We start from the raw sequence: 50,315 nt of genomic DNA on the forward strand, positions 1-50,315 counted from the left end.
GTGCGCGGGCACCTTGAATTTTTATTTCTTTACTTGGCATGAACGGGTCATCCTTCCACTTTGCTTGATAGTATTCTTCCGAAAGAAGCGCAGACAACTCAAGCACTTTCAGCTTTTAGCTCAAGTACAATATCCCGAAGCTCGGCGGCTCTTTCGAAATCAAGCGCTTTTGCAGCTTCTTTCATTTCCTTTTCCATACTGTCGATCATTTTTTCTTTTTCGTTTTTTGTCATTTTGCTGACATCCGTTTTCTTGCTTTCATAGTTTTCCACATCTTCAGCCGCAACTGTTGCCTGGATAACATCCCTGACTTCTTTCCGGATCGTCGTCGGTGTAATGTTGTGCTTTTCATTATAGGCCATCTGTTTCTCACGACGCCGGTTCGTTTCGTCAATGGCAACTTGCATGGAGTTTGTTATTTTATCGCCATACATAATAACTTCTCCATTTTCGTTTCGGGCGGCTCGTCCCATTGTCTGAATAAGCGACCGCTCAGAGCGCAGGAAGCCCTCTTTATCGGCATCCAGAATGGCCACAAGCGAAACTTCCGGAATATCCAGCCCTTCCCGCAGGAGATTGATGCCAACGATGACATCATATTTACCGACACGTAAATCGCGGATAACTTCAATTCGCTCGAGCGTTTTTATTTCCGAATGCAAATAAGCAACTTTCATACCTATTTCTTTCAGGTAATCGGTCAAGTCTTCGGACATTTTTTTCGTTAATGTGGTAACGAGCACACGTTCATTCCGCTCTGAACGTTTTCTGATTTCTTCTATCAGGTTATCGACCTGACCGTCAATTGGCCGGACGTCCACTTCAGGGTCCAATAGCCCGGTCGGACGGATAATCTGTTCAGTCACCTCAGGAGCATGTTCGCGTTCGTATGGACCTGGTGTCGCTGAGACATAAATAAGCTGGTTTGTTGCTTTTTCAAATTCCTCAAACTGTAAAGGGCGGTTATCAAGCGCAGAAGGCAGACGAAAACCATGGTCAACCAGTACTTGTTTGCGGGCTTTGTCGCCGTTGTACATCCCTCTAATTTGCGGCAATGTCACATGTGATTCATCTATAACACATAGAAAATCATCCGGAAAGAAATCAAGCAATGTGTATGGAGTTGAGCCGGGTTCACGAAACGTCAAATGACGTGAATAGTTTTCAATACCTGAACAAAACCCCATTTCCTGCATCATTTCCAAATCATAATTTGTACGCTGCTCGAGCCGCTGCGCTTCCAGCAGTTTGTCTTCACCGCGCAGCTCAGCCAACTGTTCCTGCAGCTCATTTTCAATATTTTTGATTGCTTTTTTCAGTTTTTCTTCACGCGTCACAAAGTGTGAAGCAGGGAAAATGGCAACGTGTTCCCTGTCGCCGATTATTTCACCAGTCAGTGCATCAACTTCCCGGATACGGTCGATTTCATCACCAAAAAATTCAATACGCATGCAGTGTTCTTCCCGTGATGCCGGGATAACCTCTACTGAATCGCCGCGAACCCGAAAAGTACCGCGCTGAAAATCGATGTCATTCCGCGCATATTGAATATCGACCAAGTCACGCAGAAGCTGATCGCGATCCTTTTCCATTCCCATTCTTAACGAAAGCACCTGACTCTCATATTCTTCCGGAGAGCCCAAACCATAGATACATGATACACTGGACACAATCAGCACATCACGCCGTTCAATCAATGCAGAGGTTGCCGAGTGTCTCAATTTATCAATCTCGTCGTTAATACTGGCATCTTTCTCTATAAACGTATCAGTAGAAGGAACATACGCTTCAGGCTGATAATAATCATAATAACTGACAAAGTATTCCACAGCGTTATTAGGAAAATACTCTTTAAATTCACTGTAGAGTTGTCCTGCCAATGTTTTATTATGGGCAATCACCAGCGTCGGACGGTTTATTTCAGTTATAGCATTTGAAACTGTAAATGTTTTTCCTGTACCGGTTGCGCCCAATAATGTCTGATGACGCTGACCGGCTTTCACCTTTTCAACAATATCTTTGATTGCTTCAGGCTGGTCCCCGCTGGGTTCGTAATTGGCCACCAGTTCGAATTTATTTTCCAAATCGAAAAACCTCCGTTCATAGCTCTATATCTATTCTATCATATTCTTTTTGATATTTTAACTGATAAGCGAACAAATATTCGATTGTGTTAATTATGGCCTTCTTCTATCCATTTTACCCGATGTAACATATAAAAATCATTCACAAAGGGTTCATACCAACAGGTTGTTTCATGGTATAAGCTGACTTATAATCAAATTAGAGCGATACAGAAAGGAAATGGTTTATGCGAAAAATAATGATAGCAGTGTTGATTTTATTGATCAGTATTCTTGCTGCATGCGGGCAAAATGAAGAAACAGGGAATGACACGACAGAGACTGATACAACAATACCAATTGAGGCCGATTTGGAAGTTGCTGAACAAGCAGAAAAAGATGAAGAGGTTACCTTTACAGTTACCGTAACGCAAGATGGAGAAACCATTTCAGACGCCAATGAAGTAACGTTTGAAATCTGGGAAGACGGCAATAAAGAAGAAAGTGAAATGATTGAGGCTGATAATGCCGGCGATGGTAAATATACAGTGGAAAAATCGTTCGACACAGATGCTGTCTACCACGTTCAGTCACATGTAACGGCACGAACAATGCATACGATGCCGGTTAAGCAAATTGCAATAGGGGGAGCAGAAGCCGAGACCCAATCAAGCGAGGACAAACAATCGGAAAGCTGACTGGAGGTTAATAGCTTCCGACAATAGGTGTTAATCGTTTTCGATTAATCCACCTAACAGTTCTGACAACGGACGCTTATCGAGTTGCCGGTGATAAGCGTCAACACTGTCTTCATACGTTTTTCGTCGCTGTTTATCCGTGAAAAACTGTAACACCTGTTCTTCCAAATATCTGTCCTTATCCAGTACTACAGCTGTACCCATGCGCGCCATTTCCCCGGCGTTGATCCGTTCCTGGCCTGGCAGCGGATCATATAAAAATAACGGTTTTCGCTTCACGAGACATTCACTGATTGTCACCCCTCCAGGCTTTGTAATTACTGCATCAACAGTATTGTACAATCGATCCATGTCTGCTTTGTTTGCGATGTAAGGGACTGGCGTTATGGATTTGTTCGCAGCCTGAAGCAACTTCTCATATAAGTCATTATTTTTCCCACACAAAATATAATAATGAACCTTGTCTGACTTAAGTTCAGAAGCGATATTTCGGAGTGCACCTGCCCCAAGGCTTCCGCCTGTTACAAGTATTCTCACAAGCCCCCGCCGATCTGCTGCTCTTGCCTCTTTTTGAAACGAGCCGGCAACAGGTACACCTGTTACATATACCGCTTCCGGTTTGACACCTTTTGAAATTAAAAATTCTTTCACGTGCACTGTGGGAGCTAAATGGTAATCAATCCCTTCTATGCCCCAGAGATGATTAATAAAGTAGTCCGTATACACATTGACCGTGACAGAAGACAATGCGTGCTTTCGTTTTAAGACACTCGCCATATTGGACGGCAATGCATGCGTACAAAACAATGTGTGGGCATTCTGCTGGTCGAGCAGGCGCTTGAAAAAATACATAAACATAGCTTCATAAACGTAACTGCGGTTATGGCGCGGTTCTTTGTCATACGCAGCAAACTTGTACAGCCAATCATATGAATTCGGAAAGTATTTAATCCAGTTTAAGTAAGCTGAGGAAATCACTTTCTCAAACAGGCCATAGCTATACGACAAAATATCCACTTTGTCACACCACACATCGCTCCGGCAGGTTTCAATTTCCTCCATTAACGCATCTGCCACATGATGATGCCCTGTCGGCAGTTGCATAAACGGCAAAAATAAGGCTCTTTTCATCGTCTCATCTCCATTCAACAGCTTGCTTGGCTTCAATTACCAATGATTCCAGCCTTCATCAGATGCTATAATTTTGGTTGGAGAGGGGTCATAAAATGATAAATGCCATCATCGTATTTATGATAGGATATATCGGTTATTTCCTATTTAAAGCATACAAAAATACACACGATATACAGATTAATAAAGTTAATGCCATTAATGAAGATGCTGAGGACCTCCCTACGTTGTCCATCCTTCATCTGTCGGATCTCCATCTAGAAAACATCTCATTAACACCAGCACAGCTTGCCGATAAACTAAAAAAAGAATCGGTTGATATGATTGCATTGACCGGCGATTTTCTGGATCGAAAACGAAGCATTCCTAAATTGCTTCCTTATTTAAACGTTTTGCGTGAAATGGCGCCTGCATATGGGATATACGCCGTCCTGGGCAACCATGACTATGTACTGAAAGGCCAGGAATTAAATTATCTTATTAACCTATTGACGAAAAACAACGTTCGCGTTTTGCAAAATAACAGTGAACACTTTTCGGTTAATGGGCATCGTATAAATATCATCGGCATTGACGACTACAGCACAAATCGCAGCGACCTGCGCAAAGCTTATCAAAATCTGCAGGCCGGAACGAATATCGTTCTCACCCACGATCCGAACGTCATTCTTGAAATGCAAGACTATCCGTTTGATTACTTGATGGCAGGTCATTTTCACGGCGGTCAGATCTGCTATCCTAAGGCATACCATCTTGTTAAAATGGGCAAGCTCGCCAAGCAAAATATCGTTAAAGGATTGCATCGTCAGAACCAATCACTCTTCTATATAAGTGAGGGGCTTGGACAAACAGGGCTCAATATACGTATTGGCTCGCGACCTGAAATAACTTTTCATAACGTTCCTTTCAGTCGTAAATCTTCCGTTCAGAGTGGCTCAACAGCCGATTCGCTGACATAAATAAATAACTGGGAGAAGCATCGCAAGGACGCTCTGCAATAAAATTAATGAATCGACATGTGAATTGTTTAAACAGACGATAACAACGACTTTGGATTGAAACTATTTCAAACCCAAGGCGCCGTGTGCCCTTATTTAATGTCGTAATCCCTATTAACGCTTTTATTTCATGTTGTCGAGGGTGTTTTTCAATATAATCCGAAAGACAATGCAGGTCATTCCGGACCATGTGGTATAGTGCCAATGCACGCTGCAGCTCACTTTTGTTCCCATTAAGTTCACGAATCATCCGAACGTTATGCAAGTGAATTTTCAATAATAGATCGTTTTTTCGTATCGTTGTGCCGTCCTTCAAGATTACTGGTGAGCCTTTGTATTTCGTTAACCTGACACGGAATAACGTCTTATTCTGGTTATGATCTGTGACATGATGCAATCTTGTAAAAATGTAGTAAACGGGGTCTAGCGTGTTCCATATTGCAAGCAAATAGTTTTTCATGCCAATTCCCTTTTCTTTAACTGGATTGCTTTTTTAGTCTGCTTAGCCCGCCAGAAATTATTAAAGGTATTTTAAACCAAACGAAAAACCCGGATTTTTGCAAAACCGGGCTTTTCTAATTGACATCTGTGATTGTGCCGTTTTATTCAGTTACGATCAGTTTACCGACGCCGCCTTTTTGTACATGGTTGAACTGGTGTGTGACGAACTTATATGTTCCAGGTTCTTTTACTATGAATTCTACAACTGCTCCGCCGCTCGCCGGTAGACCAACCGTTTGCATCCCTTCTTGATGATTGGCAGGATTGCCGTCGATGTAAACATCATCAAACAGTGTCCCGATGACATGGAAGCTGCTCATTTCATTAGGCCCCACATTGTTAATATAGAAGCGGACTTTATCGCCAACTTTTGCCTTTAATGGTTCATCAATCAATGCACCGACTGTGCCATTGGTGTTTGGCTGTCCATCATGCAAAGCCTTTGAAGAAAGAACAACTTGAGATGGTTCTTCATTTGTCATATTATCAAGATCATTATATTTATACCATTCGTTTTGGATAATGACATATTCCTGATCAACTTCATCATCGGTTGGATAACCATCATCAGGCTGAACGATAATGACGCCATGCATGCCATTTGCGATGTGAGAAAGTACGGGATCAGTGCCGCAATGATACATGAAAACTCCCGGGTTTGATGCTTCATAAACAAACGTTCCTTCTTCATTTGGCGCTACGTCCGCAAACCCTTTGTCCGGCGCGGTGTGGACCGCATGAAAGTCCATACTGTGCGGGATCGATGGGTCCATATTATCCAATGTGAAATGAATGGTATCGCCTTCGTTCACAACAACCAGCGGCCCAGGGGCTTCACCGTTAAATGTCCACGCTTTATAGTTATAGCCATCATCGATTTCGATATCGGTGATTTGAGCTGTCATGTTAACGTAAACGTCACTTCCATCGCGTTCGATATCAAGTGGTGTTGGTTCGTGGTTAATGGCTTCATGGGCCTTAATAACCTCAGGTCCTTCTTCAGCGCTTGCTTTTTCAACCGAAGCATCCAAATCCTCCGATACATCTTTTTGCCCCTCACCATTCTCTCCCGAACAAGCAGCTAACAACAAGACCACAACACTCATCATAATTATCGCTAAAATCCCTCGGCGGTTAAACATTTCAATCACCTCTGTATGATTTTTGATAAGCCTAACCATCCGGTTTGTTTTCATCCTTACTGTTATCTGCCCTAAGCGAATGGTTCATCTTATCTCTGACTATAGTTTACGATGATTGAGTAGTCACACCTGTGATTCAGGTCACTTAATACCTGCTCAGTTATGAACAATTTATGTCGGAAGTAATTATAGTATTAAATTATTATGACAGTAATTGAAAGCCTTTTTTCCACTATGGATATTGTGAAAAACATTATATATAAAATTCCATTTATTTACATATTAATAAAACAAAACACCGGGGTAAAATAAAGGAAAAAGACGAACGATTATTAGACTTCTAATCGTTCGTCTTTTAATGTTGAGAATTTAGATTATCACCACCCAACGCCCACCTTTTAAAAAGCTGATCCTGATTGATCGGTGAAGACGTTTTGAAGTATATAGAGAATGAGACCGACTGTTATGACTAAAAAGCCCCACCCCAATATCGTCTGATCAGTTTCCAAATAACTGTTGCAGACACGAACCGGTGCGTCGATATAAATCCATGCCAGCAACCCAAACATTGAAATGTAATTGAACATGATAAAGCTTTTAATGACAGGATTTATTTTTCGCCAGCTGTCCCGCAAGACGACCCCGGTCAGAAATGGAAGGCTGAGAAATTTGAACAGCTCGATATGTCCCGAAACAAGCGCCTCATCCAGTGTTCTGGGAACCATCCAATAGATTGTTATCATTACAACCAGGATAATTCCTGCAGCCCCATTGCCATTCCACTTGTTAAAAAACCTTTCAACCTTAACCTGAAAGTATCCCGCCATCAGCCAGCCTGAAACAATGAGGAGTGGGATCTGCACAAGCATATGAACAATCATTACGGATTCCATTGCATGCCTGACTGGGGGCAAAATCAGCAGCATGAACAAAACCACGCCATATAGTGCTGTCCGCATCTTCCCTACCCCCTTTACGATTAAGCAAGCTGTTTTTTGTTCATACCTGTACGTTCGTCTGTTTTATTTCGTATTAGTATGAAGCGGATAAAATGAATGACAAATATCGTTGTTGCAACAAGAGCTAATATACCCGCAACCCCTCCAAAAATCGCCGGCCCCATCCATTCCGGGATGTGGGTTGCCCAGCGTCGGGGCGTGCTTAAAGCACCTGACATAAGGAACGAACCACTCAGTCCAATTATAGCGATCATATAACCAATAAATCCAAACCGATCAGCCATATTTGTCTTAATATGGCTATCCTGTCGTGCCAAATAATACATAAACCCAAAGATCATCGCACAAGCACCAAGCGCCATATACATATGGAAATGACCCGGAACCCATTTTGTATTGTGCATCACTTCATTGACGACGATTGTTGCATCAACAATCGCAGGAACGACACCGACGACCCATCCAAACATGGATGTAAAAATAAGAGCTGATCCAATGTCCCATTTAATGCCTGATTTATACACAATCATTAAGGCACCATAAGCGGTAACGACCAGTACTGGCAGCCCATTCGCATATGAGAGAGCCTGCCCCATAATCAGCATCCATGCCGGCATGACAGAGTCCATCAGCAAATGATGCGTATAGATCAGTAACGTGAAGAACGTTGACATTGACCAGGCAACTAGAAAGACTTTATTTACTTTCCACGGCCGCTTAGTATATTCCTGTAAAATTTCGTATACTGCGATGACACCCATATAGATAATTGAATTCGCAAAAATATGACCGAACGCATATGTCAGATTTTTTGCAAGCAATGGGTCAACCGTAAATGCCGGATTAACCACATTAATAACATTCATAATTAAAACAGTGGCTCCCGCTGTAAGTGCCGTAACGTTAACGATGATAACCATTGTACTTGCAATGACAGTGCTGGATGGTGCATTGTCTTCGGACTTTTTACCGGATATAACATCCCACCCCAGCCCCTTGCCCAGGCTGCCGTAATTTTTAATAATCGCACGGCCGGCATCCAGATAAAACAGGAGAAAGCCGACTCCCAGTATCAGCATGCCCAACAAGTATAATAATGCCCCTGCTGTTCCCCATGCATTAGCCGAAAGCTGCGGCAGCGGATATAAAAACGTCCACGAACTTGCATATTCAAACGAAAAAACGCCAATAATTACCATGATAACGCCAATCAGAAAAAAACCAGGTTAACCTTCATTATCTTTTTTGAAAGCTTCACATACTTACTTAAAAAGTAAGCCATAACGCCTGCTGCGGCAAAGGCCGCCGCGCCAACCATCCCCGTGCCGTGTATTGTGAGAAATTGATAAAAGTTAGCCGGGCTCAGATTCAATAAACCGCCCTGTGATAAAAGCATTAAAATTCCAAAAACCATCATAACTGCAATAATCAAACCACCAAGGGTCAAATAGGAAACAACCAAATTGTTGCGCTCTTTAATGGACTCCATTTATTCCACCTCTTTTCTTTATTCAGTCACTGTAATTTCAGCTGTCATCAAATGATGTGCCAATCCACAATATTCCATACACAAAACCTCATACGTGCCCGGTTCCTCAAACGTCATATAAACTTTGTTCGTATAATCCGGCATCGCTTGTGTCTGTGTGAGAATGTTCATTTCTTCATCATAGAGCCCGAAACCGTGGTTAACATCCTTGCTTGTAACATGGAATTCCACCGGTTCACCAACTTTAAATTCAGTTTCACTCAGTTCCCAGCCAAACTGCAGTGCTTCAACATCAACTATTGTTGGTTGGGCTTCAGCACTGTAAACTGGCTGGTTGTATGGCAAATCTCTTAATGTATAAATTGTTACGACCAGCATTGAAACAACCAATATTACACCATAGAACGTGCGTGCCTTATACCACTTTTTCTTAATCGGTGTATAGTCGCGTTCTTCAGTCGATTTTATTGCCACAATACCGAATACGGCCGTTACAATAAGCATAAAAACTAAACTGACAACCCAGGCAACAGTTTGCATCATCTTTTCGTGACCCCCTTAACATTTCTTAGTTAAAACAACCATAAGATTGCTCGATCGCTTACATCATACGAAAATCATCTCGTTTGACGAGTGATGCAAATCACTGTTTATAGATTATTTTTTGAAAAATAAGTTTTCTTAGTTTTTATGGTTAAAACTATGACAATAGTAAAAAAAGCAGCAGGCAAATTTCAGCCCGCTGCTTCATTAAATAAAAAATTATGCGTAATTATTTTTCTGATGCCTGTTAAATGTGGTAATAACACCTAACTCATGATGATCCTCCTCATATAATGCGCTTTGAAGAAAACGAGCCTCCCCATTATCTCCAATAACTTCCATTTTAAAGAAAGCACCACCTTTTTGTAAGGCATAGTAAAACTGTTCCATATCAGCTATTTTTTTTCCATTAACTTTACTAATTGTTTCACCGGCCGCAATTCCCAGGCGATCAGCGGGCGAGGCCGGTATAACTGCCAGAACCTTTACACCCTGTCCAGTTTGATTGAAAAATGGTGGATTTTCCTGGTCTTTGATTCGATGGCGATAGCTGAGATATTCACGGCCCAGAATCCCAACAGCGGCCGCAGCGAGTGACAGCCAGCCGATGTAAATGCTCCCTGCTGCCATCAATAAAATGATTAAACTCAAAATATGAAGTGATCCCGCCAATCGGCCGGCAGCCTTTTCAGAAAGAGACCCTTGCACAAGATGGTCAAAACCGATTAAAAAGGGGATCAATACAAGGCTGAATGTTTCACCACCTATTGAAAAATATGGCCAATATGAGGCAAACGCCGTGATCGACCCACTGGGAACCAGCACAAAAAACGGTATAAGTGTCATTTTTCTAAGATGCTGCATTCCAATCAACGTGCCTCGGCGGCTGATTTTCATTTCCGGGAATGTATCATTTCTTCCTTGTCGCTTCAATAAAAATGCTTCGGCTGATAATAACACGGCAGTCAATATACTAAGCGCCGTAAAGTTAGGTGTCTCAAACAGGTCAGGGTCAATAATTGATTGGTAGTTCAATACAAAAGGTGAGAAGAGCAATATAAAAAATGTAAGCCCAATCGTGTAAACCGGCGAAAGAAGCGTTAAACGAAGTGACAAACTGAGCAGAATCGTTACCCCTGAAATAAGCAGGATAATGTGATAGGAAAAGACGAACCCTACTCCAATAGCTAAAAGTGATACTATTAATCCAAAACTCAAAGAAATTAGCCACGTCTTTTTACACTCTGAAAAAACATCAAAGATTTTCAAACCAAATTGCTGTCGTTCTGATTTTATACGCTTATAACCAACTAATATTGAAAGAATGATCGCCCAATATAATAGCGGGTTCAAAAAGAAACGGCCTATTCCATTCAGCAGTTCCATTAGCCAGGATTGTACCACGTTGATCACCTTCTGTTAAATCTTTCTGTTCGTTTTTTCTTAAACTTTGCAGCTTTTTAACCCTCGCAGTTACCATATACTGCGAACTAGTTAGTGCCGCGTCCACCGTTTCGGGTATACACGTGGGTGCTTAAAGCCACTCCGGCAATATACTTCGCTTTCCATGGGCACGGCCTCGGGCCAACACGATGTTGGTCACAAAGGCGTTTCCACAGCACGTGGCGGTCTTAGCCTTTGAACCTTACCGCTTTCTTGCGGGGTCTTCGGACACGTGCTGTTCCCATAGGAGTCTACGCATATTGCCTACGCTGGAAAAGGCTTACTGTATATTCCATAGCAATACATGAGTATACAACCTTAGCGGAGGAAATACACGCCGACTCCTGCGGGAGCAGAGGCATAGGTGAGACAACGAAGTGCCTTGGCACGAGTTGGCTCACCAGCCGCCCGCGGAAAGCGGCGTGTATTTCCGGAGCGGCGTCATAGCACTAACTGAAATCAGAAGGAAGAATTTCCACTGGTTCGCAGTTTCCACCTAGAGCGAAACAGTTAACAACAATCTTTACGAAAACAGCCTTCTGTTTATTATTCGATATGTGTCGAAACTTTTCCTGCATGATAATGAAACTTCATTCAGTGGCCTCTATTACGCCACTGAATGAAGAAAACAATTGCGAAATAAAGCGAGATTTTTATTTATACAAGCTATTCAGCGCCTCTTCCATCTGCAAATCGTCCTTGCCATTGCGGATTCGGTCAACAACTTCTTGCTCGATAGCCCCAGCTGTTTTTTCGCCTACTTCTCCAGTGACTTCCAGGTCATGTTCAGCTTGAAATGCTTCAACAGCTGCGGCAGTCTTTTCACTGAAATAACCATCCGTTCTTCCAGTTTCATAATCCAAGCCATTCAACATGACTTGTATATTTTTTATATTGTCGCCGGTTTCATCGAGTTTGAGTGGTTCATCAACTTGCACCGGGTTTGTATAATAATGCTCCGGCTGCTCAACTTCGACTGTAGGCTTCACACCGTCCTCATGAATCCAAGTTCCATCAGGGGAAAGCCATTTAAAGACGGTTAATTTGACTCTGCTGCCGTCCTCTCCAACAGGGACCGCCTGTTGAACAGTCCCTTTTCCAAAGCTGTTTTTGCCAACAACATCATAACCTGTTTCTTTCATAGCAACCGCCAGTATCTCTGAAGCGGAGGCACTGCCTTCATCAATAAGCACACTGATCGGATAAGGTTTTTTCGCTTCCAGCTCTGAATAAGACTTGTCGGTTTCGCCATTCGGATTTTCGATTTGCACATACGGTTTATCTTTTGGTATGAAGTTTTCTAATATCTCCTCAACTGCTGTAAGAACGCCGCCGGGATTTCCTCTTACATCAATAACAAGGCCTTCAATATTTTCTTCTTCTAATTTTTGCAGTTGTTCTGTAAAATGCTTACCTGTATTTTCAGCAAACGATGTTATTTCAATAACACCCGTTTTCTTTCCATCGATTGACTTTGTCTCGGAATAAACAGTTTCCACTGGTATGTCATCGCGTACAATTGTAACTTCAAATGGCTCTGAGACGCCTGAGCGCTGAACCTCGAGTACAACTTCTGTTCCTTTTTCACCGCGGATTTTTTCGACGGCTTCGTTTAAATTTAACCCGGCAACACTTTCACCATCTACACTTAAAATCTGATCATTGGGCCTTAAACCTGCTTCTTCTGCAGGCGAATCTTTTATGGGTGAAACGATTGTCACTTTTTCGTTTACCATGCTGACTTCAGCACCAATTCCTTGAAAAGACGATTCAATTGATTGGTTGAATTGTTCCATTGTGTCAATGTCCATATAAGAACTGTAAGGATCCTCTAATGAAGAGACCATGCCTTTAATTGCGCCTTCGATCAGCTGCTTGTCCTCTACATCTTCCAAATAGTTATTCTTAATTAAATTATACGTCTGAACGACCTTCCGCATATTAGCAGGTGGTCCGTCTCCATCTCCATCAGTCACAGCATTGGACGTTTCCTGGATCTTCTCGGCCGGCTCCTGTTCGGGCTCTGCTATTTTCATCCCAAAGAAAGCACCTGCAAACCCCAACAGTACTGCAGCTATCAGCAAAAGCACTAAGTGTTGCTTTTTTAATGTCATCTTTTCACCCCAACTGATATAAATTTTCTCGGTGACTCGTTCCTATTATGCACTTATTTTTCGTCTAATATCTACAAAAAGGCATCACACCGTAATGTGCGATGCCTTCAATAATATAGTTTATGCCGCTAAAATGCAATGCCATTCATCTGAATTTAATTAAGATAGCTCAATGGATTTACCGAGTTGCTTTTAGCGTTGTTCCAATTTCCACGATGTATTTCAAAGTGAAGGTGCGGTCCTGTGGAGCGTCCAGTATTGCCGCTTAACCCAATGCTCTGACTCTTGCTGACAGATTGTCCGACCGAAACAGAAATACTGTTTAAGTGCGCATACAATGTCGTGTAATAACTGCCGTTAATGTAGTGACGTACCAAGACAACATTTCCGTAACCGCTCATCGTACCGGCATAACTGACCGAACCTGCTGCAGCTGAGCCAACAGGAGTCCCGATTGAGACGCCATAGTCAATTCCCGCATGAAGTTTGCCCCATCGATGACCATAACCTGATGTTACCGGTGCAGAGATCGGATGAACAAACGTACCGTTACCTGAGCTCGAAGTTGAGGCAGTTGAGCCGGAACTGCTATTGGAACTGCTGCTTGATTGGCTTGAGCTGCTGGAACTGCTGCTTGAAGATTGTGCAGCTTGTTGTTCACGCTCTTTTTTCTTTCGTTCACGTTCTCTGGCAAGCTGCTCAAGTTTCTCCTTCTCTTGTTTGGCTGCCTCAATGGCATTTTGGTTCGCTGCTTCCTGCTGACGCAACACTTTCTGCTCTTCTTCCAGGCTTACCTGGTACTCCTCAAGTTCACTTTCTTCAGTTTCAAGTTCACTCAGAAGTTCTTCCTTTTCAGCCATTTGGTCATCCAGCTCTGATTGTAATGACTCAAGTTCATTCTTTTGATCCTTCAAAGATGCTTTCTTTTGTTCAACTTCAGCTTTCTTTTGCTCAACATCTTTTTTCTTGGCTTTCACTTCTGCCTGCTTATCTTCAACTTCCTGTTTTTCACGCTTATGTGTCTCCATAATATTTTTATCGGAATCCATAATTGTATTAACGGCAGAGGATCTGCTGATTAAATCACCGAAGCTTTTAGCACCAAAAATAACTTCTATGTATTTTGCATTGCCGCCATTGGATTGAATCGCACGCAAGCGTTCTTTCAATAACTTTTCACGCTCTTTAATACGTTGTTTAAGTTCCTTGATTTCTTCTTTAAGCTGTTCAATCTGGGCATTCAATTCATTAATTTGGTTGTTTAACGCATCGAGTTGCTCATTTGTATCAGCAATTTCACTTTCTTTTGTTTGAATCTGTTCGCGTGTATCAGCTAGTTTGTTATCGATTGTATTAATTTCACTTGTAACGTTATCTTGTTTTTCCAGATTTTTATCTATTTTCTCTTCTGTCTGCTGTTTGTCATTTTGAATTTCGGATTTATTCTTGTCAATTTCTTTCTGTTCTTCCCGTTTATTTTCTATTTTTTGGTCAAGGTCATCTGTACTCTCTGCCGACGCTTTATCGATATCAGTCATACTTACACTAACAACCATAAAAGCAGCCAGTGTTCCAGAAATAAATTTCCTCATCTCGTTTCCCCTCTCTCTGCTGGTTCTAATGTTTAATTTAAAGTTTGTTAATCGATTAGTGGATACGCGTTAGTTTGAATTATAGATACCTGAAAGGAGGTGAGAGCCTGATACAAAACAAACTGTTGTTTTATTTCTGAGCTTTCACGCCCCCGCGACAGCAGTGCAGCATAAGTCAATGTTTATGCCGCTACCCGACTGCTATACTTTCAGGAATTTACGCACGCTCATAACACTTCCCCATACACCGATTAAGGTGCCAATTAACAGGATGAGCAATGACAACTGCCAGGCGAATGGATTGAATGGCAGCAATTCCACGAATGAGTAGGTGATCTGCGCACCCAAATTATTCACCAAGTAATGATATCCACTCATTACAGCTGCAATTGGTATGATAGAACCCAATATCCCGTGCAAGGCTCCCTCAATAAAAAATGGCCAGCGAATAAAACCATTTGTCGCGCCCACAAGCTTCATAATTCCAATTTCCCTGCTTCGTGCCATAATTGTAAGTTTTATGGTATTTGATATGAGGAATATAGCAGTAAAGACTAATGCAGCTATCAGCACAAGACCAATATTGCGGGCGTAATCATTAAATTGAAACAGCTGTTGGATAACATCTCGTCCATAATTGACTTCCTGAATATTGTCGAGATTATTGATTTGCTCAGCCAGCCCCGATGTATTCGAAGGTGTTTTTGCTTTGACAATGTAAGCATGGCTTAATGGGTTGTCCTGCTCAAACATTTGCCATGTTGAGCCTTCCTCACCCATGTCATCAATCAGGCCTTCAAGCTGTTCATCCTTGGAATTGAACTTAACACTTGCAGCTTCATCCATTTCTTTAATCGTGCTGCCTATTTCATTTATCTCTTCCTCGTTGGCCGTAACATCGATTAATGCTTCAATTTCCACATCTTCTTCAAGGCCCCCGGCCATATGATTCAAGTTCAGCATTAATGCCAGGAATGCCGCAACAAGCAATAATGTCGTCGTTACAGCGGCAACTGATGCTATCGTCATCCAGCCATTCCGGAAGATATTTTTTATCCCTTCCCTGACATGGCGTTTTGCTGTTCTAAGCCTCATAGCCGTATTCACCCCGGTGTTCGTCACGCACAATCAACCCATCTTCCACTGCGATAACGCGTTTTTTGACTGTATTAACAATTTCTTTGCTGTGAGTGGCCATGATCAACGTGGTGCCTTTAGCATTAACTTCTTCAAAAATCCGCATGATCTCCCAAGACGTCTCAGGGTCCAGGTTTCCGGTTGGTTCATCGGCAATCACAATTTTCGGCTGGTTCACAATTGCGCGTGCAATCGATACACGCTGCTGTTCACCACCTGACAATTCATCCGGTATGAATCGTGCTTTGTTTTTCAACCCGACAAGTTCAAGCACGTCCATCACTCTGGTACGGATATTGCGCGGCGACTCTTCAATGACTTCAAGTGCAAATGCAATATTTTCATAAACTGATAGTTTCGGCAGCAGTTTAAAATCCTGAAAAACCACTCCAACATCCCGGCGCAAAAAAGGAACTTTCCTTTCCTTCAGCGTGCTTAAATCTGTATCATTTACGACTATCGAGCCATCAGTCGGTTTCACTTCACGGTAAATGAGCCTGATAAATGTTGACTTCCCGGCTCCGCTCGGCCCGACAACATACACAAACTCACCTTGGTCAATATTTATATTCACTCCATTCAAGGCAGTCACGCCATTTGCGTATGTTTTATGAACGTCTTTCATCGTAATCACTATGTATCACCTTTAATCTGTATTGTTGTAAGTCGTAGATGTCAGTATATCTGCAATTAAAAAGACTCATTTTTTAACGAGTCTATTGAACAATTTTCATTCATTATAACATTTTTCAGCAGGAATTTTAGACTTATAATATTACATTTTGATTTCATTTTATGTTATTCGACGCTATTTTTGTAATATTTCTATCCAGTTGAATAAATGTAGCAATTATCGATTGTGTACGAAGCGTAATACATTCTGCAAAGAAATCAAAAAAGCCTTATCCCGGAAATAGGATCAAGGCTTTTTATTTACTGCTTAATTAATTGTTCTCAGCCAACCAGTTAGAAAGTGTCTGAGTGTCTTCATCAGAGACATCCTGTGCTGGCATGCTGCCTTTACCGTTTTGAATAATATCAGCAATCTCGTCTGCAGAATAATCTGCTCCAACTGCTGTCAGGTCCGGTCCAGCACCACCTGAAAGGTCTGCACCGTGACATGAAGCGCAGTTACTTTCGTAAATTTCTTCAGCAGCTGCACTATCGGTGGTTGATCCGCCGTTATCTCCGCCGGAATTTTCACCGCCGTTGTCGTCACCACCGCCGCCACAAGCACCGAGCACGAGTGCTGTGCTGAACAACATTGTCAATAACCATTTTTTCATGTTAATCCCCCCTAACAAAGTTTTGAAAAGGTTATCACAGCTATTATAACCTAATCATACGAAATTAAAACTGCTCGACCTGATTTGCAACTGGAAATTTTAGCCTAAATAACTTGCACATCAAGGGTTCAATCATTTTATGGCGTTTTTTTGACTTTTTAGATATGGTTGATGCGCCCTCTGCCGAAATAACGGTTAATTGATCCGTGAACGTAAATAGGCATCAATGAATTGATCAAGTTCGCCGTCAACAACACCTTGGGCATTACCTGCTTCAACGTTTGTACGATGGTCTTTAACCATTGTATACGGATGGAAGACATATGAGCGTATCTGACTCCCCCAGCCGATTTCACGTTGTTCTCCACGCAATTCATCAATTTCCTGCTGCTGTCGTTCCAACTCCAGCTGATAAAGTTTGGAACGCAGCATTTTCATCGCCCGCTCCCTGTTCTGAATTTGCGAACGTTCAGATTGGCAAGTCACGATTGTCTTTGTCGGCAAGTGTGTAATCCGAACGGCGGAATCGGTCGTATTGACATGCTGACCGCCGGCACCACTGGCACGGTATGTGTCAATGTTAATATCTTCACTTTTTATTTCAATATCCACACTATCATCCATCTCCGGCATTACATCACATGACGCAAAAGACGTGTGGCGTCTGCCCGAAGAATCGAAAGGTGAAATACGCACAAGACGATGAACGCCTTTTTCTGCTTTGAGGTAACCATATGCGTTATGTCCTTTAATCCACAACGTAACATTTTTGACACCGGCTTCATCACCCGGCAAGTAGTTGAGTATTTCTACTGAAAAGTTTTTACTTTCAGCCCACCGCTGGTACATACGCAAAAGAATACTTGCCCAATCTTGTGATTCGGTGCCGCCTGCTCCAGGATGCAATTCCAGAATCGCATTATTTTGATCATATGGTTCGCTTAAAAGCATTTGCAGTTCAAATGCATTCATTTCCTCGCGCAATGCAGTCAAATCTTTTTCAAGATCATCAAACAATTCCTGATCATTTTCTTCTTTTACCAATTCATAAGAGACTTCCATACTCTCAAGCTGTTCTTCCAGGGAATCAAATCCTTCAACGTACTGCTTTAGGCTGTTATTTTCATTAATCATTTTTTGGGCTTTGTTTTGATCATTCCAAAATGCCGGGTCACTCATTTCCATTTCCAGTTCTTTTATACGCTGCCGTTTAACATCTAAGTCAAAGAGACCCCCTAAAATCATTAATCCGCTTGTTCATTTGTTCAAGTTCATTACCGATTTCAACAAGTTCCATAACCTTCACCTCTAAGTCTTTTTATTATCAGCGAAAACACCCCCGTTTATTTACGAGAGTGTTTCATGATATTTAAAATCATGCACCGTGGCAGTGCTTGTATTTTTTACCGCTTCCGCACGGACATGGCTCATTACGCCCGACATTGTCCGTTTTCACATATGGTTTCCGGGATTTTTTCTTTTCATTTTGATTCTGTCCGCCGGAAACTGCCTGTGTATTTTTCGCAACTTCCTGACGTTGCAGATTATCACGAATTTCTGCTTTCATAACATATTTTGCAACTTCTTCTTCAATTTCTACAATCATGCTCTCGAACATCTGGAAGCCTTCAGCCTGATATTCCTGCAATGGATCATTTTGGCCGTAAGCCCGCAAATGAATGCCCTGGCGAAGCTGTTCCATCTGATCAATATGGTCCATCCATTTTGTATCAACCGTACGCAGCACGATTACTTTTTCGAATTCACGCATTTGCTCAGGCGTGAGTTCCTCTTCCTTTTCCTCGTAACGTGCTTTAACTTTCTCCAGAATAAAGTCGGTTATCTCGTCAGGTTCTTTCCCTTTAAGATCATCAGCCGAAATATCCTCAGGACTCAGCAAATTACCGTGAACATATTCGATTATGGTATTCAATTCCCAATTTTCATCCAGTTCATCCTGCGTATTCGCATTAACGACACGCTCGATCGATGATTTAATCATCTCCTGGACGATATCACGCAAGTCTTCATTGGCTTCGATTACATCGAAACGTTGTTTATAGATAATTTCACGCTGCTGTCTCAGAACATCATCGTACGATAGGACTGTCTTTCGGGCGTCAAAGTTATTACCTTCCACACGCTTCTGAGCAGACTCTACAGCTCTTGAGACCATTTTGCTCTCGATCGGCTGGGAATCGTCCATACCCATGCGATCCATCATGTTACGCATATTCTCAGAGCCAAAACGGCGCATCAGCTCGTCTTCCATTGAAAGATAAAACTGGGACATTCCAGGGTCACCTTGGCGTCCCGAACGACCCCGAAGTTGGTTATCAATACGCCGGGATTCATGCCGCTCGGTGCCAATCACCGCAAGGCCGCCAAGTTCCGTCACACCTTCACCAAGTTTAATATCGGTACCGCGCCCGGCCATGTTAGTTGCAATGGTGACCGCACCTTTTTGACCCGCATTCTCGATAATCTCCGCTTCACGGTAGTGGTTTTTGGCGTTCAGAACATTATGCGGTACGCCGGCTTTTTTGAGCATCTTTGAAATCAGCTCTGATGTTTCAACTGCAACCGTACCCACCAAAACAGGCTGACCGGCTTCATACCGCTGCTTAATATCCTCCGTAACCGCACGGAATTTTCCTTCCACCGATTTGTAAATCATATCAGGTTTGTCGTCACGAATAATGGGTTCATTCGTCGGTATGGCGATAACATCCATATTATAAATATTGCGGAACTCTTCTTCTTCCGTTTTAGCCGTACCGGTCATTCCCGATAATTTTTGATACATCCGGAAAAAGTTCTGGAATGTTATCGAAGCCAGTGTCATGCTTTCGTTTTGGATTTGCAGACCTTCTTTAGCTTCAATTGCCTGGTGAAGACCATCGCTGTAACGCCGTCCCTTCATCAGCCGGCCGGTGAATTGGTCCACAATGACGACCTCACCTTCCTGAACGACATAATCCGTATCACGATGCATTGATACATGGGCTTTAAGCGCTTGATTAATATGATGTGTCAGCGAAACGTGATTTAAGTCAAACAGGTTTTCAATGCCGAAATAGCGCTCTGCTTTATTTATTCCTTCTTCAGTCAGCTGCACACCCTTTGTTTTTTCATCATAGGTATAGTCTGTTTCCCTGTTCAGCGTCCGCACAAAACCGTTTGCCTGCTGGTACATTGAAGCCGATTTTTGGGCAGAACCGGAAATAATCAGCGGTGTGCGCGCTTCATCAATTAAAATTGAGTCAACTTCATCGATAATCGCAAAGTTCAGAGGGCGCTGCACCATCTGCTCTTTATATAGAACCATGTTATCACGGAGGTAGTCAAAGCCAAATTCATTATTGGTACCGTATGTGATATCACAGTTATACGCTTCACGTTTTTCATCCTTTGTCATACCATTGCCATTCAGCCCGACCGAGAGACCGAGAAAGTTGTATAATTCTCCCATGTCCTTAGCATCACGGCCAGCCAAATAATCATTGACTGTAATGATATGCACACCTTTTCCGGAAAGGGCATTTAAATATGCCGGCATGGTGGAAGCCAACGTTTTCCCTTCACCAGTTTTCATTTCGGCGATATTGCCTTCATGCAAAGCAATTGCACCCGACAGCTGGACAGGAAATGGACGCATACCAAGCACGCGCTTGGCACCTTCGCGCACCACAGCAAAAGCTTCGACAAGCATATCATTTAATGTCTCGCCATTGGCATAACGCTCCTTGAACTCCTCTGTTTTTCTTTTGAGTTCATCATCTGACAGGCTTTCCATATCAGACTCCAGTTCCTCTATTTGATCAACTTTTCGCTGAAGTTTATTTAGCTGTTTTTTATTGCCGTCACCGAATATTTTTGTTAATAATCCTGCCATTTAAAACGCTCCTCATATTTGTCTCTAAAAAGAACTTAGATAAACGAATCGGACATTTACTGGCAGTTGCCCCCACCTAATCTCCATCGTATACCCGAGCATTCGAGATGGGGGCTTACTGCCAATTACATGCGGGGAAAAAACTTACATAAGTGCTATAAAATATATTATTTCAATTGTTGACACATATAGTTAGTCCATTATTAATAATAACGCAACTCAAGTTGTATGACAACTGATTGCAATGGTTGACATTACTTGTCCAAGTGTTACCGGCGGAGGGTTGACAGTGATGTTGGCAAAAAGCAAAAAGGACAATCCAGGAGGGGTGGACTGTCCTTATAACGAGGAAAATCAGAGGGAAAATGGGGCTTCTGAAAAGAAAGGGCCTATGTAAACGAATAAGGATTTAACGGTTCATCATGATTACCATCCAATTCAGAAAGACGACGATTCGTAACAGCAACAATTTCCAGAAGCTGAGCAATTGCTTCTTCATGCTGTCGAACTTTTACGGCCAGTTCGTCATACTTCTTCTCACTCACATAAGCACTTCCTTTCCTTAAGTATGATTAAGTTATAACACGCCGCCATAAAAAGTACCAATCGTAATTTTTTAATTTTTGATTCCCATTCGACAAAAACTTCGTATAAAAACAGCGATTTCGACACTCGATTACGAAAACTAATGAAATATTGCCTAAAAAGAGGAACCAAATTCAAATTTCAGTATATCGAACGACAAATTTCGACAATCTTTTGAAGAGCGTCTCGTTGCAGCTTAAAGAAGCTGGGACAAAAGGTTTAAAAGTAAAAGAAAAGACGAACGATAATATTAGGAAAGGGAGCGGAATACACCGCTCCGGAAATATGCTTCGCTTTCCGCGGGCGGCTGGTGAGCCAACTCGTGCCAAGGCACTTCCTTGTCTCACCTATGCCTCTGTTCCCGCAGGGAGCCTACGCATATCTGCTAACCTTGATTATCGTTCGTCTTTTATATCTGATATATAAGTTATGTCCCAGCCTCTTGTTACAATTTTATTCTTTTATTAACTGGTAGGTTCTATTAAGCCGTACCGTCCATCTTTCCGGCGGTACACAACATTCGTATCGCCTGATATGGCATTCGTAAATACGTAAAAAGCGTGCCCCAGCATATCCATCTGCAAAACAGCTTCTTCAGAATCCATTGGTTTAAGGTCAAATTGTTTTTTGCGGACAATTTCAACCTCATCTGCTTCCGCTACAGCTTGTGCATTTTCCTCTGCAGCTTCTTTTTCCAATTCTGCAAATATATGTTTCGGAGAACCTTCTTGTCTAAATTTACGATTCACTTTTGTTTTGTACTTACGGATTTGCCGTTCCAGTTTATCAGCTGCCAGGTCAATAGCTGCATACAAGTCCAGATGTTGCACTTCGGCCCGAAGCAGCAGGTTTGGCATTGGAATCGTAACCTCAATTCGCTGTTCATCGTTATAGACACTCAAGTTAACATTTACATCCGATGATGGCTCTGTATCAAAATATCTGGCTAGCTTGCCGATTTTCTTCTCGACATAATCCCGAATTGCTCCGGTCACCTCAATATTTTCGCCTCGAATGTTATACTTCATAAAAAGTGTCCTCCTTTCATCCTTATGTATTTATTATACTACATTCCCACCTACTTTTCCTGCTTAAACGAGAAAAATATGTCGGAAAAAATAGATTCACGAATCGAAAAAACCGTAACATCAGTCCCTCAGTGCTTCTAATTCTTGCTGTCCAAAAACATGCCATCTGCTACTTTCACATTTTCATAAGGATTTAGATATGAACGATGAGACTTTTTTTGCTTTTTTGCCTGTTTCATTTCAGTCTTTAATTCGTCAAATAACGTGTTCAGTTTAACTTGAAGCGCGTTGTTCAGTCTGACAATTTCACTGCCTGTACGCATTTCAATCTCAGTGAAAGGAGGGCCGATTTCACTGAGGAGTTCCTCTCTTGCTTCAAGCAAACCATTAACTTCCTGCAGCACTTTTTCACGATTTTTTCCGTTAACCTCCCTGTCAAGTGCCGTTTCAAGCTTCTTTGTAACATCCCATAAGGATTTCATCCGGTTCATTATACCTGCGCACCTTGTGCATAACGGGTTTGCCGGGCCTGCTTTATAACTTGTTTCCAGGTATCCCGGAATTCGGTAACATATTTTAAAGCTTCTTCCAGAAAAGCGGGATCGTTTTTGACATTGCCTTCTTTTAGCTGGTGAAGTATATACTCATACAGCGGCATAATCTGCGTGGAAATTTCAACATTCATATCCAATGTTACCATCAGTTCCTGGATAATCTTTTGAGCTTTTTGCAGATGTGTATTTTTTGCCTCGATTTTTCCATTTTCAATATCTTTCATTGCCTGTTTAATAAACTTAATGCAGCCGTTATAAAGCATCAGGGTTAATTCGCCGCTTGATGCCGTATTAACAGCATTATGCTGATAAGTCTGATATGGCTTGTTGATTGACATTCAGGAACACTCCTTATATTAAAGTGAGGCGCATGATTTTTTACATCATGCCTCCTCCGCTGAACTGGTTTGTAAGCATTGTTGACTGCTGATTCATTTTCTGTATTGCCTGTTCCATCTGAGAAAATTGACTCCAATAACGGTTTTCCACTTGAACCATACGATCTTCGAAAGCACCAATTCGTTCAGTCAAATCTTTCATTCGTTTACCCAGTGTATAATTATCCAGCGTATCGGTTCCTTTGCCCGCCCGCTGTTCAATTTGTCCTATAGTTGAATCGAGTGCATCTTCCAGTCTGTTAATAACGCCTCTGGCCTCATCTTCCGAATCATTGGAAAAAAGCTTGAATACGCTGTCAGGGTCACTGGCGAGAGCATCTTTGAGTTCCTGTTCATTGACTTCCAGCTTCCCGCCGTCCAAATAATTACGCGTTGTCGAAATACCGACTTGCGTTAATGATGAAAAAGCACCGTCTGATTGCACATTTGAATACCAGCTGCTCCGCATGGAGAACAGGCCCTGGGAGATAGCGGACTCCCCGCGTAGAATCCCGCTTTTTGCTTTCTCTTCCCATAACTCAATTTCCCGCTCTGACATTTCTTCTTTTTGCTCATCGGTTAAAGGCGGATAATCACGGAATTTCTCTTCCTGCTGCGTCCCATTCAGTTTGTCAACGACCTCATTATATTTATCGACAAAGTTCATAATTGATTCATGTGATTGTTCAACATTGTTTGTAACAGTCAGATTGGCACCATTTCCTGTTGTCGTATCATTGAATTGAAATGTGACGCCGCCAAGTTCATATGAATTACTGCGGGAAGTCATATCAATGCCATTATACTTAAACGCCGAATCCGTTCCTCCGCTTTCAACCGGCTCCCATTCCCCCGATACTTCTTTTCCATTTTTCAGATTCAATACATCCCTCAAAAAAGCGGAGTCCGTGGTGCTGTCAAAAGCAATTTCAGCACCGAGATACCGGTTTTCATCTGTATTATAATTGCCGGTCCTTGTCGTTTCCATTATGACTTTTTCACTATTACTGTCATAAATTGCCCGTACATGATGATTATCATCATCCGTAATACGCTTGAGCAAATCGTTCAGTGATTCATCATCTTCAATAACATAAGAATGCTTTACTTCATCTCCATTTTCCTTATAAGTCATAAACTCAAAGGTTTTTTGCTCATCCGTCAATTCAAGCCCACCTTCAGCTTTCAGTTCTGCAAATGTTTTATCAGCATCAAAACCGATCCCGACCTCGCTTATATTCACCGCCGATGTTGCCAGCTGAGTCACTTCGATATTATATGTTCCATTATTGGCACTTGAGGAACCGGTTGCTGTGACCGCATCTTCCTGTGACGAACTGATTGATTTTGAGTTATATGTGCTTCCCATCTTCATGTTAAGAATCATATCATCCAGTTCCGCCAGCGATTTATTGACGTCGCGAAAAGCATCACGTTTCCATGTGAGTGTCGTCTGGTCCTGCTCCATCTTTTGCAGCGGCATCCGTTCCGCGTTCATTAATCTATTTACAAGACTATCGATATCCATGCCTGAGGCCAAACCACCAATACGCATTTCTGCCAACTCCTTTCAGGTGCCTGTATCAGATCTTTTCATCTATTAGAAAGCCCGCAAACTCTTCCATTGCAGCATGCATATCCAGCATTTTTTCCGGCGGGATTTCTCTGATTACTTCTTCTGTATCACGATCAATTACTTTAACATAGTAGTCATTAAGCTTATCATGGAGTTCAAACTTCAAGCTGGTACGTGTTGGTTCCATAAAGTCATTTAATTGAGCAACAATTGTCTCAATTTGGTCTTTATCCATATTTTTCTTTTTTTGCTGGTCTGTATTTGAACTGCTCTCCGCTGATTTTTCCTTTGCTGCTGCTGCCGTGTACCTGCTGTGTTGTTCATTTTGCAAGGGGTGAACCGCTCTAAGTGGCTTATCTACCTTCATTGCCCATGCAACTCCCTATGTGGATTTACTGTTTATATCGGCTGAAAAATACTTTTTATGAAGGTGTTTTGATCTTAATTAAAGGGGCTACTCGCTTTTTAATAATTCCAGTATATCCACTGATAGGTTGGCAGCTTCATTATTCTGTTTTTGTATATCAAGATAAATTTCTTTCCGGTGGATATCCATCGATCCGGGAGCGGAAATGCCCAGTTTTACTTGATCACCGGTCAAGCCCAGCACTTTCACTTCAATATCGTCACCAATTTGAATTGATTCATTTTGTTTTCTAGTCAGAACAAGCATCGTTACTCTCCTTTCACTGATGCAGAATCGGGTAATGTAATAGCTGCTTTTGATGGATATGAATCCGTATTTAATATGTACTGCTTTCCCTGCTGGTTTTGGGAATTAATGATGATCGGAGCCTTTAAATTCAGCGTACTTTCTGCAAAAGGCTTTCTGACCGTCACAATCGCAAGTACCATGACATCTTCTGCATCAGTTATGGACAGACCATTCAACAAGTTTTCATCTAAGTCAAAGACATAATTCTGATAAAAATAGTACGGGTTAACGACAACAAAAGCGATTTCAGGCGTGTCTGCTGACTGCAAAATCTGAAAAACAGAGTTTTCCGCAGTATTCAAAAGCACGAATTCTTTTTCCTCTATAAACCCGGGCAAACCGGATGAAAAATAAAGTATTTTGCTTGGATCAACTTCCACGCTTCCCATATATTTTGTTTGTATGTACATAATCCTCACCCTTTATAAAAAATAGGCCCTGTGCCGGAATAAGGCCAGGGCTATCATTTTGATTAACGTAAAAAGTCCATCAACGTAGGCTGAATAATTCTCGAACCAGCTGATAATGCGGCACGATGAACGCTTTCCTGACTAAGCAAATTGGTAATCACTTCTTCATAGTCTATGTCCTCGTTTTCTGACATTGCTTTCGTTGTTGTTAATTCCTGTTCGCTCAGACGGTTTTCCACCAGCTCGAGCCGGTTCATGCGCGCTCCCAAATCTGCTCTTTCGTTAACAAGTTTATCCAATTGCTCATCAATCGTCTCGATGTTCGCTTCCAACGTTTCGCCGTTTGTTTCCGAGTCCAGATTGTCAATAAATCCTTCAACCGCCTTAAATAATTCTTCACCAAATATTTCAGAGCCATTAACGTTCGCCTTCAGCATTACTCCGTCTGAAACCTCCATGTTAACTGGACCACTTTCCGGTTTATAATTACCACCCTCAACAGGTTTGGAATCAATATTTGTCCCATTAAAAAGATACTTCCCATTAACCTTTGTATTCGCAATGTCAATCAAACTTTCTTTCAGATGCACGGCTTCCTGCTGAATACTTTTGCGTCCTTCTTCGTCCAGTGCATCATTGCTTGCCTGTACGGCAAGTTCACGGACTTTTTGCAACGTCTGCGTTGCTTCGTTTAATGCAGCATCTGAATTATCCATCCAAACATGCATTTCATTTGTATTGCGTTTATATTGTTCAATTTCAGCTGTTTGCTTTTTGTAGCCCATACTTTTTACAGCAATGAAAGGGTCATCTGAAGGGCGGCTGATTTTCTTTCCAGTGGACAGCTGATCCATGTATGTATTCATATTCGAATAGCTTTTCGACATATTTTGAAGCATATTATTGGAAAGCATACTTTGTGTAATTCGCATAAAATGAACCTACCTTCCCACAAGTCCCATGTTATTGATAATCCGATCAATCATTTCATCAACAGCTGTCATGCTTCGGGCTGCAGCATTATATGCATGCTGGAACTTAATCATATTCGACATTTCTTCATCCAGAGATACTGAACTGACTGACATTCGTTGCTGTTCCACTTGTGACTTCAACGCTTCAGTATTTTCAGCCATACGGTTAGCTTCCTGTGTCTTAACACCCAACTCGCCAATAAGTGATTGATAGGAAGGTGTGAAAGATTCTTCAATTATATCTGCTAATGCAGCTGCATTTTCCCCATCACCATCGCCACTGCCACTACTGGCCGCTATCTTGCCGGGATCATCGAGAATTTTCTGATTCACAATAATATTGGATGCTGCAGGCTGTCCATCGGGGATCTGAAAGAAATTTTCAATCTCCTCAACTCCTTCATTCCCACGCAAGTCTGCGCCTTCATTATGTAGATCATTGAATTTTCTAGCAAATTTCCCGGCTAAATCGTCCAAATCTTGTAACATGTCTGGATATGTTCCTTTTACGGTGTCCCCATCATCGGTGTTGTACCCGTACGATTCAATCAGCCCTTTCAGCGATCCCGGTGCTGCAAACTCAGAGGGTGGATAGTCCACTTCAATAGGATTATAATTAAATTCACCTTCAGATACACCCACCAGCGCCGGTGCTCCCAAAGCTTTACCATTCGCGTCCGCCAACTTGACCGTAGCCAGTCCATCCGCAATATCAGGTGCGGTTTCGCTGCTCTTGGTATAATCGACGTCAATATTGACGATGCCTGATAACTCATCAATCAACTTGTCACGCTTGTCATATAAATCGTTGGCCAGCTGCCCGTGTGTTTCAATTTCTTTAACCTGTTTATTAACATTGTTAATTTGATGGATGAGTGAATTTGCCGTCTCACTTTTATGATCGATTTCTTTCTTCAAATCTGCCCGCATTGCAGTAAGTGAATCAGACAAATAGTTAAACGTCTCTGCCACAGAATCCGCACGTTGCGCCACAACAGAGCGCACACCGGAATCATCCGGGTTTACAGACAAATCCTGCAGGGACTCCCAAAATTGATTCATCGTAGACGCAAGCCCGGATTCTGATGGTTCATTCATCAAATTTTCAATCTGTGTCAGCGCATTTGATTTTGAATTCCAGTATTCAGACGAACTGCTTTCAGCTCGGTACTGATGATCCAAAAATTGATTGCGGATTCGCTGAACTGTGCCGGCTTCGACCCCGGTTCCCTTCTGACCGGCAATTTCGGGCCGATTACGTGCGGCTGACGGGTGTGATGGTGTCGTTTCAAAATTTACCCGCTGGCGTGTATAACCGTCGGTATTGGCATTTGAAATATTATGGTTGGTCGTATAAAGTGCTGATTGCTGTGCAGATAATGCTTGCTTGGCCATTTCCAATCCATGAAAAGTGCTCATCGGCTTCCCCCTTTCTGTGCTGTCTATGCTTTAGAATCAAATACAGATCGCTCCGGTGAAAAGCTTGTCTGCTGGTTTCCATAATTCATGTGTTTCAATGAAGGTTTTATAGCGTCCATTGATAACTCGACATACTGCATCGATTGGTGGAGAAGCGCCTGGTTAAGCTGTTCCTGCTGCTTTAACCGTGTAACGATATCGGCTAATTTAACAGCCGTTTTTTCAAGTTCTTTTTGCTCACGTTCGTTACTCAGCATTTCAAGAATGGCTGTAATTGTGGGTTCTCTTAATGCACGTCCCTGTTCCAGCAGCCATTCCTCAACGGCCTGTTGCCGTTTCAACTCGGCCTGCTCCAGGACTTGCACAAATTTGTGTTCTTTCACCAGCAATGATTGCAATTTATCCAGTGAACCCTGTTTAATTAGCCCGGTCTTTTCTACGGCAGTATCCATCAAATTTTCGTGAAGCTTAATCAGTTTTTCAAGCGCTTGTATTATGGGCTGAACGGACATATCAGCGCCCTCCTTTTCCGGACCAAAAATCAATCATTTTTTGGGCGGTCTTTTCATGATTGATGGTATACGCTCCACTGTCGATTGATTCTTTAATTTGCTGGACATATGAAGCGCGTTTCGATTCTTTTTTGTCAGTTTCAAGCATTTCCTTTGCTTTACTTGATATTTCCAATTGGTCTTTTTTTGTGACCTCTTTCGCGTTATCGATTTGATGTTGTGCCTGATTTTTATAAGGGTTAAAATTCGGCTGGTTGGGTCCATATATTTTCATGAGATTCACCTCATTCTTTAAAGCTTAACGTATTTTTCATTCTAATTTTAGTATCGGCTGATTCTGAACCAATTTAAAGCACTTATCATTATTTCTTATGTTTATTAACCGCATAATAAGTTCTGTCATGTTCTTTTATTTGTGGCTGACGCTGCTGTTTCCATTTTTCATAGCGTTCAAGGTCGATTTTTAATTCTTCGGCACAGTCGGCACAAAGCCTTCCTTTTGTAATATCAGCACCGCATCGGTCACATGGATAAGCCAGTTTAGGATACTGTGAAGGACGCAGCCTGCCTTCTCTGATAAACGCTATAATCATTTCTTCTTTAATGCCAGTAGCCTCAGCTATTTCCGTGATTGTCGCTTCCCGATGCTCCCGGTTATTTAAAAATTGGTAAACTACCTGATAGGCTTGTTCTAATTCTCTTTGACATGACTGACAAATATCATGCAGTTTTTTAACAAAAATTTCACCGCAACGGGCACAATTTGCTAATTCAGCCATCGTGTATCTCCCCTTTTTCTGTAATCTATAATAGCATAGATAAGCCTTATCCACGAACTAATGTCAAAGCAAATACAGCAGGACATCCATGCATTTTCAATATGGACGCGGCATGGTGCAATGTTGTTCCCGTTGTATAGATATCGTCAGCCAGAATTACCGGTTTATTGACCGTTTGATTGATAAAAAATGGATTCCCAGCGGCTAAACGCTGACGACGGGTTCGTTTGGATTGTTTCTCGCTATGTGTCCGCTTTAACAATTCAACCATTTCAATCGGTAAAAACTGCGCCAGCATTCTGGATTGATTGAATCCGCGTTCTTTTATCCGTTCCTCGCTTAATGGGATTGGAACAACTGCTGGATCATTGGGCAAAGAGGGAGCGATATGGTTAAACGCTTTAAGGTAATCACGTTTAAACGCGTTGCCAATGGCATAGTCACCCCGGTATTTCCACTTTGAAACCATCTCCTGCATTCGTTCATTATAGGGGAAAACCGAATAATTCCACGCCAGCGACGATTCACCTTCATTTCGTTCCCGCCACCTGCAATCCGAGCATAGCTTTTCCTCACTTTCTCTGCTGCATTTGCGGCACCTGTTCCCCCGAATTACCTGAAGCTGTTCCTCGCATGGCGGGCATAGATTTTTAGATTCAGGCGGTTGGAGTATCGTTTTCCAGGTGATTGCCGGAATGATATCGGCATCACACCATAAACAATTCATGTTAACGAAAACCTCCCCGTCTATTCATTTTAATAATAGATTTTGCAGCCTCCACCATCGCTTCAGTTTTACCATCATGGAAAAAAACGACTTCTCCATCCGGATCATCGGGGCTCCTGCCGGCTCTGCCGGCAATCTGCACAAGTGCAGCTTCATCAAATACATTATGACCTGCATCCAAGACAGCTACGTCTACCGATGGAAACGTTACACCTCGCTCCAATATAGTAGTGGTAACGAGTAATTGGTACTGTTTATCCCTGAAGGCTTGAACTTTTTCCTCCCGATTCTCATCAGCTGCATGGACCGCCTTAATTTTATAACGAGCAAGCCTGGCTGCTAATCTTTGCGTCATATTATCAGCCAGTCGGATAGTCGGCACAAAAATAAGCACTTGCCTATTACGATTCGTTCGTTGTGCAAACCATTTATAGAATGATTCAGGCGGCCGATAATCCGCTAAGTCTTTTTTTAATGAAAAACACATACGGAAAGCTGGAACAGGAAGCGGTTGGTTGTGAAAACGTCTGGGGACAAATATAAAAGGGAGCTTTTTTTGATTTATCTTTCTTTTATATTCTTTCCTTGGCGTAGCGGTCAAATAAATCGTCGTACTATCTTTACTTTTTGCCCGCTCGGAAGAAAATGGGAGCGTGGGATCTTTGGTATATGGAAACGCATCAACTTCATCAATGATCATAACGTCAAAAGCGTTGCTGTAACGAAGCAGCTGGTGGGTAGTTGTAATAATGAGCTGTGCTGTACCGTCTTTTTCCAGGCTGCCGCCATATAAACCTTGAATATAAACTCCGGAAAACGCCGCACGCAATCTGGGCAATAATTCTCTTACCACATCTGCTCTTGGTGTAGCAATGCATACCCTTTTTTTGATTCTCAGTGCCTCAGATATGCCGGGATAAAGCATCTCTGTTTTTCCGGCACCGCAAACCGCCCATACAAGCAGTTCTTTCTCGCGCTGCTTTATTGCCTGAATGATACGATCTGATGCTTCTTGCTGAGGCGGGGTCAGATTGCCGGACCATGAACAGGCATTGGAATAACTCGCCCACCCCAGGCTGTCACCGGTCCATTCATATAACGATAAACATTCCATCACTCTGCCCATGTCAATACATTTGCGGCAGTAGACATGCGTGCGTTTGCAGTTATAACACGGCAGAGTTCCAAACAAAGATGGTTTCTGATTGCCGCAGCGCTGACATTTATAATGCCCCCATGTCTTTTTTATCGAAGGTTTTGGTGTTAAATAACCATCTTTCAGTAATTGTTCGAAAAAAGAATCATCAACGAGGATTTCGCTTCTTAAAAGGAGTTTGCCTGCATAACGCCGATAAAGCTCATGATATTCCATAACTTTACACTCCTGACAAATAAAGGAAGGATTAAGATCGGTCGGTTGTGAGCCTTGGAAACTGGCTTTCTGGGGAAAAGAGGGAGAAAAGGATTGACGGGGCTGCCAATCCCTGCTTCATTATTGACTACGCTTTTGTATACCAGCAAGCCCCCAGAGCGCCTTCACCAAGATGGGTGCCGATGACGGGGCCGAAATAGCTGATTGTCGTGTCCATGCCGGGGTACTCGGCGTCAAATTGTTCTTTCAATTCAACGGCTGCTTCTTCGTTATTGGCATGAATAAAGGCAACTTTGAGATTTTTACCATGTGATGCTTCTTCTCTAAGCATACTCATAATACGGTTGAGTGCTTTTTTACGGGTTCTTATTTTTTCAAAAGGCACGATTTTTTTATCAACAAAATGAAGTACCGGTTTAACCTGCAACAGACTTCCCACGATTGCTTGTGCGCTGTTCAAACGGCCGCCGCGCTGCAGATGCGTTAAATCATCGGCCATAAAATAGGCGCGCATTGATTGTTTCATTTCATCAAGACGTGCAATAATCGCCTCAGGCGTATCAAGCGCTTCAGATTGTTCTGCGGCTTCGAGCACATAAAATCCCTGACCCATACAGCTCAATTCAGAATCATAAGGATAAACGTCAATGCCATCCACCATCTCACCTGCGCTGACAACAGCCTGATAGGTACCGCTGATACCGCTCGACAAATGAATCGAGATAACCGCGTCATAATCCTTAGCCAATTCCTCAAACTTGCTGGAAATCATGCCAATTGAAGGCTGGGATGTCTTTGGCAATTGTTCAGCTTCTTTTACTTTTTGATAAAATTCCTCAGTCGTGATGTCAATCCCTTCCCGATATGATGTGTCACCAAATACCACACTGAGCGGGACGATGTGAATATTATACTTATCGATAAGGTTCTCGGAAATATAGGATGTGCTGTCAGTCATTACGGCAATTTTCATTGCTTTACCTTCTCCTCATACTAGTGCTGTTTTCTATCATTTTACATGACTTATGATAAAAATGCATCAACGAAAAAACTCTGCAGTAATTTACGCTGCAGAGTTTTTTATACTGACTTATGATAAAAACTAGCTTTCCATCTCGACCCAGCCTTTTCGAATAGCGGAAACGACTGCCTGGGTGCGATCGTTGACGTTCATTTTTTGCAAGATATTGCTGACGTGATTTTTCACAGTTTTTTCACTGATATATAATCGTTCGGCAACGCCGCGATTACTTTTCCCATCCGCGAGCAGCTGTAATACCTCACATTCGCGTCGTGTAAGCAAATGGAGGGGTTTGTGGTATTCGATAGCGTTTTCTGCTGCAGTCGCTGCATTTTCACGTGCGAGACGGCGATACTCCTGAACCAGATTGTGGGTTATTCTTGGATGGAGATATGACCCGCCTTCACGGACAACTTTGATTGCTTCAATTAAGGCGTCTGAATCCATTTCTTTCAGAAGATATCCTTGAGCTCCGGTTTTTAAGGCGTGCGTAACATAACTTTCATCGTCGTGTATTGACAGAATGATAACATTCGTATTCGGGAACTTCTGCACAAGATCTGCAGTCGCCTGAACGCCATTTAATTTGGGCATGTTAATATCCATCAGGACTACATCCGGATTATGCTTCCGGACTAACTGAGAGGCAACATTCCCATCATCACCTTCAGCTACAACTTCAAAAGAAGACTCAAAATCGAGGATGCGCTTAACCCCTTCACGAAATAACTTATGGTCGTCGATTAATATAATTTTAGTTCGTTTTTCATTCATAGCATGGTTCCTCCCAAGTTATTACTCTATTTGATTAAACGATACCCTATTACATATTCATTCCGAGCTCATTTCTATAACATATAGTATACTTGAAATGATTTAAAATACAAAATCTTTCGAAACTGAAGACGGAACTTTTATCATGATTGCTGTGCCTTTGCCAATCTCAGAGTTTATCTCAAGTTTGCCATTCAACATTTCCACACGTTCCCTCATACCGATTAAGCCAAACGACTTATCTTGTTTCAAACCTGGATCAAACCCTTTTCCATCATCTTTTATGGTCATCGAAATAACCGATTCTGTTATTTCAAGTTTCACTTTTATTAGCGACGCTTCAGCATGTTTCACTGCGTTTTGTAATGCTTCCTGCATCAAGCGAAAAAAGGCAATTTCATATTTTTGCTGCAATCGTTCCTCTTTTCCCAATGGTATAAATTCTATATCGATATCATTATAATCAGAAACGGTCGCAACATATTTTTTAATCGTCGGAATCAAACCCAAGTCGTCCAACGCCATTGGCCGCAAATCATAAATGATACGGCGGACTTCATACAAGGATGAACGAATCATTTTTCGGATACTTTTCATTTCACATAGGGCATCCTCATACGTGCCTTCGCGGAAAGTCCGGTCCACAAGATCTGAACGGAGCAGTATATTTGCCAGCATCTGCGCCGGTCCATCATGAATCTCTCGAGATATTTTCCGTCGTTCATCTTCCTGTGCTTCAATAATTTTTAATCCAAATTCCTGTTTTTCTTTTGCTTCGATAATCATTTCATTGACCTGTCGGAAATCATCATTCAAATATGTGAGAATGACGGATATTTTACCGGCAAGCCCTTCAGCACGCTCGATAGTCTGATCCAACGTGTTGAGCCGGCGTTCGAGTTCATCACGCTTGTCCCGCAAAGCTTTCTCTTCCTGACGCGCTATAGCAAGTTCGGTCTGCATGGCGTGTGTTTTTTCATACACTTCGCGAATTTCAGTTTCCGAATACCGGTCGAACTCCTTGCTGACTTCTGAGAGACGTTGCCTTGAATAGCGTACTTTTTGTTCAAGTTCATCGCCTGCGTTAATATGCCGGATAACGTCTTCTCTTGTTTCGTTCAACTCCTGCTGAAGTCGCTCAAACTCATCGCGAGCCTCTTCGCCGATATTGAAAATTTCGTCCTTGCTATTTTGTACGACGTCAATCATTTCATCGATGACATAATCCAATGCTGTATCTTCCAGCTTTTGTGACATAATTTCCCACCAGCCTATGTTATAATTGTTCGCAACCTGTTATCTTTTTACAGGGGTCTTTCTGCCTATTTTTTATAAAAAACTGCAAATTACTTACGAGAAGCTGTTATACTCTATCATCATTATACAATCCCCCAGGAGGTAAAACGCAATATGTTATCCAACTATTATACAGTAAAACAGGAAGATTTTGACGAAATAATCATACAGAAGTCACGATTTATCGGTTACGTCAAACGTGTTGAGACCGAAGAAGCGGCGCAGGAATTCATTCAACGTATCAAAAAGAAACATCATGATGCGACGCACAATTGTTCAGCGTACATGATAGGTGAACATAACCAAATCCAAAAAGCAAATGATGACGGCGAACCAAGCGGGACAGCCGGTGTACCGATCCTGGAAGTTTTAAAAAAACAGGACTTAAAAGACACCGCTGTCGTTGTCACGCGTTATTTCGGCGGGATTAAACTCGGGGCCGGCGGGTTAATTCGTGCATACAGCAGTACAACTTCACAGGCGCTGCAAACAGCAGGTATCGTAGAACGCAAATTGATGAAAGGTTTTTCAGTTGTTGTCAATTACGGTCTGCTTGGAAAACTCGAAAATGCACTGCGTAACTCGGATTATATTTTGGAATCAATTAATTATCTGGAACATGTCGAGTTTATCGTCTATGTTCCCGATGGACAGGAAACAGAATTTCAAGACTGGATGGTCAACCTAACCAGTGACCAAGCCGAGTTTGCTGATAAAGGAACCGCATACGTTGAAATTGATGTATAACCAGAGCGTGCTTTCGATGGGAAAAGTCTGCTCACAAAAAAACAAGCACTGTCTTATAGTTTCGACAGTGCTTCAGTATCACCGATTAATGTAACATTTTCGTGATTTTGCAGGACTGAAGCCGGCATTTCCGACGTCACCTTGCCGTTGACGAGCTGCCTTACCGCTTCAGCTTTTTTCTCACCGGATACAAGCATGACGATTTGCCTGCTTTCCATAATTGTTCCAATCCCCATCGTAAGGGCTTGACTTGGCACATCGTCCATCGTTGCAAAAAAACGTGAATTGGCATGTCGTGTTGATTCATCCAAGTCCACTACATGCGTCCGGCTGTTCAATGGCGTGCCCGGTTCATTAAACCCGATGTGGCCATTCAAACCGAGACCGAGCACTTGCAGATCGACATAGCCGGCTTCGGCGATACGCTTCTCATAATCACGGCATTCCTGTTCCAAATTCGCTGCATCTCCTCTGGGCACAAAAGCGCGTTCCGCCGGCAGATCAATATGGTTGAACAATTTGTCATTCATATAATACTTATAGCTATTCGGATCATCTGCAGCTAATCCGACATATTCATCAAGGTTAAATGTGGTGGCATTCTTAAATGACACATTCCCAGCATTAAATTGCTCAATTAATCGCTGGTACATCCCCTCAGGTGTCGAACCAGTCGCAAGCCCCAGCACGGATTTATCTGATTCTTTGAGTTGGTCAAGAATTAACGCACACGCTTTTTCACTCATTTTATCATAGCTTTTTACCTCGATAATGTTCATTCATTACCCCTCCTGATATGCTATTGCACCACGGCAAAACGTATATTTAATATTCAATTCTTCATCCACCAGCAGTAAATCTGCATCTTTTCCCGCTTTGATACCGCCCTTCCTGTCAAAAACGTTCAATTGTTTGGCAGGGTTCTCCGATGCCATTCGCACAACATCGGAAATTGAAGCTTCTTTCAAGTTAAGTATTTGTTGAGCGCCTTGATACATTTTTAAAATACTCCCGGCCAATGACCCGTTTTCCAAAACAGCACGATCTTCCGTAACATTTACCGGCTGTCCGCCAAGTTCATATTGTCCAGGGCTCAAACATTTTGCCCGCATTGCATCTGTGATAAGAATTAATCGTTCGCTGCCGACATTCGAAAAAATCAGCTCGATCATATCCGGTGTCACATGAATGCCATCAGCAATCAATTCCGCCCGCAGCTCTTCAAGTTGAAATGCTGCACCAACGCCACCTATATCACGATGATGAATGCCATTCATCGCATTGCACAAATGCGTCATTTGCCGCAGCCCATATGAAATAGCTTTTTTTATTTCTTTAAATCCTGCATTTGTATGCCCCGCGGAAACGTTTACCCCGGATTCATACAAATACGACATAAATTCACCTGTTTCATCAAGCTCCGGAGCCATCGTGATTGTTCTGATTGAATTGGCTGAGAGCTCCTGCCAATAGTTAAATTGACCAATATCCGGCTCCATAATGTACGCTGCAGGCTGAGCACCTTTTTTGCTTTCTTCAATAAAAGGGCCTTCCAGATGGGCACCGATCACTTCTGCCTTGCCCTGTTTCGAATGATAATCTGCTACATTTTTAAGCGCCTTATCAATTTGTTCATAAGCTTGTGTAATCGTTGTCGCCAGAAAACTAGTTGTACCCTCTGCGGGCAGCGCTCCGGCCATTGTATCCAATGCTTCTGTCGTGGCATCCATTACGTCTGCTCCCGCCGCACCATGGATATGGCCATCAATAAATCCGGGAATCAGATTGAGCCCCGCTCCATCAATCAAAGCAGCTCCTGCGGGCGGTGCTTCTTCATTTATATGTAGCGTTTTAATTTTACCATCTTCAATTAATAATGACCCATTGATCTTGCCGTCTTCTTCCGTGAAAATGGTTGTGTTTTGTATATAAATTTTATTCTCCATTACAACTCATTCCCTTGCTAATTCTAATCGTTAACATAGCATTTCCCAGGCCGGACTGTCCATTCGTTAAAAAGCTGCATTCCTTAAGGAAATGCAGCTTTTTGTTTGTTAATGATCCGGTGTGTAAGATTTTTCACCTGATAGTTCGTTGACTAATTTTTGAACGAGTTCTTCAGCCGATTGAATCTTTGAGGACTCTGTTTCCTTAATCAATTTTTCCATTAAATATTTATATCGTTCCTGTTCCGCCATTTAATAACCGCCTTTGTTCACAGTTTAGAATTCTTCAGTAGCCTTCACAAGTTGGTTGGACAATCCAATGAGATTAAATATACTCATATCATAGCACATTTTGCAGTTAAAAGTTGCCGAAATTTATCACATCAGTATATCATTTCGTTATGTGCTGTGTTTTTTTGTCCGAAAACGGCGAAAAAAGAATATCAGAATCAAAGCTATTAAGGCCCCGGCTCCATCGAGGATTACATCACCGACATACGGCGTTCGATTTGCAGTAAAACCCTGATGAAACTCATCTATTGCAGCATATGCGATTGTTAATAAAAACGATACAGCCAATGTGACGCTCCATTTAAAACTGCTTGTCTTTATTAACGCGATAACAAATAAACACATCAGTATAAAGAAAACACCGAGATGAGCACCTTTGCGCATAAAAAATTCCACAAAGCCTTCAATCCCGAGTGCTCGAATACTCACTTCCGAATTGTGATATGTCATTACAACCCAATCCAAATATGGCGTCAAAAACGATAAGTCGAACTTGCTTGCCAAAATCGGCTTCACGTCCTGATTTTCATATGGCTGAGCCGATGAGTAAAAAATAACCCCCATCCAGCCGACAGGCAGCAACCAGTATAAATATTTCAACATTACATCACCCTGGATCAACAATTAGTAAACGTGCTTCTAAGCTAACATGGCCATTGTAAAAGCTCGACAATTGCACGCTTTCAACGCGCGTCGAACCTTTTATTCCGGTGAATCACAATAAAAAACCGCAAGCCTCAGCTTCACGGTCCCGAAACTAATTATTTTGCTGGTTGCGCCATTTATAAAATTCGAGGTATTCTTTGAACTGTTCCTTTGAAACCCCTGAATTCATTGCTTCCTGAACAATTTGCAACCACTCGCCATCCAGCTGCACATCTCCATCGGCTCTATCTTCCCGTATTAAGTCATTCGCTGATATACCCAATACGGCACTGACTTTTTCAATGAATTGAATGGAAGGGTTTGTTTGAAGGTTTCGTTCGATGGAACTTAAATAAGATTTTGCTACGCCTGCTTTCTCGGCCAGTTCAGAAATAGACATCTTTTTTTCCTGCCGCATTTGTTTTATCTTTTCACCGATCAACACACACACACCCTCTTTCAAAGAGGATTATAACATAAAAATAAAGACGGTTCTATATTGGGAACGATTATTTCACGAATTATTTTGGGCATTTTCAAATAACCTTCGAAGGTCCTCAACCGTTAGTCCGATTGACTTAGCCTCTTTGATTAACGCAACCCACTCGGGATCTGATTTCACGTTTTTATCCGCATTTATCATAAGCGTCACCCCATTTACTTCCCAGGCAGTCCGGCCATCATAACACTAGTGTTTTAGACCCGTGGCTTTGCGTCCCTGCTTTTCAACAGGTATGCTTTTTTCTAAGGAAACATTGATTATACAAGACTATTATACTATAAAATCAACACTTATCGGGTGTCTTCTTTTGTCATATCCATACTAGTTTTGTAACCATTTGAAAGTTTCAATCACGAAATAGGTCTAATTGCTCAGCTGGACTGCTTGAAATGTTTGGATGGATAACATATAGTCAAAATAGAGTGAACGGTCACAGTCCAATTTCGTATTATAATTAGAGGAGAATTTATTTGAAATCACGCGTCGAGAAAAATCATTCCGTAAAGAAACGTAAATGGCCTTACTGGCTTGGCGGATTCCTGCTGCTTCTTTTGATTATCGTTGGCTCCGTCCTGTTTTACATATACGATAAAGTCGGTGACACCGCTGAGACGATGCACGAGCCACTCACCCGGGACGATAATCCCGAACGAAAACAAGAACTTGAGAAAGCTTTCGACGGTAAGGAAACCCTTAATATTTTGCTGCTCGGTGTTGATGAACGAGAAAACGATGACGGACGTTCAGATACGATGATCTTACTGTCGGTCAATCCTAATATAAATGGTATTAAAATGCTGAGTATCCCCCGGGACACACGCGTCACAATCCCAGGGGAGGGGGAAGATAAAATAAACCATGCCTATGCGTTTGGAGGCGTCGAATTATCCATTGAGACGGTCGAAGAAATGCTCGATCTCCCTGTTCATTTCTATGCTAAAGTCAATATGGAAGGGTTCCAGCAAGGTATAGAGGCATTAGACGGTGTCACAGTATCGAATGAGCGGGCTTTTTCACAGGGCGGCTATGATTTTCCGGCAGGTGAAATCCATCTGAACGGTGACGAAGCATTAAGTTACATTCGTATGCGAAAAGGCGATCCACGAGGGGACATCGGACGGAACGAACGCCAGCGGACTGTTATTCAGGCAGCTATCAATAAAGCTGCGAGCTTTTCAAGTGTGACAAAAGTGAACGGTATCCTTGATATCATTGGTGATAATGTGAAGACTGACTTAAATTTTGAACAAATGCGTACGCTGTTTACTGATTATCGTCAAGCGAGGGAATCAATTGATAGTATGGAACTGAGTGGCAGCGGTCAGTACATTGGTGACATTTGGTACTATATTGTTTCAGAAGATGAACTCAACCGTGTGAAAAACGAATTAAGCACCCACATGGAAGCAAGGTGACGCGAAAGATGTTGGCGGTAAAGGGCTATAAGTGGCTCTTACCGCTTTTTTCTTACGATTTCTTCATGGTGATTTGTGCATGTTCTTGCGCATGTTACATGATATAATATAATGAAAGAAGCAGGACAGAGGGGGATCACATGAAAAAAACTATTTTATTTGCCTTTTTATCATTACTATTTATGGTGAGTGCCTGTTCAAATGATGAGATAACCCCACAGGAACGTTTTGAAAAATACGTTAACCATTGGAATGAGCAGGAATTCGTCAAAATGTATGAGATGCTGACTTCACAAGCGGCGGAAACTTATCCAACCGAAGATTTTGTTGACCGTTATCAAGCCATATACAATGATTTAAATATATCAGAGCTCACTATATCCTATGAAAAATTGTCTGAAGATCAAATGGACACTGCTATGGAAAAAGGTACAGCAAAGTTTCCATTTACAGTTGAAATGGACTCGATAGCCGGGCCGATAACATTTGATTATGAGGCAACGCTCATAAAAGAGGAAACAGAAAACGAGGATACGGCAGAAAACTGGTTTGTTAAATGGGATTCGGGTTTCATTTTTCCTGAGATTAAAAACGGCGGCGAAATATCATTGGACATCAGTGAACCGAAACGCGGCGAAATCCTTGATCGTAACCGCATGCCGCTCGCCATCAATGATAATGTGCAGGAGGTTGGTGTTGTCCCTGAAGATCTTGGTGAGAACTCGGAACAAACAATCGAGAAAATTTCAGATTCAGCTGGGATATCGACAGAAGAGATTGATAGACTGATTAATCAGGATTGGGTGCAGCCAAACATGTTTGTGCCGCTCACGAAACTGCCGCCGTCTGCCGAGAATGCGATCAATCAGTTGACGGAAATCGACGGTGTTGCCTTCCGAGATGCGACCGGCCGCGTTTATCCACTTGGTAAAGCAGCCGCACACCTCACAGGTTACGTCAGTCAGGTAACCGCAGAAGATCTGGAAGAACTCGATGAAGAGAAATATGATGCAGATGATATGATTGGACAGCGCGGACTCGAATCACTCTATGAAGAAAAATTAAAAGGTGAAGAAGGCGCCACCATAACAGCAGTTAATGAAGATGGGGACGAAACGGTCATAGCCGAAAAAGAAGCTCAAAATGGCGAAAACATTGTTACGACCATTGATGCCGACGTGCAGGAAGCCATCTACAAAGCCTATGATGGTGATTCAGGCACAGCAGCAGCGATCGATCCAAAAACGGGTGAAACATTGGCTTTGGTCAGCAGCCCATCCTTTACACCGGATACCTTTCTATATGGTATTTCCCAATCGGATTATGATACGCTGCAAACCGATCCACAACAACCGATGCTCAATCGTTTTTCAGCTACCTTTTCCCCAGGTTCAGCAATTAAGCCTGTGACAGCGGCCATCGGACTTAACAATGGCAGCATTAAGCCCGGTGAAGGCATGGAAATAGACGGATTGACTTGGAGCAATGGTGAAGGCTGGGGAGATTATAAAGTCCGTCGGGTCAGTACATCTGATGGACCGGTAGATGTGACAGACGCACTGGTTCGCTCTGATAACATTTACTTTGCCAGAAAAGCGGTCGAAATGGGCAATGAACAATTCGTCAATGGGTTCCAGGAATTCGGCTTTGGTGAAGACCTGCCGTTTGAGTATCCAATGACATCATCATCGGTATCCACAAACGGAAAGATTGATGATGAAGTGCAGCTTGCCAACACAAGCTATGGCCAGGGCCAAATCGAAGTGAGTGCACTGCATCTCGCATTAGCCTATACACCATTTTTAAATGAAGGTAATATGCTTAAACCGACCATCCTTACTGATAATGAGGATTCCCAAGTATGGAAAGAAGGACTAATCACAAATGACCAGGCAACACTCATTCAGGATGCACTCCGGGATGTTGTCGAAGAAGGCACAGCATCAGGTGCCAAGGATGCGGACTTTCCAATTTCAGGGAAAACAGGGACAGCTGAACTCAAGCTTGCAGACGAAGAAAATGGTGAAGAAAACGGCTGGTTTGTCGGCTACCCATCAGAAGACCAGGATATTTTAATCGCCATGATGGTGGAAGGCACGCATGATCGTGGCGGAAGCGGCTACACCGTCGATAAAGTAACCGACATACTAAAGGACGTTAAACAGTAACGAAAAGTCTGCTCGGGTGAACCGTGCAGACTTTTCTAATACCATATGCGTTCGATTAATTTATTTTCCAAAAAGAAAAACGGCTTCCGCGGTGTTCATCCTTAATAAGTTTAGGATCTTTCTCGTGTGTTTTCTCCAAAACAAGCTGATAGTTCATATCGATTGCCTTCAAGAATTTATACAACGTCAGCGCCGTCAGGATAAGTTGCAATGTAAGAAAAAACGGTATGAGTGCTTGTGCGGTGATAAATACTGGTAGTGCAATCAATACTGCCTGAACAAGCGTGACCCAAAATGCCCTGAGCATAATCGTCAATCCGGTCGTTGCAATCGCAGCTACAAACACCATCGCATAATGTTCAATGAAAAATTCCATGTTCCCCACCTCCTGTATTGCCTTCATTATGCAACATGCGGAGGTGGGATTCGTTGACACAGGTCAATTTTCCCCAAAAATTAGAAGCCATGCTGAAGAATATTCTCCACTTCTTGCTTGATTTGCTCTTCAGAAATATCCTTCATGTAGTGTTTTTCATGAGTTAAACGTATGTTACCGGCTTTTTTTAAATAATGAATCCCCTGTTTCATATATGATTTATACCGTGCATGCGTTTGATTGATTTCCGTTGCAAATCTTTCATCTGTCCCTGCTGCAACAAATTCATCATATAAATCGACAGTCATTTCGCCATCCCGTTCAGGAAAAAATTCATGCGGATCGGTGCTGTCAAAAATACAGAAATCCAATTCACGAACAAGGACCATATCAATACTTTTCGGATCAAAACTGCAGTAATATAACTCCACATCGAAGCCGTGATTGGTGCAAGCAGCAGCAATTTTTTTCATGAACGTGGATTTCCCCGTCCCGGCCCGGCCTTTAATATAATAAACATGTTTTATGGGGTCGATCAGCTGCGGCACAACATTCACAACGCCATCCGCCGTATTCGTACCGAAAAGTCTCGTGTATGTGTGCGCATTTCTATTCTTTTCAGGAACATTATTAAGCAGATCATCAATAAATTTTTGCGAAAACGCATCGGCATGATCAAAATCCATTTGGTTAATGTAGATGTCTTCAAGGTCATCGTGGATTTTCAAGCCCTCCGCAAAGCTGTCGTATGCGCGTTGTGTAAGGCGGTCTATGTCTTTACTATCCCGTTCTTCTTTAACCGGAAACGTTTCTGTCAGGTTTACCTTATCAGTAAATGTCGTTGCAATCCGCTTGTCTATAAAAGCGAGTGCCTTTTCACGGATGATAATGCCATCGCAGTAATCTTTTCCAAATGAGCTTTCGAGTATTTCGATATTATTTACTTTATATCGATCAGCAATGTGTTTAATCATGGCCGTTTTCAGTTGGGCTGATGGATGCTGAAGCGCAATGATTTGATTAATATGATGCAAATTTGTATCAAGGTGATTAACAAAACCTTCAGCCGTATTACCGGTTACATAGTACATTGGCAAACGGAACACATCCTTTTCGTAGAAAAAATCATAAGTTCGCCTAATTAGTTTATGCAAGGTCAGAAAGAATGTGTTAATGAATTGCCTTCTAGTATACTATTCCTTATAGCAGAATTTGGGAAGGTGCCAAATAAAAAAACAGAATCAATACCATTCCTCACGCCGGTCCTGGAAAATCGGTATTCGCTTCCTGACTTCATCCACCTTATCAAAATCAATTTCTGCAAGGATCATCTTCTCCTCATCATTGCCTTCTGTGATGACTTCACCCCAAGGATCCACCACAAGTGACATGCCTCCAAATTCATTGTTCGGGTCCGATCCTACCCGGTTACAGGCAACAACATAGCATTGATTTTCAATTGCACGGGCTCGCAGCAATGCACGCCAATGATCGATACGCGGTTTTGGCCACTCCGCGCTAACATACATAACTTTCGCCCCGTTCATTGCGGATTTGCGCATCCATTCCGGAAAGCGAATATCATAACAGATGAACCCTGCCGACTGAATACCATCCAATTCAAAATCTGCCTCATCATGCCCCCCGACAAGGTGCAAATGCTCATCCATCAGCTGAAACAAATGAAGTTTACTGTATTTGTGAACAAGCTCACCATTCTGATCGATCACCAGCATCGTATTTTTCATGCCGTCTTCACTCGCTTCGGACACGGATCCGCCAATGATTGTGACATTGTGCTGCTTAGCCAAATCACTTAAAAATTCTGTTGTTGCATGGGCATCTTTATCAGCGAGAACATCAAATCGTTTTAAATCAAAACCTGTGTCCCAAAGCTCAGGCAGAACAACCATGTCTGCACCTGACTGAGCCGCATCCATGATCCACTTATTAACGCGGGCAAAGTTAACTTTCGGATCGCCATATGTGATATCCATCTGAATTAATGCAATTTTCTTTTTCAAAACGTCTCCTCCTATAGAATAAATTTTCTATCAAGACTCTATTATGATTGTAATATAAAAATATACAGATAACATCCATTTAGGGCAGAATTTTATGTAAATCAACCATATACCAAACTGCCACATTAGAAAACCCATACGGCCAATGAACCGTATGGGTTTTTCAATTATTTCAATGCTTCCCGTTCTTCTTCATCAAACACACGTGACCTTGTTAAAAACCGTTTTCCTTCCGGGCCTTCAAGTGAAAACATCCCACCGCGTCCGTCCACAGCGTCAATAATCAGCTGGGTATGCTTCCAGTATTCATATTGGTCTTTTGACATATAAAAAGGCGTCTCACCGATTTCACCGAGCAATACGTCTGATTCCCCCACACGAAATTCACCATTCGGATAGCACATTGGCGAACTGCCGTCACAGCAGCCGCCTGACTGATGGAACATAAGCGGCCCATGGGTTTCTTCCAGTGTTTTAATCAATTTCAGGGCTTCTTCTGTTGCGGTTACACGCTCAACCATTTGTCACACCCTTTCAAATGAAACGTATTTGTAGTTCTTTAGAATAAACCGGCAGGGCTTTCGCCATAACTGATTAACAGGTTCTTCGTCTGCTGGTAATGATCCAGCATCATTAAGTGATTCTCGCGCCCGATACCGGACTTTTTATAACCGCCAAATGCAGCGTGTGCCGGATACTGGTGGTAGCAATTCGTCCAGACCCGTCCAGCCTCAATTCCGCGGCCGAAACGATACGCTGTATTGATATTGCGTGTCCACACACCGGCTCCCAGTCCGTAAAGTGTGTCATTGGCAATTTCCATGGCCTCTTCGTCATCTTTAAACGTCGTTACAGCCAGCACAGGGCCAAAGATTTCCTCCTGAAAAACGCGCATTTTATTATCGCCTTTGAAAATGGTCGGTTCAATGTAATAGCCCTCTTCCATATCGCCGTCCAGTTTATTGACTCCCCCGCCGACAAGTACATCAGCACCTTCTTGCTTACCAATATCGAGATAGGATTTAATCTTTTCCATTTGCTCCTGTGAAGCCTGAGCACCCATCATCGTTTCTGTATCCAACGGATGACCGATATTGATTTCATTTACACGCTTAATTGCCCGCTCCATAAATTCATCATAAATCGACTCATGCACGAGCGCTCTTGACGGGCAAGTACAGACTTCACCCTGATTCAACGCGAACATGACCAGCCCTTCAATTGCCTTATCAAGAAAGCCATCATCTTTGTCCATGACATCGGAGAAAAAGATGTTTGGTGACTTGCCTCCCAGTTCTAATGTTACCGGAATAATATTTTCTGATGCGTATTGCATGATCAAACGACCTGTCGTTGTTTCGCCGGTAAACGCAATTTTTGAAATCCGGTTATTCGAAGCAAGCGGTTTGCCGGCTTCAACTCCAAATCCGTTTACAATGTTCAGAACACCTGCCGGCAACAGATCCTTAATCAGGTCCAACAATACATGAATAGAGGCAGGTGTCTGCTCAGCTGGTTTCAATACGACACAGTTACCGGCTGCCAGTGCGGGGGCCAATTTCCACGTTGCCATCAAAATCGGGAAGTTCCAAGGAATGATTTGGCCTACAACGCCAAGCGGCTCATGAAAATGATATGCAACGGTATCATTATCGATTTGACTGATGCCGCCTTCCTGTGCCCGAATGGCTCCCGCAAAGTAACGGAAATGGTCTACGGCAAGCGGTATATCCGCTGCAAGCCCTTCTCTCACTGCTTTTCCATTATCCCACGTTTCAGCCACTGCAAGCGTTTCAAGATTTTCTTCCATACGATCGGCAATTTTATTTAAAATATTTGCCCGTTCTGCCACAGCTGTACTGCCCCAGGCATCTTTTGCCGCATAGCCGGCGTCAACGGCTGCTTCCACATCTTCTTTTGTAGACCTTGCTATTTCACAAAACACTTTTCCGGTGACAGGACTGACATTCTCAAAATATTTTCCGTTTGCCGGCGGCCGGTACTCACCCCCGATATAATTATCATAGCGCTTCGCAAAATTAACTTTTGCACCTTCTGTGTTTGGATTTGCGTATTTCATCCACTGTTCCTCCCCTATATTTGTAATCGCTTACAAAACTGATGGCAATTCTGGCTGAACTCTCTGTTTCTATTATAATTAAATTTCTGAATAGTTACAACTGATTTAACCGGCAAAAATTAAAGCCGTCCGATTTAATAAGACGGCTTCAGCATACTTTACAATTACCTCAGGCAGACATTCATCCGACTGAATCTTTGTTGTGACACTAAAAATTTATTTTATTGATCCACTTCCGGGAGAACGCGCACTTCTTTTTCCATTGATGATTTGCATAACGGACACTCAGGCTCCGCATTAAAACTGAATGATTCCCGCATCCAGCCTGCACAATCATCACTTGTACATGCCCATACATTTGTCTCCACTTCTGGTACAGGTTGTTTTGGTCCTCGGGAAAACGACATAACAGCATCCCCTTTCGTGATATTCTTCCTATCATACGCCTTTCCCATACAATTGTAAAATTTATGCAGCGCTTTTGGTCTCACGATATAGTATATGATTTAGAGCACGATCTAGAAGCTGATAATCCAGGTGTTAAAGGACAAATTTCTCAATCGCTTTACCGACACCATCTTCCGCATTTGTCGACGTTACGTGATCGGCAACTTTTTTAATCGCTTCTTGAGCATTGCCCATTGCTACACCGATTCCTGCTTCCTGAATCATCTTAATATCATTTAAACTGTCACCTGCTGCCATGACATTTTCCATCGTAATGCCGATTTCATGACAGACACTACGAAGGGCACTTGCTTTGCTGACACCTTTTGGGTTTACTTCGATATTCGTCGGAAGCGAGTTTGTCAATTCCAAATCATCATAATAAGAAAGTTCTTTTACAATTTCATCCAGCTTATTCGCATCAAGCGAATTACAGCCGATTTTGAGCCATTCATGAGCCGAAAAATCGTCAGGCGCCTCATCAAACCACACGCGGTCTGTCGAAACGCTCCAAGTAACCAGTCCCCTGTCTTTAGCCAACTCCCACACCAACTTAATACGCTCGGGATCAAGCAAATGACGCTCTTTTAATTCTTTATCAATTGTCCATATTTCACCGCCGTTTGACGTTACCAAATATGATGACAAATTCAGTGATTCGGCATATGGATAACACGTGCCAAGCCACCTGCCTGTACTCAGAACAATATGAACCCCCTGTTTCTGCGCCTGGGCAATTTTTTCCCTGGTAAACGCTGTAACGATTTCTTCATTGTTCAGCAGTGTTCCATCCATATCCAACGCAACTAATTTAATATCCATACAAATACCTCTCTTTGTTACACCATCCTAAATGGCAGTCCATCATCTCACGTCAGTATAATATATTTCGGGGTCCTAAGCAATCAAATGGCCATGTAGACAGCACTATTAAGGGGATAGAAGATTATTAATGGAAATTAAAAAAGACTGCCCTGACAATGGATGCCAGAACAGTCTTTTAATAATAATTATAACATTAAAGAGGTATTAGCCTTTTAATGTGCCATGCGGGTCTATAACAAATTTCTTTGCAGCGCCACTGTCAAAATCTGCATACCCTTCCGGTGCCTCATCGAGTGAAATAACCGTTGCGTTCACAACATTGGCAATATCAGCTTTTCCATTCAGGATAGCATTCATGAGCTGACGCTGATATTTCATCGCCGGCGTTTGGCCTGTGGTAAAGGAATGTGCTTTGGACCATCCAAGTCCAAACCGAACCTTCAGCGACCCTTGTTTGGCCTCCTCATCTTTAGCCCCGGGATCATCTGTCACATACAGACCCGGTATGCCGAATTGACCGCCTGCTTCCACCACATCCATCATCGTGTTCAAAACAGTAGCCGGCGCATCTTTATGATCCGTCCCATGACCGTATGCTTCGAAACCAACTGCATCAATGGCGCAGTCGACTTCAGGAACACCGAGGATTTGTTCAATTTGCTCACCTGGATCGTCGTGCTCCATTAAGTTAATCGTTTCACAGCCAAAGCTTCTTGCTTGTTTCAAACGTTCTTCTTTCAAGTCACCAACAATCACAACCGCTGCACCAAGCAATTGAGCAGAATGTGCCGCAGCCAATCCAACCGGACCCGCACCGGCAACATAAACGGTGGAGCCAGTCGTAACGCCCGCCGTTACCGCGCCATGATAACCAGTTGGAAAAATGTCTGACAACATTGTAAGATCAAGAATTTTATCCATCGCTTTATCTTTATCAGGAAATTTCAAAAGTTGAAAATCAGCATACGGTACCATGACATATTCGGACTGGCCGCCGACCCAGCCGCCCATATCAACATAGCCATAAGCACCACCCGGTCTTTCCGGATTAACGTTTAAACAAATATGTGTATCTTGACGCTGACACATTTTACAGCGACCACAAGCCACATTAAATGGGACAGAAACAATATCTCCTTTCTTGATAAACTCAACATCGCGCCCTGTTTCGATGACTTCACCCGTGATTTCATGCCCCAGCACCATACCTGCAGGAGCTGTCGTACGGCCGCGAACCATGTGCTGATCACTGCCGCATATGTTCGTAACGATGTTTTTCAGTATCACGCCATGCTCACATTTCCGACCCACATTTGACTTGGGGACACCCGGGCCATCATGCAACACCAAATCCGGATACGCAATATCCTACACTTCCACATTTCCTTCACCCGTGTACACGACACCCCTGTTACTTGCCAACATAAAACCTCCCTCTATAAATAAATGATTTTCTTCCAATTACTCCAAATTACTTTGATTTTCTCAGGGGTTTGATTGAAGCTCCCTCATCGATTTCATTGCATCCATTTCATTTCGGAATTTTCCGATGCAATGGAGGATAACGACCCGGACCTTCCCAGGAAGGTGATGGAAAATTTTACTATAATCGCGCGTTTTTCCATCTCCACAGAACTCATGGTCGCTGACCCTCCCATGTCTCTCAGGATTGTATCCAAACATTCCTTCGTCCGGCATATCCATGAGGTGGAGGCCGAAAATGCTCCTTTGCAGGGTCT

The 50,315-nt window shown here is 42.5% G+C and carries 55 protein-coding genes and 1 riboswitch (1 of these 56 running past the window's edge); of the genes, 5 read left to right on the forward strand and 50 right to left on the reverse strand.

Annotated elements, in window-relative coordinates; all coding sequences use genetic code 11:
* On the reverse strand, positions 1-40 hold the 5' portion of the coding sequence (gene uvrA / locus BMZ22_RS09765; protein WP_090084946.1) for an excinuclease ABC subunit UvrA. The gene continues 2,840 nt to the left of window position 1, outside the view; 40 of the gene's 2,880 nt are visible here — the first part of the coding sequence; its start codon is at positions 38-40; the stop codon falls past the left edge of the window.
* Between the two features lie 58 nt (positions 41-98).
* The gene (uvrB, locus tag BMZ22_RS09770; RefSeq protein WP_090084948.1) at positions 99-2,084 is read right to left on the reverse strand and encodes an excinuclease ABC subunit UvrB; all 1,986 of its coding nucleotides are present in this window, start codon (positions 2,082-2,084) and stop codon (positions 99-101) included.
* A 227-nt stretch (positions 2,085-2,311) separates the two neighbouring features.
* On the opposite strand from uvrB, the gene BMZ22_RS09775 reads away from it, so the two are divergent.
* On the forward strand, positions 2,312-2,761 hold the full coding sequence (locus BMZ22_RS09775) for a FixH family protein (RefSeq protein ID WP_090084950.1): 450 nt from the start codon (positions 2,312-2,314) through the stop codon (positions 2,759-2,761).
* 30 nt (positions 2,762-2,791) lie between these two features.
* On the opposite strand, the gene BMZ22_RS09780 is transcribed toward BMZ22_RS09775, so the two are convergent.
* Complete coding sequence (locus BMZ22_RS09780; protein ID WP_090084952.1) at positions 2,792-3,892, reverse strand: MGDG synthase family glycosyltransferase; 1,101 nt, start codon at positions 3,890-3,892, stop codon at positions 2,792-2,794.
* A 95-nt stretch (positions 3,893-3,987) separates the two neighbouring features.
* Between BMZ22_RS09780 and BMZ22_RS09785 the strand changes: the two genes are divergently transcribed.
* A complete protein-coding gene (locus BMZ22_RS09785) occupies positions 3,988-4,851 on the forward strand; it encodes a metallophosphoesterase (RefSeq protein WP_090084954.1) in 864 nt (287 codons plus the stop codon).
* On the opposite strand, the gene BMZ22_RS17470 is transcribed toward BMZ22_RS09785, so the two are convergent.
* The 32 genes from BMZ22_RS17470 to BMZ22_RS09940 all read right to left on the reverse strand — a co-directional run bounded on the left by BMZ22_RS17470 (position 4,799) and on the right by BMZ22_RS09940 (position 35,071).
* Positions 4,799-5,350: a YkoP family protein gene (locus BMZ22_RS17470; protein WP_090084956.1), complete on the reverse strand. Its 552-nt coding sequence runs from the start codon at positions 5,348-5,350 to the stop codon at positions 4,799-4,801. The two genes, BMZ22_RS09785 and BMZ22_RS17470, sit on opposite strands and share 53 nt — an antisense overlap.
* Before the next feature lie 142 nt (positions 5,351-5,492).
* Positions 5,493-6,500, reverse strand: a complete 1,008-nt coding sequence (locus BMZ22_RS09795) for a multicopper oxidase domain-containing protein (protein ID WP_090085075.1) — start codon at positions 6,498-6,500, stop codon at positions 5,493-5,495.
* Between the two features lie 431 nt (positions 6,501-6,931).
* Positions 6,932-7,492: a hypothetical protein gene (locus BMZ22_RS09800; protein ID WP_090084958.1), complete on the reverse strand. Its 561-nt coding sequence runs from the start codon at positions 7,490-7,492 to the stop codon at positions 6,932-6,934.
* 20 nt (positions 7,493-7,512) lie between these two features.
* On the reverse strand, positions 7,513-8,691 hold the full coding sequence (locus tag BMZ22_RS09805) for a cbb3-type cytochrome c oxidase subunit I (protein WP_245745316.1): 1,179 nt from the start codon (positions 8,689-8,691) through the stop codon (positions 7,513-7,515).
* Between the two features lie 11 nt (positions 8,692-8,702).
* On the reverse strand, positions 8,703-8,981 hold the full coding sequence (locus BMZ22_RS17275) for a hypothetical protein (RefSeq protein ID WP_245745318.1): 279 nt from the start codon (positions 8,979-8,981) through the stop codon (positions 8,703-8,705).
* A gap of 18 nt (positions 8,982-8,999) precedes the next feature.
* Complete coding sequence (locus BMZ22_RS09810; RefSeq protein ID WP_090084961.1) at positions 9,000-9,524, reverse strand: cupredoxin domain-containing protein; 525 nt, start codon at positions 9,522-9,524, stop codon at positions 9,000-9,002.
* A 219-nt stretch (positions 9,525-9,743) separates the two neighbouring features.
* Positions 9,744-10,928, reverse strand: coding sequence for a PDZ domain-containing protein (locus BMZ22_RS09815; protein ID WP_090084963.1), 1,185 nt, complete (start codon positions 10,926-10,928; stop codon positions 9,744-9,746).
* Between the two features lie 692 nt (positions 10,929-11,620).
* Positions 11,621-13,081, reverse strand: a complete 1,461-nt coding sequence (locus BMZ22_RS09820; protein ID WP_090084966.1) for a S41 family peptidase — start codon at positions 13,079-13,081, stop codon at positions 11,621-11,623.
* Between the two features lie 155 nt (positions 13,082-13,236).
* On the reverse strand, positions 13,237-14,673 hold the full coding sequence (locus BMZ22_RS09825) for a murein hydrolase activator EnvC family protein (RefSeq protein ID WP_090084969.1): 1,437 nt from the start codon (positions 14,671-14,673) through the stop codon (positions 13,237-13,239).
* 201 nt (positions 14,674-14,874) lie between these two features.
* The gene (gene ftsX / locus BMZ22_RS09830) at positions 14,875-15,768 is read right to left on the reverse strand and encodes a permease-like cell division protein FtsX (RefSeq protein ID WP_090084970.1); all 894 of its coding nucleotides are present in this window, start codon (positions 15,766-15,768) and stop codon (positions 14,875-14,877) included.
* Positions 15,758-16,444, reverse strand: coding sequence for a cell division ATP-binding protein FtsE (gene ftsE, locus BMZ22_RS09835; RefSeq protein ID WP_090084972.1), 687 nt, complete (start codon positions 16,442-16,444; stop codon positions 15,758-15,760). The genes ftsX and ftsE overlap by 11 nt, the downstream gene beginning before the upstream one ends.
* Positions 16,445-16,754: 310 nt before the next feature.
* On the reverse strand, positions 16,755-17,096 hold the full coding sequence (gene cccB, locus BMZ22_RS09840) for a cytochrome c551 (RefSeq protein ID WP_090084974.1): 342 nt from the start codon (positions 17,094-17,096) through the stop codon (positions 16,755-16,757).
* 195 nt (positions 17,097-17,291) lie between these two features.
* A protein-coding gene (gene prfB, locus BMZ22_RS09845; RefSeq protein WP_143069976.1) for a peptide chain release factor 2 occupies positions 17,292-18,393 on the reverse strand; the annotation gives its coding sequence in 2 pieces (ribosomal slippage) (positions 17,292-18,320 and positions 18,322-18,393; 1,101 coding nt in all).
* Between the two features lie 78 nt (positions 18,394-18,471).
* Positions 18,472-20,991 carry a preprotein translocase subunit SecA gene (gene secA, locus BMZ22_RS09850; protein ID WP_090084978.1) on the reverse strand — a complete coding sequence of 840 codons (2,520 nt, stop codon included), beginning with the start codon at positions 20,989-20,991 and terminating at the stop codon, positions 18,472-18,474.
* Positions 20,992-21,380: 389 nt separating this feature from the next.
* A complete protein-coding gene (locus BMZ22_RS16930) occupies positions 21,381-21,536 on the reverse strand; it encodes a hypothetical protein (protein WP_177183411.1) in 156 nt (51 codons plus the stop codon).
* Positions 21,537-22,040: 504 nt separating this feature from the next.
* Positions 22,041-22,604, reverse strand: coding sequence for a ribosome hibernation-promoting factor, HPF/YfiA family (hpf, locus tag BMZ22_RS09860; protein WP_090084982.1), 564 nt, complete (start codon positions 22,602-22,604; stop codon positions 22,041-22,043).
* 137 nt (positions 22,605-22,741) lie between these two features.
* The gene (gene fliT / locus BMZ22_RS09865) at positions 22,742-23,095 is read right to left on the reverse strand and encodes a flagellar protein FliT (protein WP_090084984.1); all 354 of its coding nucleotides are present in this window, start codon (positions 23,093-23,095) and stop codon (positions 22,742-22,744) included.
* Positions 23,095-23,496 (reverse strand): flagellar export chaperone FliS, encoded by a 402-nt coding sequence (gene fliS / locus BMZ22_RS09870; protein ID WP_090084986.1) that lies wholly within the window; start codon positions 23,494-23,496, stop codon positions 23,095-23,097. The genes fliT and fliS overlap by 1 nt, the downstream gene beginning before the upstream one ends.
* A 40-nt stretch (positions 23,497-23,536) precedes the next feature.
* On the reverse strand, positions 23,537-25,090 hold the full coding sequence (locus BMZ22_RS09875; protein WP_090084988.1) for a flagellar hook-associated protein 2: 1,554 nt from the start codon (positions 25,088-25,090) through the stop codon (positions 23,537-23,539).
* 28 nt (positions 25,091-25,118) lie between these two features.
* Positions 25,119-25,478 carry a flagellar protein FlaG gene (gene flaG, locus BMZ22_RS09880; RefSeq protein WP_090084990.1) on the reverse strand — a complete coding sequence of 120 codons (360 nt, stop codon included), beginning with the start codon at positions 25,476-25,478 and terminating at the stop codon, positions 25,119-25,121.
* A gap of 87 nt (positions 25,479-25,565) precedes the next feature.
* A complete protein-coding gene (csrA, locus tag BMZ22_RS09885; RefSeq protein ID WP_090084992.1) occupies positions 25,566-25,784 on the reverse strand; it encodes a carbon storage regulator CsrA in 219 nt (72 codons plus the stop codon).
* 2 nt (positions 25,785-25,786) lie between these two features.
* Positions 25,787-26,236: a flagellar assembly protein FliW gene (fliW, locus tag BMZ22_RS09890; RefSeq protein WP_090084994.1), complete on the reverse strand. Its 450-nt coding sequence runs from the start codon at positions 26,234-26,236 to the stop codon at positions 25,787-25,789.
* 62 nt (positions 26,237-26,298) lie between these two features.
* A complete protein-coding gene (flgL, locus tag BMZ22_RS09895; RefSeq protein ID WP_090084995.1) occupies positions 26,299-27,168 on the reverse strand; it encodes a flagellar hook-associated protein FlgL in 870 nt (289 codons plus the stop codon).
* A 9-nt stretch (positions 27,169-27,177) separates the two neighbouring features.
* The gene (gene flgK, locus BMZ22_RS09900) at positions 27,178-28,629 is read right to left on the reverse strand and encodes a flagellar hook-associated protein FlgK (protein WP_090084997.1); all 1,452 of its coding nucleotides are present in this window, start codon (positions 28,627-28,629) and stop codon (positions 27,178-27,180) included.
* 23 nt (positions 28,630-28,652) lie between these two features.
* The gene (locus tag BMZ22_RS09905; protein WP_090084999.1) at positions 28,653-29,141 is read right to left on the reverse strand and encodes a flagellar protein FlgN; all 489 of its coding nucleotides are present in this window, start codon (positions 29,139-29,141) and stop codon (positions 28,653-28,655) included.
* Between the two features lies 1 nt (position 29,142).
* Positions 29,143-29,415: a flagellar biosynthesis anti-sigma factor FlgM gene (gene flgM, locus BMZ22_RS09910; protein WP_090085001.1), complete on the reverse strand. Its 273-nt coding sequence runs from the start codon at positions 29,413-29,415 to the stop codon at positions 29,143-29,145.
* A gap of 88 nt (positions 29,416-29,503) precedes the next feature.
* Positions 29,504-29,920, reverse strand: coding sequence for a TIGR03826 family flagellar region protein (locus tag BMZ22_RS09915; RefSeq protein WP_090085004.1), 417 nt, complete (start codon positions 29,918-29,920; stop codon positions 29,504-29,506).
* Positions 29,921-29,966: 46 nt separating this feature from the next.
* On the reverse strand, positions 29,967-30,647 hold the full coding sequence (locus BMZ22_RS09920) for a ComFC family protein (RefSeq protein WP_090085006.1): 681 nt from the start codon (positions 30,645-30,647) through the stop codon (positions 29,967-29,969).
* A 1-nt stretch (position 30,648) separates the two neighbouring features.
* Positions 30,649-32,019: an ATP-dependent helicase ComFA gene (locus BMZ22_RS09925; RefSeq protein ID WP_090085009.1), complete on the reverse strand. Its 1,371-nt coding sequence runs from the start codon at positions 32,017-32,019 to the stop codon at positions 30,649-30,651.
* A gap of 127 nt (positions 32,020-32,146) precedes the next feature.
* Complete coding sequence (locus BMZ22_RS09930) at positions 32,147-32,992, reverse strand: DegV family protein (protein WP_090085011.1); 846 nt, start codon at positions 32,990-32,992, stop codon at positions 32,147-32,149.
* 129 nt (positions 32,993-33,121) lie between these two features.
* Entirely contained in the window at positions 33,122-33,814 is a 693-nt protein-coding gene (locus tag BMZ22_RS09935) for a response regulator (RefSeq protein WP_090085013.1), read from the reverse strand.
* Positions 33,815-33,916: 102 nt separating this feature from the next.
* A complete protein-coding gene (locus BMZ22_RS09940) occupies positions 33,917-35,071 on the reverse strand; it encodes a sensor histidine kinase (protein WP_090085015.1) in 1,155 nt (384 codons plus the stop codon).
* A gap of 153 nt (positions 35,072-35,224) precedes the next feature.
* On the opposite strand from BMZ22_RS09940, the gene BMZ22_RS09945 reads away from it, so the two are divergent.
* Positions 35,225-35,857 (forward strand): YigZ family protein, encoded by a 633-nt coding sequence (locus BMZ22_RS09945; protein WP_090085017.1) that lies wholly within the window; start codon positions 35,225-35,227, stop codon positions 35,855-35,857.
* Between the two features lie 53 nt (positions 35,858-35,910).
* Here the strand turns inward: BMZ22_RS09945 and nagB are convergent, their stop codons facing one another.
* The 6 genes from nagB to BMZ22_RS09970 all read right to left on the reverse strand — a co-directional run bounded on the left by nagB (position 35,911) and on the right by BMZ22_RS09970 (position 39,382).
* Complete coding sequence (nagB, locus tag BMZ22_RS09950) at positions 35,911-36,636, reverse strand: glucosamine-6-phosphate deaminase (RefSeq protein WP_090085020.1); 726 nt, start codon at positions 36,634-36,636, stop codon at positions 35,911-35,913.
* A gap of 3 nt (positions 36,637-36,639) precedes the next feature.
* Positions 36,640-37,803 carry an N-acetylglucosamine-6-phosphate deacetylase gene (gene nagA, locus BMZ22_RS09955; RefSeq protein ID WP_090085021.1) on the reverse strand — a complete coding sequence of 388 codons (1,164 nt, stop codon included), beginning with the start codon at positions 37,801-37,803 and terminating at the stop codon, positions 36,640-36,642.
* Between the two features lie 108 nt (positions 37,804-37,911).
* Positions 37,912-38,055 (reverse strand): hypothetical protein, encoded by a 144-nt coding sequence (locus BMZ22_RS16935; RefSeq protein ID WP_177183412.1) that lies wholly within the window; start codon positions 38,053-38,055, stop codon positions 37,912-37,914.
* A gap of 147 nt (positions 38,056-38,202) precedes the next feature.
* The gene (locus tag BMZ22_RS09960) at positions 38,203-38,697 is read right to left on the reverse strand and encodes a VanZ family protein (protein WP_090085022.1); all 495 of its coding nucleotides are present in this window, start codon (positions 38,695-38,697) and stop codon (positions 38,203-38,205) included.
* A gap of 154 nt (positions 38,698-38,851) precedes the next feature.
* Positions 38,852-39,181 carry a helix-turn-helix domain-containing protein gene (locus BMZ22_RS09965; protein ID WP_090085078.1) on the reverse strand — a complete coding sequence of 110 codons (330 nt, stop codon included), beginning with the start codon at positions 39,179-39,181 and terminating at the stop codon, positions 38,852-38,854.
* Positions 39,182-39,253: 72 nt separating this feature from the next.
* A complete protein-coding gene (locus tag BMZ22_RS09970) occupies positions 39,254-39,382 on the reverse strand; it encodes an anti-repressor SinI family protein (RefSeq protein ID WP_090085080.1) in 129 nt (42 codons plus the stop codon).
* Positions 39,383-39,403: 21 nt separating this feature from the next.
* Positions 39,404-39,488, reverse strand: a riboswitch (cyclic di-GMP riboswitch).
* A 223-nt stretch (positions 39,489-39,711) separates the two neighbouring features.
* Here BMZ22_RS09970 and BMZ22_RS09975 point away from each other — a divergent pair.
* The gene (locus tag BMZ22_RS09975) at positions 39,712-40,656 is read left to right on the forward strand and encodes an LCP family glycopolymer transferase (RefSeq protein ID WP_090085024.1); all 945 of its coding nucleotides are present in this window, start codon (positions 39,712-39,714) and stop codon (positions 40,654-40,656) included.
* Positions 40,657-40,796: 140 nt separating this feature from the next.
* On the forward strand, positions 40,797-42,824 hold the full coding sequence (locus BMZ22_RS09980; protein WP_090085026.1) for a penicillin-binding transpeptidase domain-containing protein: 2,028 nt from the start codon (positions 40,797-40,799) through the stop codon (positions 42,822-42,824).
* Between the two features lie 55 nt (positions 42,825-42,879).
* Here BMZ22_RS09980 and BMZ22_RS09985 read toward each other — a convergent pair whose 3' ends face one another.
* The 9 genes from BMZ22_RS09985 to BMZ22_RS17105 form a co-directional block, all read right to left on the reverse strand.
* A complete protein-coding gene (locus BMZ22_RS09985) occupies positions 42,880-43,200 on the reverse strand; it encodes a hypothetical protein (RefSeq protein ID WP_090085028.1) in 321 nt (106 codons plus the stop codon).
* 80 nt (positions 43,201-43,280) lie between these two features.
* Positions 43,281-44,291 (reverse strand): hypothetical protein, encoded by a 1,011-nt coding sequence (locus BMZ22_RS09990; protein ID WP_090085082.1) that lies wholly within the window; start codon positions 44,289-44,291, stop codon positions 43,281-43,283.
* 150 nt (positions 44,292-44,441) lie between these two features.
* Complete coding sequence (locus BMZ22_RS09995) at positions 44,442-45,224, reverse strand: carbon-nitrogen family hydrolase (RefSeq protein ID WP_090085030.1); 783 nt, start codon at positions 45,222-45,224, stop codon at positions 44,442-44,444.
* A 167-nt stretch (positions 45,225-45,391) separates the two neighbouring features.
* Complete coding sequence (locus tag BMZ22_RS10000; RefSeq protein WP_090085033.1) at positions 45,392-45,745, reverse strand: DUF779 domain-containing protein; 354 nt, start codon at positions 45,743-45,745, stop codon at positions 45,392-45,394.
* A 38-nt stretch (positions 45,746-45,783) separates the two neighbouring features.
* Positions 45,784-47,304: an acetaldehyde dehydrogenase ExaC gene (gene exaC / locus BMZ22_RS10005; RefSeq protein WP_090085035.1), complete on the reverse strand. Its 1,521-nt coding sequence runs from the start codon at positions 47,302-47,304 to the stop codon at positions 45,784-45,786.
* Positions 47,305-47,525: 221 nt separating this feature from the next.
* Positions 47,526-47,711: a cold-shock protein gene (locus BMZ22_RS10010; RefSeq protein ID WP_090085037.1), complete on the reverse strand. Its 186-nt coding sequence runs from the start codon at positions 47,709-47,711 to the stop codon at positions 47,526-47,528.
* 133 nt (positions 47,712-47,844) lie between these two features.
* Positions 47,845-48,573 carry a Cof-type HAD-IIB family hydrolase gene (locus BMZ22_RS10015; RefSeq protein WP_090085039.1) on the reverse strand — a complete coding sequence of 243 codons (729 nt, stop codon included), beginning with the start codon at positions 48,571-48,573 and terminating at the stop codon, positions 47,845-47,847.
* Between the two features lie 207 nt (positions 48,574-48,780).
* A complete protein-coding gene (gene fdhA, locus BMZ22_RS10020; RefSeq protein ID WP_245745328.1) occupies positions 48,781-49,941 on the reverse strand; it encodes a formaldehyde dehydrogenase, glutathione-independent in 1,161 nt (386 codons plus the stop codon).
* Positions 49,942-50,061: 120 nt separating this feature from the next.
* The coding region (locus BMZ22_RS17105) for a hypothetical protein (protein WP_218144042.1) at positions 50,062-50,315 on the reverse strand (254 nt) is incomplete at its 5' end.

Origin of the sequence: Lentibacillus persicus (assembly GCF_900112705.1) — a bacterium.
In the GTDB taxonomy this organism is placed as follows: Bacteria; Bacillota; Bacilli; order Bacillales; family Amphibacillaceae; genus Lentibacillus; species Lentibacillus persicus.

What these genes read in the sequence shown, in the direction of transcription:
- BMZ22_RS09810 (WP_090084961.1), bottom strand. Translation starts at nt 9,524, where the DNA reads ATGATGCAAACTGTTGCCTGGGTTGTCAGTTTAGTTTTTATGCTTATT.
- BMZ22_RS10000 (WP_090085033.1), bottom strand. Translation starts at nt 45,745, where the DNA reads ATGGTTGAGCGTGTAACCGCAACAGAAGAAGCCCTGAAATTGATTAAA.
- BMZ22_RS09920 (WP_090085006.1), bottom strand. Translation starts at nt 30,647, where the DNA reads ATGAATTGTTTATGGTGTGATGCCGATATCATTCCGGCAATCACCTGG.
- BMZ22_RS09780 (WP_090084952.1), bottom strand. Translation starts at nt 3,892, where the DNA reads ATGAAAAGAGCCTTATTTTTGCCGTTTATGCAACTGCCGACAGGGCAT.
- BMZ22_RS10015 (WP_090085039.1), bottom strand. Translation starts at nt 48,573, where the DNA reads ATGGATATTAAATTAGTTGCGTTGGATATGGATGGAACACTGCTGAAC.
- ftsX (WP_090084970.1), bottom strand. Translation starts at nt 15,768, where the DNA reads ATGAGGCTTAGAACAGCAAAACGCCATGTCAGGGAAGGGATAAAAAAT.
- exaC (WP_090085035.1), bottom strand. Translation starts at nt 47,304, where the DNA reads ATGAAATACGCAAATCCAAACACAGAAGGTGCAAAAGTTAATTTTGCG.
- BMZ22_RS09800 (WP_090084958.1), bottom strand. Translation starts at nt 7,492, where the DNA reads ATGCGGACAGCACTATATGGCGTGGTTTTGTTCATGCTGCTGATTTTG.
- BMZ22_RS09785 (WP_090084954.1), top strand. Translation starts at nt 3,988, where the DNA reads ATGATAAATGCCATCATCGTATTTATGATAGGATATATCGGTTATTTC.
- flgL (WP_090084995.1), bottom strand. Translation starts at nt 27,168, where the DNA reads ATGCGAATTACACAAAGTATGCTTTCCAATAATATGCTTCAAAATATG.
- BMZ22_RS09940 (WP_090085015.1), bottom strand. Translation starts at nt 35,071, where the DNA reads ATGTCACAAAAGCTGGAAGATACAGCATTGGATTATGTCATCGATGAA.
- fliW (WP_090084994.1), bottom strand. Translation starts at nt 26,236, where the DNA reads ATGTACATACAAACAAAATATATGGGAAGCGTGGAAGTTGATCCAAGC.
- BMZ22_RS09935 (WP_090085013.1), bottom strand. Translation starts at nt 33,814, where the DNA reads ATGAATGAAAAACGAACTAAAATTATATTAATCGACGACCATAAGTTA.
- fliS (WP_090084986.1), bottom strand. Translation starts at nt 23,496, where the DNA reads ATGTCAATCAACAAGCCATATCAGACTTATCAGCATAATGCTGTTAAT.
- BMZ22_RS10010 (WP_090085037.1), bottom strand. Translation starts at nt 47,711, where the DNA reads ATGTCGTTTTCCCGAGGACCAAAACAACCTGTACCAGAAGTGGAGACA.
- BMZ22_RS09980 (WP_090085026.1), top strand. Translation starts at nt 40,797, where the DNA reads ATGAAAAAAACTATTTTATTTGCCTTTTTATCATTACTATTTATGGTG.
- BMZ22_RS09795 (WP_090085075.1), bottom strand. Translation starts at nt 6,500, where the DNA reads ATGATGAGTGTTGTGGTCTTGTTGTTAGCTGCTTGTTCGGGAGAGAAT.
- BMZ22_RS09930 (WP_090085011.1), bottom strand. Translation starts at nt 32,992, where the DNA reads ATGAAAATTGCCGTAATGACTGACAGCACATCCTATATTTCCGAGAAC.
- BMZ22_RS16935 (WP_177183412.1), bottom strand. Translation starts at nt 38,055, where the DNA reads ATGGCGGAACAGGAACGATATAAATATTTAATGGAAAAATTGATTAAG.
- BMZ22_RS09945 (WP_090085017.1), top strand. Translation starts at nt 35,225, where the DNA reads ATGTTATCCAACTATTATACAGTAAAACAGGAAGATTTTGACGAAATA.
- BMZ22_RS09970 (WP_090085080.1), bottom strand. Translation starts at nt 39,382, where the DNA reads ATGATAAATGCGGATAAAAACGTGAAATCAGATCCCGAGTGGGTTGCG.
- secA (WP_090084978.1), bottom strand. Translation starts at nt 20,991, where the DNA reads ATGGCAGGATTATTAACAAAAATATTCGGTGACGGCAATAAAAAACAG.
- nagB (WP_090085020.1), bottom strand. Translation starts at nt 36,636, where the DNA reads ATGAACATTATCGAGGTAAAAAGCTATGATAAAATGAGTGAAAAAGCG.
- BMZ22_RS09915 (WP_090085004.1), bottom strand. Translation starts at nt 29,920, where the DNA reads ATGGCTGAATTAGCAAATTGTGCCCGTTGCGGTGAAATTTTTGTTAAA.
- nagA (WP_090085021.1), bottom strand. Translation starts at nt 37,803, where the DNA reads ATGGAGAATAAAATTTATATACAAAACACAACCATTTTCACGGAAGAA.
- cccB (WP_090084974.1), bottom strand. Translation starts at nt 17,096, where the DNA reads ATGAAAAAATGGTTATTGACAATGTTGTTCAGCACAGCACTCGTGCTC.
- flgM (WP_090085001.1), bottom strand. Translation starts at nt 29,415, where the DNA reads ATGAAAATATATGGACCCAACCAGCCGAATTTTAACCCTTATAAAAAT.
- BMZ22_RS09960 (WP_090085022.1), bottom strand. Translation starts at nt 38,697, where the DNA reads ATGTTGAAATATTTATACTGGTTGCTGCCTGTCGGCTGGATGGGGGTT.
- BMZ22_RS09875 (WP_090084988.1), bottom strand. Translation starts at nt 25,090, where the DNA reads ATGCGTATTGGTGGTTTGGCCTCAGGCATGGATATCGATAGTCTTGTA.
- BMZ22_RS17275 (WP_245745318.1), bottom strand. Translation starts at nt 8,981, where the DNA reads ATGGAGTCCATTAAAGAGCGCAACAATTTGGTTGTTTCCTATTTGACC.
- flaG (WP_090084990.1), bottom strand. Translation starts at nt 25,478, where the DNA reads ATGAAGGTAGATAAGCCACTTAGAGCGGTTCACCCCTTGCAAAATGAA.
- BMZ22_RS09925 (WP_090085009.1), bottom strand. Translation starts at nt 32,019, where the DNA reads ATGGAATATCATGAGCTTTATCGGCGTTATGCAGGCAAACTCCTTTTA.
- fliT (WP_090084984.1), bottom strand. Translation starts at nt 23,095, where the DNA reads ATGAACCGGATGAAATCCTTATGGGATGTTACAAAGAAGCTTGAAACG.
- BMZ22_RS09775 (WP_090084950.1), top strand. Translation starts at nt 2,312, where the DNA reads ATGCGAAAAATAATGATAGCAGTGTTGATTTTATTGATCAGTATTCTT.
- BMZ22_RS09820 (WP_090084966.1), bottom strand. Translation starts at nt 13,081, where the DNA reads ATGACATTAAAAAAGCAACACTTAGTGCTTTTGCTGATAGCTGCAGTA.
- BMZ22_RS09990 (WP_090085082.1), bottom strand. Translation starts at nt 44,291, where the DNA reads ATGTACTATGTAACCGGTAATACGGCTGAAGGTTTTGTTAATCACCTT.
- BMZ22_RS09985 (WP_090085028.1), bottom strand. Translation starts at nt 43,200, where the DNA reads ATGGAATTTTTCATTGAACATTATGCGATGGTGTTTGTAGCTGCGATT.
- hpf (WP_090084982.1), bottom strand. Translation starts at nt 22,604, where the DNA reads ATGAAGTATAACATTCGAGGCGAAAATATTGAGGTGACCGGAGCAATT.
- BMZ22_RS09905 (WP_090084999.1), bottom strand. Translation starts at nt 29,141, where the DNA reads ATGTCCGTTCAGCCCATAATACAAGCGCTTGAAAAACTGATTAAGCTT.
- BMZ22_RS09825 (WP_090084969.1), bottom strand. Translation starts at nt 14,673, where the DNA reads ATGAGGAAATTTATTTCTGGAACACTGGCTGCTTTTATGGTTGTTAGT.
- BMZ22_RS09805 (WP_245745316.1), bottom strand. Translation starts at nt 8,691, where the DNA reads ATGGTAATTATTGGCGTTTTTTCGTTTGAATATGCAAGTTCGTGGACG.
- csrA (WP_090084992.1), bottom strand. Translation starts at nt 25,784, where the DNA reads ATGCTTGTTCTGACTAGAAAACAAAATGAATCAATTCAAATTGGTGAC.
- BMZ22_RS17470 (WP_090084956.1), bottom strand. Translation starts at nt 5,350, where the DNA reads ATGAAAAACTATTTGCTTGCAATATGGAACACGCTAGACCCCGTTTAC.
- flgK (WP_090084997.1), bottom strand. Translation starts at nt 28,629, where the DNA reads ATGAGCACTTTTCATGGATTGGAAATGGCCAAGCAAGCATTATCTGCA.